The organism is Segetibacter sp. 3557_3 (assembly GCF_004354985.1).
Taxonomy (GTDB): domain Bacteria; phylum Bacteroidota; class Bacteroidia; order Chitinophagales; family Chitinophagaceae; genus Segetibacter.
This window is the reverse complement of the sequence record NZ_SMSK01000001.1, coordinates 1-57,671: the sequence shown is the minus strand read 5'-3', so window position 1 is coordinate 57,671 and position 57,671 is coordinate 1. Positions and strand designations below refer to the sequence as shown.

Annotated in this window: 41 protein-coding genes and 1 tRNA gene (1 of these 42 running past the window's edge); 21 read left to right on the top strand and 21 right to left on the bottom strand. The window is 44.8% G+C overall.

The window, feature by feature from the left end; translation table 11 throughout:
- A protein-coding gene (locus EXU57_RS00205; protein WP_207955345.1) for an MFS transporter crosses the window boundary here: on the bottom strand, positions 1–591 show its 5' end (the start). Its footprint begins 726 nt before the window's first position; the window shows 591 of its 1,317 coding nt (coding positions 1–591); it begins with the start codon at positions 589–591; the stop codon falls past the left edge of the window.
- Positions 592–700: 109 nt separating this feature from the next.
- Between EXU57_RS00205 and EXU57_RS00200 the strand changes: the two genes are divergently transcribed.
- On the top strand, positions 701–1,852 hold the full coding sequence (locus tag EXU57_RS00200; RefSeq protein ID WP_133266151.1) for a glycoside hydrolase family 10 protein: 1,152 nt from the start codon (positions 701–703) through the stop codon (positions 1,850–1,852).
- A 456-nt stretch (positions 1,853–2,308) separates the two neighbouring features.
- A complete protein-coding gene (locus EXU57_RS00195) occupies positions 2,309–4,411 on the top strand; it encodes a GH92 family glycosyl hydrolase (RefSeq protein WP_165957980.1) in 2,103 nt (700 codons plus the stop codon).
- 96 nt (positions 4,412–4,507) lie between these two features.
- Here EXU57_RS00195 and EXU57_RS25705 read toward each other — a convergent pair whose 3' ends face one another.
- The 6 genes from EXU57_RS25705 to EXU57_RS00170 all read right to left on the bottom strand — a co-directional run bounded on the left by EXU57_RS25705 (position 4,508) and on the right by EXU57_RS00170 (position 13,969).
- On the bottom strand, positions 4,508–5,272 hold the full coding sequence (locus tag EXU57_RS25705; RefSeq protein ID WP_207955344.1) for a DUF5009 domain-containing protein: 765 nt from the start codon (positions 5,270–5,272) through the stop codon (positions 4,508–4,510).
- Positions 5,196–5,900 carry a DUF5009 domain-containing protein gene (locus EXU57_RS25700; RefSeq protein WP_207955343.1) on the bottom strand — a complete coding sequence of 235 codons (705 nt, stop codon included), beginning with the start codon at positions 5,898–5,900 and terminating at the stop codon, positions 5,196–5,198. Before EXU57_RS25700 ends, EXU57_RS25705 begins: the two co-directional genes overlap by 77 nt.
- 59 nt (positions 5,901–5,959) lie before the next feature.
- A complete protein-coding gene (locus EXU57_RS00185) occupies positions 5,960–7,741 on the bottom strand; it encodes a RagB/SusD family nutrient uptake outer membrane protein (RefSeq protein ID WP_133266149.1) in 1,782 nt (593 codons plus the stop codon).
- Positions 7,742–7,764: 23 nt separating this feature from the next.
- Positions 7,765–10,806 (bottom strand): SusC/RagA family TonB-linked outer membrane protein, encoded by a 3,042-nt coding sequence (locus EXU57_RS00180; RefSeq protein ID WP_133266148.1) that lies wholly within the window; start codon positions 10,804–10,806, stop codon positions 7,765–7,767.
- A 27-nt stretch (positions 10,807–10,833) separates the two neighbouring features.
- Complete coding sequence (locus EXU57_RS00175; protein ID WP_133266147.1) at positions 10,834–12,723, bottom strand: FAD-dependent oxidoreductase; 1,890 nt, start codon at positions 12,721–12,723, stop codon at positions 10,834–10,836.
- A gap of 61 nt (positions 12,724–12,784) precedes the next feature.
- Positions 12,785–13,969, bottom strand: coding sequence for an AGE family epimerase/isomerase (locus tag EXU57_RS00170; protein WP_243745466.1), 1,185 nt, complete (start codon positions 13,967–13,969; stop codon positions 12,785–12,787).
- Between the two features lie 159 nt (positions 13,970–14,128).
- On the opposite strand from EXU57_RS00170, the gene EXU57_RS00165 reads away from it, so the two are divergent.
- Positions 14,129–15,364 (top strand): ROK family transcriptional regulator, encoded by a 1,236-nt coding sequence (locus tag EXU57_RS00165; RefSeq protein ID WP_133266146.1) that lies wholly within the window; start codon positions 14,129–14,131, stop codon positions 15,362–15,364.
- Positions 15,365–15,656: 292 nt separating this feature from the next.
- The gene (locus tag EXU57_RS00160; protein ID WP_133266145.1) at positions 15,657–16,280 is read left to right on the top strand and encodes a PAS domain-containing protein; all 624 of its coding nucleotides are present in this window, start codon (positions 15,657–15,659) and stop codon (positions 16,278–16,280) included.
- 1,011 nt (positions 16,281–17,291) lie between these two features.
- Here EXU57_RS00160 and EXU57_RS00155 read toward each other — a convergent pair.
- Both EXU57_RS00155 and EXU57_RS00150 read right to left on the bottom strand, forming a co-directional pair.
- On the bottom strand, positions 17,292–18,575 hold the full coding sequence (locus tag EXU57_RS00155) for a cation:proton antiporter (protein WP_133266144.1): 1,284 nt from the start codon (positions 18,573–18,575) through the stop codon (positions 17,292–17,294).
- A gap of 371 nt (positions 18,576–18,946) precedes the next feature.
- Entirely contained in the window at positions 18,947–19,486 is a 540-nt protein-coding gene (locus EXU57_RS00150; protein ID WP_133266143.1) for a DUF421 domain-containing protein, read from the bottom strand.
- A gap of 220 nt (positions 19,487–19,706) precedes the next feature.
- Between EXU57_RS00150 and EXU57_RS00145 the strand changes: the two genes are divergently transcribed.
- Entirely contained in the window at positions 19,707–20,270 is a 564-nt protein-coding gene (locus tag EXU57_RS00145) for a hypothetical protein (protein ID WP_133266142.1), read from the top strand.
- A 493-nt stretch (positions 20,271–20,763) separates the two neighbouring features.
- Here the strand turns inward: EXU57_RS00145 and EXU57_RS00140 are convergent, their stop codons facing one another.
- The 6 genes from EXU57_RS00140 to EXU57_RS00115 all read right to left on the bottom strand — a co-directional run bounded on the left by EXU57_RS00140 (position 20,764) and on the right by EXU57_RS00115 (position 27,580).
- Positions 20,764–21,879, bottom strand: coding sequence for a DUF2254 domain-containing protein (locus EXU57_RS00140; protein WP_243745499.1), 1,116 nt, complete (start codon positions 21,877–21,879; stop codon positions 20,764–20,766).
- Positions 21,880–22,320: 441 nt separating this feature from the next.
- Complete coding sequence (locus EXU57_RS00135) at positions 22,321–23,091, bottom strand: alpha/beta hydrolase family protein (protein WP_165957979.1); 771 nt, start codon at positions 23,089–23,091, stop codon at positions 22,321–22,323.
- A gap of 82 nt (positions 23,092–23,173) precedes the next feature.
- Positions 23,174–23,917: a PRC-barrel domain-containing protein gene (locus tag EXU57_RS00130; protein ID WP_133266140.1), complete on the bottom strand. Its 744-nt coding sequence runs from the start codon at positions 23,915–23,917 to the stop codon at positions 23,174–23,176.
- A 227-nt stretch (positions 23,918–24,144) separates the two neighbouring features.
- Positions 24,145–24,218, bottom strand: a tRNA-Arg gene (locus tag EXU57_RS00125).
- 83 nt (positions 24,219–24,301) lie between these two features.
- Positions 24,302–26,917: an MGH1-like glycoside hydrolase domain-containing protein gene (locus EXU57_RS00120; RefSeq protein WP_133266139.1), complete on the bottom strand. Its 2,616-nt coding sequence runs from the start codon at positions 26,915–26,917 to the stop codon at positions 24,302–24,304.
- A gap of 195 nt (positions 26,918–27,112) precedes the next feature.
- Positions 27,113–27,580: an NUDIX domain-containing protein gene (locus tag EXU57_RS00115; RefSeq protein WP_133266138.1), complete on the bottom strand. Its 468-nt coding sequence runs from the start codon at positions 27,578–27,580 to the stop codon at positions 27,113–27,115.
- Positions 27,581–27,997: 417 nt separating this feature from the next.
- Between EXU57_RS00115 and EXU57_RS00110 the strand changes: the two genes are divergently transcribed.
- Entirely contained in the window at positions 27,998–28,741 is a 744-nt protein-coding gene (locus EXU57_RS00110; RefSeq protein ID WP_207955341.1) for a J domain-containing protein, read from the top strand.
- Positions 28,742–29,057: 316 nt separating this feature from the next.
- Complete coding sequence (locus EXU57_RS00105) at positions 29,058–30,005, top strand: arginase (protein WP_133266137.1); 948 nt, start codon at positions 29,058–29,060, stop codon at positions 30,003–30,005.
- A 73-nt stretch (positions 30,006–30,078) separates the two neighbouring features.
- On the opposite strand, the gene EXU57_RS00100 is transcribed toward EXU57_RS00105, so the two are convergent.
- Positions 30,079–30,969 (bottom strand): SDR family oxidoreductase, encoded by an 891-nt coding sequence (locus tag EXU57_RS00100; protein ID WP_133266136.1) that lies wholly within the window; start codon positions 30,967–30,969, stop codon positions 30,079–30,081.
- Positions 30,970–31,525: 556 nt separating this feature from the next.
- Between EXU57_RS00100 and pfkA the strand changes: the two genes are divergently transcribed.
- The 6 genes from pfkA (at position 31,526) to nagB (ending at position 43,935) form a co-directional block, all read left to right on the top strand.
- On the top strand, positions 31,526–32,506 hold the full coding sequence (gene pfkA, locus EXU57_RS00095; RefSeq protein WP_133266135.1) for a 6-phosphofructokinase: 981 nt from the start codon (positions 31,526–31,528) through the stop codon (positions 32,504–32,506).
- 24 nt (positions 32,507–32,530) lie between these two features.
- Complete coding sequence (gene pyk / locus EXU57_RS00090) at positions 32,531–34,057, top strand: pyruvate kinase (RefSeq protein WP_243745465.1); 1,527 nt, start codon at positions 32,531–32,533, stop codon at positions 34,055–34,057.
- 287 nt (positions 34,058–34,344) lie between these two features.
- A complete protein-coding gene (locus tag EXU57_RS00085; RefSeq protein WP_133266134.1) occupies positions 34,345–37,053 on the top strand; it encodes a TonB-dependent receptor in 2,709 nt (902 codons plus the stop codon).
- 346 nt (positions 37,054–37,399) lie between these two features.
- Complete coding sequence (locus EXU57_RS00080) at positions 37,400–39,286, top strand: CocE/NonD family hydrolase (protein ID WP_133266133.1); 1,887 nt, start codon at positions 37,400–37,402, stop codon at positions 39,284–39,286.
- A 200-nt stretch (positions 39,287–39,486) separates the two neighbouring features.
- Complete coding sequence (locus EXU57_RS00075) at positions 39,487–41,829, top strand: family 20 glycosylhydrolase (protein WP_133266132.1); 2,343 nt, start codon at positions 39,487–39,489, stop codon at positions 41,827–41,829.
- Positions 41,830–42,006: 177 nt separating this feature from the next.
- Entirely contained in the window at positions 42,007–43,935 is a 1,929-nt protein-coding gene (gene nagB / locus EXU57_RS00070; protein WP_133266131.1) for a glucosamine-6-phosphate deaminase, read from the top strand.
- A 59-nt stretch (positions 43,936–43,994) separates the two neighbouring features.
- Here nagB and EXU57_RS00065 read toward each other — a convergent pair whose 3' ends face one another.
- The gene (locus tag EXU57_RS00065) at positions 43,995–44,465 is read right to left on the bottom strand and encodes an FKBP-type peptidyl-prolyl cis-trans isomerase (protein ID WP_133266130.1); all 471 of its coding nucleotides are present in this window, start codon (positions 44,463–44,465) and stop codon (positions 43,995–43,997) included.
- 12 nt (positions 44,466–44,477) lie between these two features.
- Entirely contained in the window at positions 44,478–44,813 is a 336-nt protein-coding gene (locus EXU57_RS00060) for a hypothetical protein (RefSeq protein ID WP_207955340.1), read from the bottom strand.
- A 97-nt stretch (positions 44,814–44,910) separates the two neighbouring features.
- Here EXU57_RS00060 and EXU57_RS00055 point away from each other — a divergent pair, with 97 nt between their 5' ends.
- Entirely contained in the window at positions 44,911–45,822 is a 912-nt protein-coding gene (locus EXU57_RS00055) for a hypothetical protein (protein WP_133266129.1), read from the top strand.
- A 448-nt stretch (positions 45,823–46,270) separates the two neighbouring features.
- Here EXU57_RS00055 and groL read toward each other — a convergent pair whose 3' ends face one another.
- Positions 46,271–47,908 (bottom strand): chaperonin GroEL, encoded by a 1,638-nt coding sequence (gene groL, locus EXU57_RS00050; RefSeq protein WP_133266128.1) that lies wholly within the window; start codon positions 47,906–47,908, stop codon positions 46,271–46,273.
- A gap of 147 nt (positions 47,909–48,055) precedes the next feature.
- Entirely contained in the window at positions 48,056–48,340 is a 285-nt protein-coding gene (groES, locus tag EXU57_RS00045; RefSeq protein ID WP_133266127.1) for a co-chaperone GroES, read from the bottom strand.
- Positions 48,341–48,809: 469 nt separating this feature from the next.
- On the opposite strand from groES, the gene nusB reads away from it, so the two are divergent.
- The 5 genes from nusB (at position 48,810) to EXU57_RS00020 (ending at position 51,618) form a co-directional block, all read left to right on the top strand.
- Positions 48,810–49,709 (top strand): transcription antitermination factor NusB, encoded by a 900-nt coding sequence (gene nusB, locus EXU57_RS00040; RefSeq protein WP_243745464.1) that lies wholly within the window; start codon positions 48,810–48,812, stop codon positions 49,707–49,709.
- A gap of 22 nt (positions 49,710–49,731) precedes the next feature.
- Positions 49,732–50,193: a DUF1573 domain-containing protein gene (locus tag EXU57_RS00035; RefSeq protein WP_133266125.1), complete on the top strand. Its 462-nt coding sequence runs from the start codon at positions 49,732–49,734 to the stop codon at positions 50,191–50,193.
- Positions 50,194–50,248: 55 nt separating this feature from the next.
- The gene (gene yajC / locus EXU57_RS00030) at positions 50,249–50,596 is read left to right on the top strand and encodes a preprotein translocase subunit YajC (protein ID WP_243745463.1); all 348 of its coding nucleotides are present in this window, start codon (positions 50,249–50,251) and stop codon (positions 50,594–50,596) included.
- Positions 50,597–50,677: 81 nt separating this feature from the next.
- A complete protein-coding gene (gene coaE / locus EXU57_RS00025) occupies positions 50,678–51,292 on the top strand; it encodes a dephospho-CoA kinase (protein ID WP_133266123.1) in 615 nt (204 codons plus the stop codon).
- A gap of 14 nt (positions 51,293–51,306) precedes the next feature.
- Complete coding sequence (locus EXU57_RS00020; protein ID WP_133266122.1) at positions 51,307–51,618, top strand: antibiotic biosynthesis monooxygenase family protein; 312 nt, start codon at positions 51,307–51,309, stop codon at positions 51,616–51,618.
- 158 nt (positions 51,619–51,776) lie between these two features.
- Here EXU57_RS00020 and EXU57_RS00015 read toward each other — a convergent pair whose 3' ends face one another.
- Positions 51,777–52,970 (bottom strand): pyridoxal phosphate-dependent aminotransferase, encoded by a 1,194-nt coding sequence (locus EXU57_RS00015; protein ID WP_133266121.1) that lies wholly within the window; start codon positions 52,968–52,970, stop codon positions 51,777–51,779.
- A 484-nt stretch (positions 52,971–53,454) separates the two neighbouring features.
- Between EXU57_RS00015 and secDF the strand changes: the two genes are divergently transcribed.
- Both secDF and EXU57_RS00005 read left to right on the top strand, forming a co-directional pair.
- Positions 53,455–56,574 (top strand): protein translocase subunit SecDF, encoded by a 3,120-nt coding sequence (gene secDF / locus EXU57_RS00010; protein WP_133266120.1) that lies wholly within the window; start codon positions 53,455–53,457, stop codon positions 56,572–56,574.
- A 349-nt stretch (positions 56,575–56,923) separates the two neighbouring features.
- Positions 56,924–57,436 carry a hypothetical protein gene (locus EXU57_RS00005; protein ID WP_133266119.1) on the top strand — a complete coding sequence of 171 codons (513 nt, stop codon included), beginning with the start codon at positions 56,924–56,926 and terminating at the stop codon, positions 57,434–57,436.
- Positions 57,437–57,671 lie beyond the last annotated feature (235 nt).

Below are 57,671 nucleotides of genomic sequence, written 5' to 3'. Positions count from 1 at the left end.
CAGCATCACTTTATTATAAATGCCGAGTGTGATCATAATGGCGCCATATAAAAACATAACAACCATCCATGCACTGGCAATGCCCATCTGCTTCTCCAACTCGCCGGCTGTATACACGAGTACACCGCCCGATACCACCTTTGCGATATTGTAGAAAGCGCCTTGCCAGCCCACGTATTTAGCCTGTAGTTTGGGCGTTAATTCATCCAGGTAAACCCCGTCTGCTGCAGTGTCGTGCGTAGAACCACTGATGGCAATAATGGCAAGCAGGGTAATGGATACTGCAAAAAAGGCGTCGAGCTTAAGTGACAGGCCAACCAAACCAAACAATACCCCGGTAAATACCTGGGTGGTATAAACAAAAAATTTCTTGGTTTTAAACATCTCCAGAAAGGGTCCCCATAACGGCTTGAGTGTCCAGGGTAGCATAATCAGCGAGGTCCAGAATGCAATGCTCGAGTCGGAGATACCGAGGTTTTTATACATGATCGAGCTTGCTGCTGCCAACGCAACAAATGGAAGCCCCATCGCGAACCAGGTTGTCGGTATCCAGGTGATCGGATTTCTTTCTTTGAGATGGTTATTAAGCACGTTGTTATGGTTAATGGCAAACCAGCAAATAAATGACTTTTTAAAATTATTTAAAAAGTTGGATAAAGCTAGAAAAAATATTTAATTTCGAAACATTCAAATATATCCCATGCGATTGCTTCAAATTTATTTCTGGTCATTGCTTTTATCAGTAGCTGTTGGTTGTTCTAAAAAAACTTCTCCCACCGGCGGAACCCCTACTCCTCCCCCTCCACCACCTGTTGTTGATGCCAATGCGCTTCGGGGTGCATGGGTGACCACTACAGCCAGCACAGCGTTGAACAGCCTTGCCGACATAAAGCAAACGGTTGCAACCTTTAAAGCTGCGGGTATGAACCAGGTATTTGTAGTGGTTTACAACAATGCCCGCACAATCTATCCAAGTACCGTGATGCAAAACCTGATCGGTAAACAAATTAAAGAAGGATTTGAGGGACGCGACCCTTTACAGGAAATGATTACAGAGGCCCATGCAGCCGGGATGAAGGTGCATGCCTGGTTTGAATACGGCTTTGCTTCTTCGTTTTCAGCGAACGGCGGCCCTATTGTAGCGGCTAAACCCGGGTGGGCAGGCAAGGACATCAACGGCGCGCTACTTGTAAAAAATGGCTTTGACTGGCTGAATGCTTTTGATCCTGAAGTGCAAAACTTTGTCATGAGCCTTTTAAAAGAAGTGGCTACAAAATACGATGTGGATGGGATACAGGGTGATGACCGGTTACCAGCCATGCCTACCACCGGTGGCTACGATGATTATACCGTTAACTTATATAAGGCGGAAAATGCGGGTGCAACACCGCCAGCCGACCCCAAAAACGCGGCATGGGTACAATGGCGGGCCAAAAAACTGAACCAGTTTATGAAGCGTATGTATACCGAATTAAAAGCTTTAAAGCCAAATATGAAGGTCATCATGGCGCCGAGCATCTACCCGTTTAGCTTAACCGAATATTTGCAGGACTGGCCTACGTGGGTAGACAGCAGTTGGGTTGATGGTGTAATTCCGCAAGTGTATCGCTACGACATTGCTGCGTATAAAACTACCCTGCAGCAACAAAAACCTTATTTCAAAACCAGGCTTAACTTATACACCCCGGGGGTGCTGCTAAAGTCAGGAAGCACCCTGCAGAGTGATGCGTTTGTAACCGAAATGGTGCAAGCTAACCGGGCAGAGGGTTTAAATGGAGAAGTCTTTTTCTTTTATGAAGGGGTGAAGGATAAGATCAACTTTTTTGCTACCCAGTATTCATTTATCAAATAAACCGATAGGTTTTCTTTGTGGACCAGGCGGAAGCACAAGCATTTAGCAGCCGTTGCAGCTTGCCCCTCCCCAATAGAATTGGGGATTGGCCGGTCGCACTCCCGTCCGAATGGCTTCAGCCGGGCGGGCTTGTACAGCATGACTCTACTGAGCAATTATGGGTACCGGTTGCTGTGGAGCAGCCGTTTTCTGCCCGGCTGTATTAGCCCTGTAAACACAATGCCACTTATTATTAGACTGCCCTGAGCATTAACATGGGCTTTGAGTTGAAAACCAAAGATGCACATTGGGTTGCCGATGAAGTGCTTGCGACGCAAGGATGACGCCATAGAAAACCAATGCTGGTATAAAAAAAAACGCAATTGAAGCAGAGGCGTGTATACTGTAGTGCTGCGCTGGTCTTTCAGGCATCGCAATCTTGTACGCTATTCATCGCGAATGAACATACTATCAAGCATGAAAAAAATTTTGTTTGCTCTTCCCGGCCTGCTTTGTTTTATTACTGCCCACGCTCAAAAGCTCACCGATAAAGTAGATGTATTTCTTGGCACTGGCGGCCATGGCCACGTTTATCCCGGTGCAACGGTTCCATTCGGAATGGTACAACTTAGTCCCGACAACGGTAAAGAAGGTTGGGATTGGAGCAGTGGGTATCATTACAGCAGTGATACGATTGCAGGATTCTCTCACACCCATTTAAGCGGTACTGGTATTGGCGATTGGTGCGATATTTCGGTGATGCCTTTTATCAGGTCGGGTACCGGGGATGTACGAAGTTCGTTTTCCCACGGGGCGGAAAGCGGCAGACCGGGGTATTATAAAGTAAAACTCGACAACGGCATCTTATGCGAAATGACGGCAACCAACCGCAATGGCTTTCACCGGTACACTTTCCCGGGTAATGATGGCTGGCTGCAGTTCGACATGGGCTTTCACATCAATTGGGACCAGCCTACACAGGGATACCTGCAACTCGTAAATGATAGCACCCTGGTTGGTAAACGCTACTCAACCGGCTGGGCAAAAAATCAGCGCGTGTACTTTGCTGCACGGTTTTCTCGACCGTCAACTGCAAAGCTGACCAAGATAGAAGGAAGGGATGCAAAGATGGCACTTCATTTTAGCACCGAAAGCAAACCGCTAACTGTGCGTGTAGCTTTAAGCAGTGTAGGTATGGCAGAGGCTTTGGACGCGTTGAAGGAAACAGCTAATACCAGTTTCGAACAGGTAAGCAGCAAAGCAGACGAAGCATGGGAAAGGGAACTAAGCAAAATTAAGATTACCTCAGCGCCGGATTTCGAAACCAAGTTTTATACGGCGCTTTACCGCACCTGCCTGGCACCCGTTATTTATTCCGACAATGATGGAAAGTATCGCAACCAGGATAACCTGGTTAAGAAAAGTATTGGCGACAAATACACCGTCTTTTCGTTATGGGATACCTTCCGTGCCCTCCACCCGCTTTTTACTTTAACACAGCCCGAGCGCTTGCCAGCCATGCTGAATAGCCTGCTTTCCTTTTACGACGACAACGGTTTACTGCCGGTATGGGACCTAAGTACCTGGGAAACCAACACCATGACCGGCTACCATGCCATCCCGGTGTTAGCAGATGCTATTTTAAAGGGGGTGAAGGGTTTTGATGTAGAGAAAGCATACAGGGCGATGCTGAAAAGTGCAAATCAAAAACAAAGGGGCACACAAGAGTATATCCGTTATGGATATTTACCGCAAGACAAACATGGCTGGAGTGTTACCATTACGCTAGAGTATGCGTTTGATGATTGGTGCATAGCGCAGGTCGCAAAAAAATTGGGCAAGACGAGCGATTACCAAACCTTTTCGAAAAGGAGTTTAAGTTATCAAAAACTGTTTGATTCCACCACCGGATTTATGCGTGCAAAAGACAGCAGCGGCAAGTTCATTTCACCCTTTGATCCCTTGCTTTCTGAGCATGGTTTTGAAGGCCAGTATGTAGAAGGAACCGCGTGGCAACATTCTTTTTTTGTACCACATGATGTTCAGGGACTGGCTAAACTATATGGCGGCAAAGAGCGGTTAGTTGCTAAACTGGATACCCTGTTTTCAACTACATCCGAATTACATGGCACGAATGTCTCCGGCGACATCAGCGGGTTGATCGGACAGTATGCACATGGTAATGAACCCAGTCATCACATTATTTACATGTACGCTGCATTAGGCTACCCGCAAAAAGCGGCCAAGCAAATTACAACCGTTGTAGACAGTGTATACAAATTGGGTCCAGATGGTTTGAGCGGCAACGATGATTGCGGGCAAATGAGTGCATGGCTGGTATGGACCGCACTAGGCATGTACCCGATGAACCCGGCCAGTGGTGAATATGTATTTGGTTATCCGCTTGTTGACGAAGCAATGATTGCATTGCCAAACGGTAAACGCCTTTCTATTAAGGTAAGCAAAGCAAGTAGCGGAGAAAAAAGGATTAAAAAGGTAAGCTTAAATGGAAAAACCCTGGTTACATCCATCACACACCAGCAACTCCTAAGCGGGGGAAAAATGATTATAGACTTATAACATCGAAGACCCAGCTATTACCTGATACTGGCCGAAACTTTCATTTAGTTGGTTGTCTTTAATGAAGACGGAAAATTCCGGATGTTGAGTATTGACTCAGGTTCTCCAAAACCATTTACGTTTCGTAAAAAACACGGTAACCAGGGAGACCATTCCCGTAAATAAAACACCACGAAGAAAACCACTCCACACACTTCCTCTCATGCTATCCAAAAGCTTTATCGCACCCGTCAGGTGCAACAGGGGTAGCAATAGTAAGCTACCGGCAACATAGGCCACCATAGCGTTGCGGCCATTCAGGGCCAGGAAGTGAACAACCCGCGATCCTGCCTTGCTCAGTTGTAAACCATAGAAGCCAATGAGCATAAAAAAGGAAAGGCCTGCTGTTACAAAGTAATGACTGTATGTTGAAGGATCCTTGTGGATCCCGCCTTCATAAGCTTCGAAAAAAAGACCTAACAATAAGAGGTAAGCACCTGCACAAAAGCAGTTCTTCAATAATTTATTCGCTGGTGCAATTGCCCTGACCAGGTAGTAAATAGCAATCAACAGTACAGCCGTTACACCCAGGTTCAGTACTAAAATTCGGCTGAAGAGCAGTGCTACATTCATTCCTATTAACACAAAACATAGTAGCCCGATTAAAAGCAGCCTTTGACTGTTTACTCCATCATCATTCGTGTTCTTATGATCGATCAACCATTCCCCAGCAAGCGTTCCCGGTAACACAATAAACAGGTATTTGAGGTAATAAAATTTGTACATCCATGGCAATGGCGTGAAATTAAACAGGCTTTCGTTCCAGCTTCCTGTTTCTGTGCTGCCCAAAAAAACGGCCATCACAAACAGCAATAATCCCATTCTTAAAGCAGGTAAATTTTTTGTTTACCCACCAGGCAATCGTACCAAAAAAAGCCATGTTGGCTAATACGAGAACAATGATATCGACCGTATTCAACTGGAAACCTCGTCCACTTGCAAACGGCAGTTTATACAAAAGGAACACGGCAAGCACAACCGCAGAAATTTTTACTCCCAGGAATAGATTTCTGTATCGATCGCCCTTGTATTCATAAAACTGGAAGAACAGCAACAGGAAGCCCAGGATGGAGATCAGTTGTTCTGTGGTCCCGGGTTCCTTTGCAATTACCCAGGCCTTCATGTGTTGGGTAAACAAGGCGAAAAACGTTAGCAGCAGGTAACGCCTTGTTGCAATCCATAACATTTTGCCTGCGCCTGTCCCGGTCCTTTCCAACCGTGCTAATGATAGCGGAATTGCGGCACCCATGCTAAATAAGAAAAACGGGAATACCAGGTCTACCCAGGTTATGCCCGGCAATGAGGGTATGAATTTGTGCAGCGGGGGCGGCACCTGTGCATGGTACATCCATGCCGGCAAAACACCACCATATGCGATGCTGCCCGAGAGGACCATCGCCAGTATGGCAAAACCCCTGAGTGCGTCAAGACTCTCCGCTCTGGCTTTCATATAGGTACAAAAAAGGGGTGCATTTTATTGCTACCCCTTTGTATTCAGATGATGAATGATTACCAGCCTGGATTTTGGGTTAACGCCGGCACCTTGTCGCGCTCACCTTGTGGCACCGGAAGTAAGCTATGCTGGTTTGGATTGTAAATCCTGACCTCTCGTTTTAACCTGAGGGCATCACCATTTGGCCAGGAAACAGGCACCTGGTATACCGGATCAAATACAGGCGGTGGTGCAGGGTTAATAAACTCGAGGCCGACATTAGGTACAAAACGCATTGGTGAATTCGCCTGACCATACAATTGGCCAGGCAGCACCTTCTGGGCATATGCGCCATTATCCCAACGGCGCATATCGGGTAAATGCAAACCTTCATTCGCAAGCTCCACCATCTTTTCGCGGCGCACCAGTTGCTTTAACCGATTTGCATCGCCAACCACATCCGCTGCAACATTGGGCATACCTGCACGTGCCCTTACCCTATTTAAAGATGGCACTATCGTAGTAGCAGGATCGCCTTTTTCGAGATGTGCTTCTGCATTGATCAACAAAATTTCGGCATAACGCATGTATATCCAGCCTACCCTGTAAAGGTTACCCGCCGTACCGTTTATATCCCTGTCCTGCGAGTATTTCTTCCATAAATTACCTAAACCATTCAGGCGCGGGCCAAAGATATTTGCGCTGTCCTGGTTGACGGTTGTAGAAGGGAACGTAATTGCCCTTGTGGTAGGGTTATAGCTTGCTAAAAACCTGTCGTAGAAATTGAAGATGATGCTTGTAAACCCTTGCACCACCATGGTATCACCGGGTACAAATACGGTTTGCCCCATACGTGGATCACGGTTTTGATTTGGCCTTGCAGGATTGTACAATGGTGACGATGCAATGTTTCTACCGTCGGTACATTCAAAAAGGTCAACTAAAAACTGGGTTGGAAAATGGCTGGACTGTCCACCATTATTCCTGGAGCCTTGTACAAGTTGAATGTAATTGTAAGAGCCCGCATCCGCATCACCAAATGGATACCAGAACATGATTTCGTTCGCGGCGTTGCTCTTTTGGCCGGCTAGGCGGAACAAATTTTGGTACACCGGATTTAAACCATAGGGTGAATTTGCAATAATGTTATCGGTAATGTTGGCTGCGTAAGTATAATTTTTATCGAGCATTGCGAGGCGTGCTCCTATACCCATTGCAACTCCTTTACTAACCCGGCCAGCTTGCGCAGGCAGCCAGTCAAGGTCTGCGGCTGCAGCTTCCAATTCAGGGATGAGCGCCGCTATGATGGTTGATTTGGGCGTGCGCGAAAAGTTATAGATTTCTTCAGGAGATGCTGGTGGAGCCGTAAAATAAGGCACATCGCCATAAAGTGCAATCAGGTGCCAATAAGCCATTGCACGCAGAACCTTCGCTTCAGCTACTACCCTTTTATAATCTGCAGGAGTCATTACCGACTCAGCCTTGGTCATATAAAATAAGAGGTTGTTGGCCCGTTGCACCACCTGGAAAAAACCTGCCCACAACTCCGCAACTGTACCGTTGGTAACGTCGTAGCTGCCGGAACCAATTGTGCCGGAGAGGGCCCGTTCTATACCCAGTTCCGTGTATAAATCGAACTTCGAATAATATGTAGTGGGGTTGCTAAAACCCGGGCTCATCGTACGTGCACCTATAGCATTGTAAACCCCGGTAAGCGCCTGCTGTACCTGGTCGGCATTGCTGTAAAAATCGCGCTGTGTTACTGCGGAAAGCGGCGTACGGTCAAGGTATTTTTGGCAGGAAGTAGCAATTGCTAAAACAGCCACCAACACCCAGGCGTATCCAGACCTATTTTTCATATCGGAACGTTTAAATGTTTTTATTAAAAGCGAAGGTTAACACCTGCGGTATAAGTTTTCATAATGGGGTAAAAAGCACCGTTGCTATTACTTACCTCCGGATCAAACCCGGGCTCATAGTTAGAAACGGTAAACGGATTAACTGCGTTGACATAAAAACGTAATTGCTGTATGCCCATGCGGTCAGCAAGTGATTTAGCGAGTGTATAGCCCAGCGTGATGTGTTTTACCCGCATAAATGAACCATCTCTTAACCAGAAGTCTGATGCTACATAATTGCCATTACCCCCCGAATATAAGCGCGGATAGTTGCCGCTTGTTTTGCCAGGGGTCCATCTATCAAGGGCAGTAGTTAGTCCTGAGGCGATCCAATTGCCGGCATTGAATGGTTCTACCCCGACACCGGAAATGTAATTGTCTCTTTTGCCAACCCCGAAAAGAAAGAGGTTTAAGTCAAACCCTTTATAATCCAGGTTCACATTTAAGCTATAATCGTATCGGGGAAAGTTGTTGCCAAGCAATACCCTGTCCTTTGCATTGATGGTATCATTGCCATCGGTATCAACATAACGGATGTCGCCGGGCCCGGTTGTGCGTGAGCCATTAAAAGGCTTTGCAAAGTTGTCACCCGCCTGGTACAAACCGTTGGTGCGGTACAGGTAATATGAACGGATCGGGTATCCTGCCCTTGAAAGCTGGTTACCCTGAACGATATCCAGTTCACGGGTGTCAAGCACCTTATTTTTTACATCAGAAAAATTACCGGTGATGTTGTAGTTAAGCTTTCCGATGCTGTTGCGATAAGTAGCCGATAGCTCCCATCCTTTATTGATCATCGAAGCCGCATTAGCTGGTATAAAGGAACTACCTGCATAGCCTAAAGCATTTGCCACCGGGAAGTCGATCAGGTTATCGGTTACCTTCTTCTGGTAGTAATCAAACGTAATGTTCAACCTGCTTTTCAAAATTGCGAGGTCTATCCCAATATTGCTTTGTGCCGAATTCTCCCAGCTCACGATCTCATTTGGAATATTATTCAAAGAAGATCCGGGAGTAATGTTACCATTAAAGTAATAAGCAGTACCGGCATTGAGGGCTGCAACAAACGGGTAGTTTCCACCCACTTCCTGGTTGCCTAATTTACCATACGAAACACGTAGCTTGGCATAGTCGATAAAACCAACTTTTTCCATAAAGCCCTCCTTCGAGATTACCCAACCTGCTGAGGCACCCGGGAAGAAGCCCCATTGTTTATCCAGTAGCTGGCTGAAACGCGATGAGCCGTCGTACCTGCCGGTTAGCTCCAGCAGATATTTTTGTTTGTAGTCATAGTTAAACCTTCCAAAGAAACCAGCGAGTGAGTAATCCGTTGCCGATCCACTAACACTTGGTTGTAATGGGGAGGTCGCAAGATTGAGATAGGGACGAGACGGATCAGTTAGCCCGGCTCTTGATGCGCCAACGGAACTCACCGTGTTATCCAGGCCCTGGAACCCTCCCTGGATTTTGAATTGGTGCGCATCTGCAAGGTTGTATGAATACGTGGCTGATCCAAAGTATTGATTGGTGATGTTCCGATTATTCGTGTAGCTGAGTAATGAGTCGCCAATTACCCTGTCGAAAACGTAAGCATTAGTGACCGGGTTTGGATTAAATGAGTTGTAGGTTCCCCTGGCCGCATATGCCTCTGTAAAAGATGCACGGCTGTTGTAGGATGCATCAATAACAAAATTTTTGAAAACTTCGTAGTTTACAGCAAACCGCAGTGAGAGCGTCGGCGTTTGTGCCTTGTTAATCCCGGATGCTTCTGCCGCGCCCACAGGATTTATGCGGTTCGATTGTCCGGCGTCGCCATATTGCCCCTCGCCGAATTTTCCAGGAAAGTTTCTCGCCATTGAAATGCCCCTTTGAACAATTTCGTTTGGCGACATACCAGCGGGCTGTATATTGGTTGCGTTGGTATAAAAGAGATCGGTGCTAAACTTTAGCTTTCTGCTCAGTTTTACATCGCTGTTTATCCGGAGGTCATATTTTTTGAAGCTGTTGTTTACAATGATCCCCTGCTGGTTGAGGTAGGTACCCGATGCCAGAAAGCTAACCTTATCGGACCCGCCATTTACGATGATGTTGTGGTTTTGCAACAAGCCATTATTTTGAAAGATCAGATCTTTCCAGTCTGTATCAAACACGGTGAGGTTGTTGGCAGGAGTAGAACGATACAAATCTATGAGCGCCTGTGGGTAAGGTAGCACAGTGGAGCCTGTGTTGGAAACCGCTTCATTATTCAAAATGAGGTTATCAACAGCCGACAACAATTCAGGGAAATTGGTAGGCGTTTGCTTCGTAACAAAACTGTTGAACGAGATTGAAGTTTTGCCCGCCTGGCCCCTTTTGGTTTTAATAAGTATAACTCCGTTGGTTCCTCTTACTCCGTATACTGCTGTAGAGGCTGCATCTTTAAGCACAGAGATATTATCGATTACATTCGGATCGATATCATTGATGCTTACCCCTTCTACCCCGTCAACAATGATCAGGGGAGCTGAGCTGCCCGTAATAGATCCAATGCCACGAATATTGATCGATCCACCATCGGCACCCGGCTGACCCGAACCTTGCTGAACCACAACCCCGGGAGCAAAACCCTGCAAAGCCATACTGGTAGATGCCAATGGCCGCTTGATCAACTGGTCGCCTTTTACAACAGCGATAGCACTTGTTACTGCTGCCCTTCGCTGTGTACCATAACCCACGACCACTACATCGGCTAACGGATCGTTGTTTTCAGTAAGCGAAAAATCAAGGGTTGAGCCGTTTACCACCTTTTCAGAAGTTCCATAACCAACACTGGATACAACAAGTACCTGCCCGCGGCTTGCAGTAATGGTGTATTCGCCTGCCGCGTTTGTACTTACGCCACGGCCTGAACCTTTAACGGTAACAGATGCACCCTCAACCGGCTGGCCTGCTACACTAAGAATGCGACCGGTAATTTTAAGGTCCTGCGCCAACGCCCATGTTGAACTCATAAGCAGCACCAGCAGCACAGCGGCAAACTTTCTCATTGTTGTAATTTTGATTTTTGAATTTGTTTAGTTTGCAAAAACTCCATTATGATTAACGCCCTTCATAGAAAAAGGGTCAATGGTATTGTTTAGCAGAACAGCCAATTCTAACCGTGTAATGGGTCTCTTCTCATCGAAATTGGTTAATCCCCACTCTTGCCAGCGCGCGCGCGTTAATTCAATTCCAATTGGCACCCACTGTTCTTTGTTTTGAGTTCGGCGTGAAGCACTCATCCTTTTAGCCAGGTCAAGTGCCTCGCGAATGCTTACATTAACGTCGGTGAAAATGGCCTTTGATTGTTTAAAATCCACCAGGGCCTTCAACAACTCCTTCGCGTTTACCACGGAGTCAGCATAAAACCAGGTTTGGTTGGCCCATTTATTTGGGATACCCTTACCCTTTAATAAACCTGTCGCGCCAACTTTTTGTACGGCTTCAAAGTGCGGGTTACCAGGTAGTACATCTATATAGGGCATGATGTACGCTTTTGCTTTAAGCAACTCTTGTTGTACCGAACGCACTGCAACTTTGCGAGGTGCCCCATTTTGTTTTGATGAGAGTGCGGCTAACACCCCGGCAGCCTGACCTGTCAACATTACACAAGGCTGCAAACGCGTGGTTCCGTTAACAACATTGCTAACCGAAATGCCTTTTTCTGCAACAATTAAATTTTCTATTGTTTGTGGAATAAGCGCACCGAGTGGAACATTATAGGAAGGAATGGGATAAAATTCCAAATGCTGGGGTGCAGCCGGGTTCTTTTTATGATGATGATCTATGGGGTAATCACCCACTGAAATCCCGGTTCGGTACAAAGCGTCACCATAGGTATATGGCTCTGCAATATGTCTCATGGTCATTCTAACTAAACCTTTGAGCCTCCTGCCTTCCCTGTGGTAAGGCATCAACGCTAACTTATCGCCGGTTGGAAACTCGTCATCAGCGAGGCCCAGGTGTTTAAAGCCTAATTGCTGCTGGATAAAATAAACAAAACGTAGTGTCGTCTGCTTCGCCTTTTCCAATTCATTTGATCTTTCAGCGTCGGTCATTTCTACCACGTTCAGGTAGGTATCATTGCCATAGCCCGGCCAGTTCAACATATATTTTCCATTTGGCAGCTTGCCATAATCCAACATCTTTTTTGCGTCGACCGTGGGTGCCTGGCGGCTTTTGTCTTTATAATAATCTGTGCATGCAGCGTCAAATTCATCCGGGCTATAGTGAGCCGGTTTAGGTATGGTATGATCGGTACCAGCACCATAATCTTTCAAAATGGCCACATAAGTAAGGTCCTGTACGATATTATTGGAAGTAACGATTCCGACGTTCTCCCCGGTAATTGAACCGGCCTCCATACCCAGGTCATAACTAACTCCCGCAGCTTTCATTACATCTCCCAACTCAGTAGCATCGATACAAATCTTTGACTTCACGATTAACTTGTCCCCGTTTTTATGACTTGTAAAGACGACTTCGGTAATCCGGTTGGCTTTTGTTGAAAGCTTCGTAAAGGAGTAATTAAATAAGGTTGTCAGCTCCTTTTCATTCTTTGCCATCAGCTTAAAAATGCTGTCCGACACATGCGGTTCAAACTGTGTATTGCTAACCCATCCTGTAGCAACAGCTGTTGGGCCGCCGTAAGTGTTATACACATGATTGCGGAACTCGGCCCATAAGCCTGAAGGCAGGTTGTGGTTCCCGTCTGTTGCTGTAACACCGGCCGCTGATATCATCCCTCCCAGCCATGGACCACTTTCCACCAGTACCGTCTTAACACCCATCCGTGCACTCTGGATGCCGGCTGCACTCCCCCCAACCCCGCCGCCAATCACTAAAACATCAGTTTCAATGGTTCTTTGAGCATAGCCGGCAAGCCAGGAGAGACAGATACAAAAGGTGATAAAGGGTTTAATCATATGGAATCGAGCTGCGGTACTTACTTGGTAATAGGTGGCATTTATACGTTTGTTTGCCGGACTAGTTTTGCTTAGGCGTTTCCACTGTTTTCCATACCTGGTATAGGCTGCGTGGTATATGAAAGCAGCCCTTCCACTTGCCTCCTTTTGCAGGAGACAGAATCTTTCCTTCTCGCGTGAGGTAGCCAAACCATTCGCCAAATTCCGGATCCCTGAAATGGTTCCAGGTGTAGTGATGAAGTTTTTTAAACCAGGCGGCGCAACGCTCATCTCCTGTATATGCATAGCCTTTTGCCAGGGCAACCAGCGCTTCTGCATGTACCCACCAAAGCTTTTGATCCCATTCCAACTGTAGTGGCGGTGCGCCTTTAACATCGAGGAAATAGAATATTCCCTCGTGTTCGTTGTCCCACCCATGTTCCAGGGTTCGAAGCATGATGTCCACTGCTTTCTCGATTAATGCATCATCGTTCATCCGCTTGCCCAGGTCCATCACAAACCACATGGCTTCTATTGCATGTCCAGGGTTGAGCTGGCGACCCTCAAAAGAGTCACAAAAAGAACCGTCTTCGTAAACATTTTCCAGTATCAATCCGAGATCCGGTTGATAAAACACCTCCATTACCTCATGGATCACCTCCGGAATAAATGCATCTACCTGCGCTTTACCCATCAGGTGCTCCAGTTCAAGAGCAAGGTTGCAAAGTATCATGGGAAGGCTGAAGTTCTTCAAGGGCCGGGTGCCGGGATAGTTCTTATTGTACTGCCCTTTGGAGTTGGACCGTCGTTTTAATATGTTTTGAAAAGTATCTAACGCGATCCGGTTGTATCGCTCATTGGGAGAAGCTTTGCTTAATGACGCAAATGCCATTGTAGCAAAGCAGTCGCTGAAGATATTATATGGTTGGATAAGCGGTTTACCTTCGGCTGTAAGAGAGAAATACCAGTCTCCGTTTGCATCCCTACCCCATTTCTCCATAAAGGAGGCCCCATGTAAAGCCATATTGAGCCATTCCGGTTTCCGTTCTATGTGGTTATACATGTAACTAAAACACCAGACCTCCCGGCCCTGAAGCCACATAAACTTATCGGTGTCGTAAACTGTTCCCTCACGGTTTAATGAAGTAAAATAACCACCGTTGCGTTCATCCTTGCTATGGGCCATCCAGAATGGTAAAACATTCTCAAGGAGCTCACTTTTATAAATAGCTGCATACTCCGACAATGCGGTTGAAGCTTGGGGCAAAACGAAGGTTTCCTCAATGGCCAAAGCAGATCGATTTAGAACCTCAATTTTGCATTTATTTTAATAACTTCCAAATACTTTTTAAAAAAATTTATTTAGTTCTCAAGTTTTCAGTTCCGGGATAAATCCTTTTGCCGATTTTTACAGCAAACAGTTTCCATGTCTAAACTCTTGTTTGAAGTTTTTTCTGATGAAAACACCAACGGTGTTGCTTACAAAAACAAGGCACATAAGCGAGCCATCATCTCTTACCTGGATGGAACGGGCAATGCGACTGTAGCCGACTTCAGCAGGGAGTTAAATATTAGTACACCCAAGGCCATTGCCCTTGTAAACGAACTTATACAGGACGGGCTCATAAAGGACAATGGTAAGGTAGACTCAACCGGTGGTCGAAGGGCAAGCTTATATGGGCTGGTGGCAGAGGCGGCTTTTTTTATTGGCGTAGACGTGAAGCGGTACTCCATCAATATCGGGCTGCTCGATTTTAAGAAGTCGCTGGTTACCATTAAGGAAAATGTGCCCTATAAGTTGGAAAACTCGCTGGAGTCGTTCAATGAAATGATTAAAGTTATCAAGCAATTTATTGCCGAACTAACGGTGTCGAAAGACAAAATTGTAGCGGTAGGCATCAATCTCTCAGGCCGGATCAATAATGCAAATGGGTATAGCTACAGCTTCTTCCATTTTCATGAGGAGCCGCTGGCTGGTACCATAGAGGCGATCTTAGGGATCCGGACTTTTTTGGAAAACGACTCGCGTGCGATGGCCTATGGAGAGTTTTGCTGTGGAATTGTAAGCAAAGAACGAAATGTTCTCTTCATCAACATGGACTATGGCTTAGGACTTGGAATCCTGGTAGATGGAAAAGTATATTATGGCAAGTCAGGCTTTAGCGGAGAGTTTGGCCACATCCCTTTCTTTGACAATGAAATCATTTGCCAGTGTGGCAAAAGAGGCTGCCTCGAAACTGAAGGCTCTGGCAATGCGCTGATCAGGTTGTTTAAAGAGAAAATTAATGGGGGCTCTTCATCGCAGCTCGTGAAAAGCGTTGACAGCTTCGATAACTTGAAGCTTCAGCAAATTATTGAGGCGGCAAAAAACGACGACATGCTGTGTATAGAACTGATTGCAGAGATTGGTGAAAAGATAGGAAGAGGTATTGCATTGCTGATTAATATTTTCAATCCCGAACTGGTGTTGCTTGGGGGCACCTTAGCACAAACCGGCGACTACATTCGCCTGCCCATCAGGAGCGCTTTAAACAAATATTCCCTCTCCCTGGTAAATAACGACTCTCAATTGAAGATGTCTAAGCTGGAGGAGAAGGCCGGTGTAATTGGCGGTTGCCTGATGGCGAGAAATAAGGTATTCGCCGCAAACAGGATTGACTAGGCCGCATCATTGAACCAATTGTTGAAGATTGAATATAACGTAGCATCCTTATTCTCAATTCACCGAATAGTTCACCTGAAGAATGATTCCTTAGGTTTGATTTGAAAGGACCATTTTGAGGACAGGGTTATCAGCTTTTTTTAGCCACTGTGATTGCCATTCCCACCGAGGCTGAAGGTGACACCAAGCCAAACAAAATGATCTAAACACATCTAATTATTTCTGAAATCGTTTTAATTCCACCAGCTTTGCCTACTCTGAACAACTCCAGGGAACTTAAATCTGAGAATCTATGAAACTTTTTGAGGCAGCATTCAGCCTTTTCGACAAATCTCAATTTTTCTATCTTATTGCGACCAGCATGAATGGCACTTACAGCTATATCAATTCGCACTACGCCAAAGCATTCGAAAACGTTCATCCTAACTTTGTGGGTCAGCCCTATAATATTATGATACCTCCGGAAGACTCACATATCTGTGAAGACACGGCAGCAAAATGTTTTTCTGATCCGGATACCTTTTTTCCTGCTACGCTGAGAAAGCATGATGGAAACGGCGGCTTTATAACGACACAGTGGGAGTATAAAGCAATGCGCAACGATGAGGGTGTTTTTACCGGTATTTTCTGTCTCGGCTATGATATAACGCAGCTTGTAATAAGCCAGCAAGAACTTCAAATTGCAACAACTGACATTGGAAAAAAGAAAGAAGTTTTGCGTCAGATCGCTTATGATCAGTCGCATAAAGTAAGGCTCCCGTTGGCAAACATACTTGGTCTCTGTGATATTCTTCAACAACTAAGTATGGACGCTAACGCAGCTAATATTGTTAATATGTTACGCGCAAGTGCGGTTCAATTGGACGAGATGATAAGGGAAACGGTAAAAAGCTCTTACGAAGAGCGCACCAGGTAGTTTCATCCTACCAGGGTTGCTGGTTGCTATGCAATTGGAACTTTGAATTGTAACAGCTAAGCGTTGACAAGGTCACATGAGAGAGGCAGAACCGAATAATTGTATCCAATAAAGTTCTAGCCGGGGATAACGGTTTCTAATCGTGGTTGAGTTCTGTAAATGGGTAGAATTTGAGGACGTAAGAAAGTCAATTTTGAATACTTATAAATTTAAGCATCAGCCTACGGGTCGCAACGTCCTATCTGACAAGCTAAGAAAACGACAGCACGCGTATGAGAAGACTTTTGGTACATCAATTCGAAGATCTATCCTGCCTAACTGGCCCCTTGATGTTTTATTTCAGCAACATGGACTGGCTTAAACACACGTGATATATTCTTCCCCCAACGGGATTGGATGATTATAGGTATTCCTGGAAATCTTGTTCATTGCTGGTTTAGTTCTTCGATACCTTCAACATGAAAGAGCTTTCGCCTATACATAAGATCAACCTTCTTATAACCTCTATTGTCCAACATAAATTAATTGTTTAATTACTTTGGTTTTTAATAGTTTGACCGCTATCGGCTTACCTGTAGGTAGCAAGGGTAGCAAGCGTACCCGGGTTAGCTGAAGCGAAGCCGAAATGCAGTAGTTTAATCAACATAAGGTAACGAAAGGCCTGTCCAGGTACGTGGTTATATTGGAACTCACCAAATACGCATGTTATTAGCTTTCCTTCCCAGGCTACTTTAAAACAAACTGATTACGGCATGAAATGGGGCACATTCTGCAGGTTGGTAGATAAAGGTTCGCCCATGCGGGAAGATCCTGCCGCTGAACAGTACGAATCTCATTTTACAAATGATGCTTGCTTAATGTTCTGGGCGACAAGTATGAAGCCTGAGCTTGGCCTCTTCGAAAAAAAGCTGTTCCACTTTTGATTCAGACAGTCTTTACGTTCTAAATCAAAATGGCGGCCGATAATATCTTGTAATTGAAAAACCCCTTAAACCTTACTTCGGAAAAGCATTAGTTAGTACCTGGCTGGGCAGGCTCCTCATCAATACCCAATGGCCCCGTTGTCTTCCTCAACCTATTCACCAGCTTTCCCAACGTCAATCCCTGGACAATAATTGAAAAGAGTACTACTATGTACGTAACTGAAACGATGAGATTGCGTTGCATTCCATCAGTTAAAGAAAGTGCTAAAGCGATAGATATGCCACCTCTCAATCCACCCCAGGTCATGATTAAGTAGGTACTTTTCGGAAACTCATAGCTAAATCTAAAAATTGAGGACGGAATCGTTAACGAAAGAAACCGAGCTAACAAGATAATCAAAATCGAAACCAGGCCAACGTATAGAAACGATAGCTCAAAAGGAATAATCAACAATTCAAGTCCTATTAAAACGAACAAAATTGCATTCATTATTTCATCTATCATTTCCCAAAACTTGTGAACATAATCATTAGTTTCCTCGCTCATTGCCTCGGAACTACCTTTATTACCAATAAACAGTCCGGCCACTACCATTGCCAACGCACCACTAAAATGAAACAGAGGCGCAATGGTACTTCCGCCCACCACTAAGGCAAGCGTTATCAGCACTTCTGTTTGGTAGTGATTTATGCGCTTCATCATACTAAACCCTATATAGCCCAGAAGTAAACCCAGCAAAACACCTCCACCTATTTCTTCCAGCAGCAAAATCAAGATTTCGGCGGTCGTAATTTCTGCAAGGCCTTCCCGGGCAATACTGAGTAGAGCAACGAAAACAACCACTCCTACCCCATCGTTGAACAAGGACTCTCCCGTAATCTTTACTTCGATACTCTCGGATATGCCAGCTTTTTTCAAGATTGATAGTACAGCTATAGGATCAGTAGGAGATATAAGGGCACCGAACAACAGGCAATAGATAAAATCGACACGTATGTACAATAACGGAAGTAAAAAGTAAAAGGCTCCCGCAACCAGGATCGTTGAAAGTAGAATTCCAAGCGTAGCAAAAGCCAGGATAGGGCCTTTCGATGCCCTGAGTTTATTAACATCCGTATGTAATGCTCCGGCAAAAAGCAAAAACCCCAACATAAAATCTAAAAGGAAGCCAGAAAAATCCAATTGCACCAGTAAGCTCTTGAGGTGGTCATCGACACTTGAAATCGAAGCGATTAACAACACAATAAGGGATAATAAAAGCGATAAAACCATAACCCCGATAGTTGACGGCAACTTGAGGAACCGAATATTAAAGTAAGCCAAAAAGGCGGACAGGGTTATTACCAATGATATTAGCTGGAAAGATTCCATCAATTGAAGATTAATTTATGAAAGTAATTTGAGGGGCATAGTTCGGTACATTGATAGTAATATTGAATATTTTAGATTGTTGCAAATGCTGATACATCATTTAATGTCGTTTAGTCTAGCCTTTGCATTGCATTAAAGCTGCGTATTGTAACTATAGTACAAGAGTGCGACGCCCGTCCGAGTGGCGCAGCCGGGCAGACAACAATGCAAAATGGAAAAATTACAGTTAGGCCCAAAATGGATGTTCTTAACTTAACGACAATAAGACATAATTGACAGACTTAAAGATGCTTGTTTTAAGTACAGTTCAGGGGATATTGCAAGGGTGTTTATTTATTTTATCTACTTATATCGGCCGGTGGTTTCAGAACTCATTTATTTTCGTCTATAACAGACGGCCTTAACAAATTGGTCATTACGGATGTTTTTAGGCTTGTTAACTTTTGAACTACGGTAAGGCTTCCATCAGCCTCAAGGATTACAGCATCCGCCTGCACGATTGAGCTTAGCCCATTTTGTCTCAAAACATAAAAAATTTCATCTTCATCAATCCGTTCTTTCAGCATCATTTCTGTTAACAATTCACCTTTGTAAACCAGGAGTGAAGGGGTAGCCTTGATTAGCTTACTTACTTCTTTACTGCGACTTGATAACCACGTTAGCCCGAACTGCAAGAAAATGAGAAGGAAGAATGCTGCCGCCCCGTCTATTAAAGCAACATCCTTGCTGAGCATCACAGTTGCGAGAGTAGATCCTAGTGCAACGGTAACAATTAAATCAAACGCATTCATTTTCGAAAGGGTGCGCTTCCCTGAAATACGCAAAAGAAAAATCAGGAGAGCATATGCAAGTACTGTTATACATACGGTTCTCAGCAGGCTCTCCCAGCTGTTAAAAAGTATATTCTCCATAGTCTTTTTTATATGCCTGCATAAACCATTCCGAGCAAAGGAACGTCTTGGCACAAGGCGGCGCTTAGATAAACCCTGCTAAGGAGATTTCAGCTGTCGTCTAACACAGCTCATCCTTTTCGTTCTTACAAATACCAGGGCATCAAGGATGCTTTGGAACTGATACTGCTGAATATTGTTTACCTTCAAAGCGTTCACAAGCCAATAAAAACCTACAGCTATGAAGGAAAAAGATGGAAAGCCAAAACGCAACATTTGGTTGTATTTGTTTTTGGCATTAATAATTGCTGGCGGCATAGCGGCCTATATTGGCCTAACTACCACAAGGAAAGATGATCAGGCTACAACCGAAGAAACAGCTGACTTTAAAGATCCTTCAGTCGAAGAGTACGTTAGTTATGTTGAAACCGGCCAACGAATGGACTTAAATCACGAGTATACATCTAAATCAATCCGCTTGCTTGCAACAGCAATAGTTTCGAAAGGAAAATCGCTTGACCTTGATCTCACAGCTGTAACTGGCCGTGTTGAGAAAATTGCTGCACATATTACCCAGGATCCGCTTGAAACAAGCCATGCAGATAGTATTCGGTCAGCAGCTGAACTACTCAGTGCAAATTTGGAACGCATTCAAAAGAACAGGTACCCAAAGTTAAACGCTCAAACAAACGCGGTAAGTACCGCTGCTAAAGCGATCAATGCTGACGTGCTTACCCTCCAACAGGAGGAAAAAGTGAAGGCTTTTTTTCAAAAATCGGCTGAGCTTTTAGAAAGTATGAACTAACATCTGAAAAGAAGTAATCTTAAGCAGACACACTTGCGACCAGTTGTGACAATCTCGCGTGAAAGAACGCGGAAGTACTGTTACCTGCAGTTTTATGCTTTATGGCGATGTACTGTTTTTAGCTCCTGATTTTTTGTTAACTTCTGAAGTCAATACCCATTTATAATGCAGCATCATTTAATTGAGAATTTTATAGAAAATGCACGGAAAAGGGTTTAGCAGGATCGTAAACTTTAAATTTGTATTTCGGCTGGCAAATTAAAACCCCTCACCTCTAACGGCGTCTTTACTTTTTAGATCAGTCTTCCGCTTGTTTTAACATTCCGCCCCGGAAATGTTACGTATCCACCCAGGAATAAACCTTCAAGAATATACTTTTTTTGCGCGTGATGGCTATTTATTGATAGGGTAACTTGCGCTTTGGAATAAGTGAAAAATATTGCACTAATGTTTACCTGACTTTAATTCATGTTCTCCTGAATTCTTGTTACACTCAGGTTTTCTCCTCTATTGCTTTATGTACATCACTCATCAGGCTGTTAAGCGCAGGAACATCGCTTAACTTTTTTAATTGTGTCAGTAAATGGATAAACTCCTGCTGAACCATGCGATCTTTGCAACCGTAGTCCCATATAGGTAGAACCGTTTCCTTAAAAATTTGTGTTGCTGTTTTTTCATGCGCAATAATCCTAAGCTGGCCAAATTCATCTTCGAACTGGCATCGTGGAAAGTGCTGCATCCGAAAGGCAAGCAAATCCATTATCGCGCGTAGACTCATCACTGCAGTTCCAGGGTCATTTATGCCAGGACTTAATGCTTTGATCGCCACCTCCATTAACTGTCTAAAGCCGTAGTAGTAATTCGTTGTAATATCCTGAGTAGTATCAACATTTATCAATTGACTAAGAGCATCCTCGAAGTTTGATGATAAAGCTTTGCTGCCGGTGACCATTATAACTGAACTACCAGCGAGCAAAAAGGTAGCAGGTGGGTGAAGCATCGTTATCATGACGTCTTCACTTTTACAAAGCTTAATGAGCCGTTCTTGATCGAATCCCTGGTACAACCCGGATTTCCTAACAGGAACAGAAATCCCACTTGCAGGCTGGCTAAAATCTGCGTCCGTGTTTTCGCTTATAACACAAACCGACTCGAGACAGTCTCTTGTACTGTGATGAACCTTGTTAATGATAGTATCGTATTTTACGGATTGGGTAACAAAATGCAGGAAATAGATAAACAGAAAGATATCGATTATCGTTAAGGTTATAAGCAGATATGTGCTGATAGCCGGAATGGAAATACCCGTATCTATATCACGGATTGTACTTAAGAGAAACAATGCATAGACAATGGTACCGATGTAAAACCCAAGTACAACCTGCTGAAAACGGTTGCCAATCAATTTGTCCAGCACCCGGTTACTCATCTGCGAAGCGGCCTGGTTTAATAATATCATTACCATGCTGAAACTGAAAACGGTAAGAGAAATTATTCCGCTGGTTATGGCAGAACAGATGCTTCTGGCCGTGCTCGCATCTTTAAGGCTAAGCCAGGTCAAACCTGATTTCAATGATTTTCCGGTGGCTGAAAAATCGAACTTAATCATGCAATAAGACAGTGCGCAAAATAACAATGCGATGATTGCTGGCAGAAAGGCAATACTGGTTACAATTCTTTTGTAAGAAACATGGATCCACTTGGTTGCAGTCTGAAACATAGACATATCGATATTGATAATGGGTTCAGGCACATGAGCACTTATTTAACCTGATCAAGTAATTTGGTGAAGAAAGGTCGTGTATATAAGTAGTATCTTATTAGAAGAGGATAATTTATTTAAACGGTAATTTGCAACAACAAGCCATTATGCAGATGTTCTCTTTACCTTACCGGGAGACTGCCCCGAACAAAAGCAAGCTTGCTAGCGGAATGTCAATACTTCATTTCAGCGCCCCAAAGAGTAAGTGGATTCTTTTTCGACAATACCTACATTATATCTTCACAAAGAATGATGTAAGACCGGCTCGGGATAGAGAAGTAACGGCAATTATAATCCCGGATTAATATATCGTCGTGCCCAAACTGCAATAAGATCTCCTGTATAACACGCATCTTTTTTGCTACTGAGCAAATGGTCTGCATTGTCAAGAGAAACAAAACTCTTTGGGTGTTTTGCTGCCGTATAAATCTGTTCCGCATTCGAGATGGATACTGTAGAGTCGTGTGGTGAATGCATAATCAATATTGCCTTTCCGAGTTCTTTGATAGCATCCGGCAGATTGTGCCGGGCTATATCATCTAAAAACTGCTTTTCTATCATCACCCGGTTGCCACCTACACTTACCGCCGCTTCGCCGTGCGCATTTATCTCCTCAATTTTGTCTTTAATAAGATGGGTTACATGGTCGACTTCTGACGGAGCAGCTATCGTTACTACTGCCTTTATCGAAGGTATTTGAGAAGCAGCATAAATTGCAGCAGGCCCGCCAAAAGAATGCCCAATAATTAGAGCAGGTGAAGTATAATTTTCAAGCAGATAAACAGCTGCTGATAACAAATCATTCACGTTCGTAGAAAAGTTTGATTCTGAAAAATTTCCATCGCTTTTCCCGAGCCCGGTATAATCAAGACTTAATATTCCAAATCCAGCAAGAGCGAGGGACTTTGAAATATTTCTTACACAGTTAAAATCTTTATTGCAGGTAAAGCAATGAGCTATGATCGCAAAAACAAAGGGTCCTGTTTTATCAGGAAGCGTTATTCGTGCTGAAAGATCGTGTCCCTCCTTGTTTGAAAACCTGACTTTATGTACTTTCAAAATTCGTTGTTTTCAGTGCCCGGTATATTAAAGTAGTACTTTCCTACTATGGGTTCTTTGCGATAATGTTTGTAAGCGCTCTTTAGTAGATAAACCGCCCATAATAATTAGTAAGGCTACTTTCGTATACCTCGTCCACGTATTTACTTACATCGTATTCCGGCGCATTTCGCACCTGGTCAACCGTTGCATTAACGACAACTTCTGACGTCTCCCAGCTAATTTCTTTGATCCATTTTGGTGAAATAATTACCTTTTTACCCGCAAACCAGTTACCAGTATCAACAACCAGGTAATCAACCCGGAGCTTGGTGTCGTCAATTATCAAATCTTCTACAACGCCAATGTCCCCATCAAGTGCTTTAATGCTGTAACCTGTGACCTGCTTTGTGCTTCGCAGATGCGGGTCATTGTCCTCCTCGTTTTTATTTGCTGTATCAAACATATTCTCGATAGGTATGAGCGTACCACTGGTCTCTACACCACCAGGTCCCAGGCCGCCAGCGAGGAAACCCGTTCGGGGAAATACCTTATCCAACTCAGCCTCCTGCTGTCGCGAGACTGGCTTATTGGTATCGATATCGGGGCTGCTTTTAACCTCTTCCTTAGTCAAACTTACTGCGAAGGCCTGCTGTTCCCAATCAGGCGTTAACAGGGACTCGGGAGAGATAAGAACTTTTCGGCCCGAAAGCCAGTTACCTGTCTCTGCAACCAGATACCTGATCATCCATGTCCTGTCATCAAAGTAAAACTCGCTAACTTTTCCAATGTCACCATCGGTTGCGCCTATGCTAAAATCAAGTAAGCTTTTTACGCTGCGTTTCATACACTAAATTTAAGAGGTTTCCTTTAACCCTGCCTTTTCCCGGGATCGATCAACATCAGCATAGGTCTCAACCAAATCCGGTGAAATCGTGTAGGGTCCTTAGCTGCAAGTCAATGAATAGTTCTCTGGGATAATGATTTCCTTTTGATTTGACATACCAAAAAGCAAAAAAGCCAACCAAATCAATGATTTAGCTGGCTTTTGAACTATTTTGATATTCCCTTTAGTGACCGCGTTAGGATTCAAACCTAAAACCTTCTGATCCGTAGTCAGATGCTCTATTCAGTTGAGCTACGCAGCCGTTTAATGCGGGTGCAAATATAGGAAAAAACGTTTCCGCAAAAACAAAATCAGAAAAAAAGTAAAAACACCTTCTTAGCAAGGCTACTTTGTTTCATGCAGCTCATTGATCAACTGTGCCACCAACGAGGTCCACCCTGTTTGGTGACTTGCGCCCAGCCCATTACCCTTGTCGCCGTGGAAGTACTCATAATACAACAGCAGGTGTTCATTTTCGGGCTTTTCATAAAACCAGGCATAGTCACCATGTAACCTGCGCTTCCCTTCTACATCCTTCTCAAAAAGACTCACCACACGATTGGTCAATTCTTCCGCCACCTGTACCAGGTTCATTTTGTTTCCGGAACCTGCAGGGCATTCAACCAAAAGTCCATCACCATAAAATTCACCATACCGGCGCACAGACTGGATAATGATATAATTTATGGGAATCCACACCGGCCCCCGCCAGTTAGAGTTGCCCCCAAACAGGTTTGAAGTAGAGTCGCCCGGATCGTACTGGATGGTATAATTAACATGATCAATCGTGACCGTATAAGGGTTTGTTTCGTGGAATTTTGACAGTGCGCGGATACCCCCGGGCGATAAAAATTCATCTTCGTTCAGCAGGCGTTCAAGAATGCTCTTTAGCCGGTCTTGTGGCACGAGCGAAATCAGGAGTTTATCGCTTCCTGCCCGCTCCTCGTTTGGCCAAAAGCGATGATTACGCATACGGTAGTTCTCGAGCCACGTAATCCTTTTCTTAAAGTCCGGCAATCGGTCGCGTACTTTATTCTCAATAATGGAAACGGCAAACAGGGTAGTTAAGCCAACGATGGATTGAATGCGCAATTGCAGGGGTTGTGAACTTGCTATGGCAAGGGTATCGTAGAAGAATTTATCGGCTTCGTTCCATAAGCCGTGTTGATTAAGCGCTTCAGCAATCAGCACAAAGTGTTCGAAAAACTTGGTTGCCGTATCTTCAAACGTCTCGTCTTCCATGGCAATTTCAAGTGCCATATCCATCATGTTCAACGCGTACATCCCCATCCAACTGGTACCATCAGCCTGTTCCAGCCGCATGTCGCCGGGCATTTCAAGGCTCCGGTTGAAAACCCCGATATTATCCAGGCCAAGAAATCCCCCCTGGAAGATGTTGTTTCCGCTTGCATCTTTCCTGTTGATCCACCAGGTAAAGTTGATGATGAGCTTTTGGAAGATCTTCTTTAAAAAAGGAATATCGCCAGTTCCGGTTTTTGATTTCTCGATCCGGTAAACCTGTAGTGCGGCCCATGCATGAACAGGCGGGTTTACATCACTAAAGTGCCATTCATAAGCAGGAAGCTGGCCATCGGGTTTCATATACCACTCCCGCATTATCAGCAGGAGCTGGTGTTTCGCGAAACCCGGGTCGAGCATCGCCATTGGGATGCAATGAAAAGCAAGGTCCCATGCGGCATACCACGGATACTCCCATTTGTCGGGCATCAGCACAATGTCCTGGTTCTTCAGGTGTTTCCATTCATGATTTCGACCGTGAATCTTTCCAGCACTTACCGGGGTGATACCGTCTGTGGTGGTAAGCCAACGCTCAACATCGTAGTGGTAATACTGCTTACTCCATAGTAATCCCGCTAACGCCTGTCGTTGAATACGGTTCAGTTCCGGGGTGGTCGCCGGCAGGATTGATGCGTAAAAAGCATCAGCCTCCGACTTGCGAAAATTGAAGATGTTTTGAAAGCCAAGCTCAAAAGGTGTATCAAGGTCTTTGTCCGACAACCTTAAGTAAACAACCTTTTCCTCTCCACCCGCTAGCTCAAACTGGTACACCGGGGCAAACTTGGTTCCCGAGGTTTTGGCAGTAAGCTCCTCAACATTTATCTCGCGAACGATCGCTTCGTGAAAAGCATCTTTTGTAAAGATGTCAGGATTGGGCTGTCCGGTAACTTTCTCAAAGTTGGTTACATTGTTGGTGAACATCGAAACCGACGCAGGTTCGTAATAAAAGTAGTATTCCCCCAAACGCTCGTGCGAAGCTTTCACGGCGTTTTCGTCACGTTTTTCAATCAGGGGCTGCTCTTTCAGCGACCGGTTACTCAGCCGGTTGTAGTACCATAAAGTAGGTAACAACGTCACCGGTGCGGCTTCTGTAAACCTGTTGGTAATCGAAATGCGGATGAAGATATCCTGCGAATCCTTTTTTGCATACGTAACGTGTACATCAAAGTACGCGTTGTCGTCAAAAATGCCGGTGTCTAACAACTCATATTCGGGCTCTTCTTTTGAACGATGCTTGTTTACTTCCAGCAAGTGTTTGTAAGGAAACTCCTGTTGTGGGTACTTGTACAGGTATTCCATGTAATAGTGAGAGGGGATATTGTCTAGATAATAATACAACTCCTTTACGTCCTCCCCGTGGTTGCCATCGTGGTTTCCTAACCCATACAGTCGTTCTTTAAGCAGTGGATCCTTACCGTTCCAAAGCGAAATGGCAAAACAAAGATTTTGAAAGTAGTCCGAGATTCCAGCAATCCCATCTTCACCCCAGATGTAGGATCTGCAATGGGCATGATCATAGGGAAAGTAGTTCCAGGCGTCGCCAAATGGCCCATAGTCTTCACGTACTGTGCCCCACTGCCGTTCGCTTAAGTAGGGACCCCATTTTTCAAGTGGATTTTTCTTTATTTGGTTTGCTGCTAGTCTTTGGTGTTCTGCTGTCATACTTCCTTTTGATTATTTGTGAGTTGGCTACTCAGTTCCAGCTCGAAGTTGGAAGCAATTGATTAAATGTCATCGTATTCATGTTGGTTGCCTTCCTGGTGCTGATGTCCCGCCTGGCAAATGCCGGCATGAATGTTAGGCTCTTTCCAGGCTGTTAATAGCGCTTTGTAACAATAGTAACCCGGCACCTGAACATTAGCTGTTGTTCCTGTCCTGCAAACGCGAGGCTAACTGATCCAGGAAATCTGCCTGCGCGGGATTTATTTTTGTTCGGGCCTCGGTAAGCGAAAACCATGCAGCCTTGTCAACTTCAGGAAAAGCCACCCTCTTGCCCGATCGCGGCGGCCATTCCAGCAAAAAAGTGTTCGATACCAGGGCACGTTCATCAATCTGCTGTTCAACCGCCCAGGCAAAAACAACCTTACCCGACTTCAGTTTCACCGGTTGCAATTCAAAAAATGTGCCCTGTGGTTCATGCCCGGTTTCTTCGTAAAACTCCCGTTTGGCGGTCTCAAGGGGCTGCTCCCCATCTTCAAACTCTCCTTTCGGAATCGACCATGCACCCAGATCTTTGTTTCGGAAAAAAGGACCTCCCGGATGAACAAGAAAAATTTCCAGGCCACCCACTAGCCGGTAAGCAAGAATGCCGGCACTTTGTTTCATGGGCATCGGTTTATAACATGCTTGCTACCAACAATCGGACCTGATTAAAACATACGCAAACTACTGCCGCAAGGCAAAGGCACAGGCACTGCAGATTGGAAAGCGATTAGGAATAACGATGATTGTTGCACAGAAAACAATTTGCATTTACGGGGCGTGTCCCCCCAACTCGGGTTGGGGGGTCGGGCTTTTTGCTGCAAGCCCTTACCCTCCTACGTCGGGTTGCGGGGCTTTTCGCGTCAATCCCTCACGCAATGTGTTCTGCACAGGGAACGGTACCATCGGAACGAATGCGATAGCTTCCGACAACGTACGCGATAGTGCTCCAACGTTCAAAAAAAGGCAGTATGTAGCGGGCCCAACTCCTTCTTTGCTTCAGCCCATTTGTATGAACATAATTCTGTATAATCTCCACCATTGCCGAGTCAGCTTTTGGAGGAACATCCTACTTTTACCCGAATTGAGATTAGAACGGCCAACGGCACGGAAATTACCTTCATCAAAGGAAGTGTGAAAAATTACTACCAGATATTAAACATCAGCTCCAACGCGAGCCAGCAGGAGATAAAAAAAGCTTTCCGTAAACTCGCGCTTAAGTTCCACCCCGACAAAAACAACAATAACAAGCTCGCAGAAGAAAAATTTAAGGAGATCCAGGAAGCCTATAGCGTCCTCTCAAACCATCTCAAACGCAGGGAATACGACCAGGCTAAAGAACGAACCACGATTTTTACTCCACCTAAACCTGCAGTTACCCTCACCACTATCCTAACCCAAACCCAACGACTCAGTAAAAAGGTGGCATCGTTCGACAGCAACCGCCTAAACCAACAATGGGTATATCATGCAGTTGATAAGCTGCTCTCGTCAATAAACCTGCTGGTGATAAAGGAAGCAGGCGACGTATCCAGTTCCAGGGTAATTATCGCAGAAGTTTTGAGAATATGCGAACATTTAAACTTTCTGTTAGCCGAAAACCTGGCTTCGAAACTCCGTCAACTTGCTGAGAGCGACCCCCAATCACAATCCGATATTCAACGTTTCCTCGAACATAAACAGCGAAGCAGCTATTGGGAAAAATACAAACTGCTATTTGCGGTTATCATCAGTTTGCTGCTCTGTTTGCTGATTTATGTAGTTACCACCTCGTCACACGGATGATACTATTTCCATTTGAGCATTGCCGATACCGCTTAAAAGATAACCCATGCTGAGCCTCAATTATTCGTTTTCCAATCATAGTACCCGTCTAAAGCATGTTACCTGCCTGCAATCAACGGTACCCGGGATTAGCAACCAGCTGCAACAGCCGTCAACCTACCAAGAACTTAAATTCGTAATTTAGCAGCAACATGCCCATCAAACAACTCCATACTTTTTCTTTCGCCTGGCTCTTGTTGCCAATGAACTTCTACATTCCTGGTTAGCGTTGCTGCATGGTAACACAAGAACCTTTTCCTTTCACTAAATTAATTTCATGAAGAACATCAGGCTTATTGAGGTTCCGTCAGAAATCGGCGCAGGCACTCGTGGAGCAAGTCTTGGTATAGATGCGATAAAGATTGCTGCACTTGATTTTATGAGTAACTTTTTTGTTCATTTTCCATCCGAGAAAATTCCAACCGAAAACAGCACCTTATTTGAACCGATTGCTTCACCATATGCAAAGCGCATTAAAGGTGTTGCCGCCATGTACGATAAAGTAAGCAAAGCAGTACAAAGTTCAATTAAGAGCCACTTTTTCCCGGTGGTCCTCAGCGGTGATCACAGCATTTCAGGTGCAACCATCGCGGGCATCAAGATGGCGAAGCCTAAGAGCAAGCTTGGGGTAATCTGGATCGATGCGCATGCTGATCTGCATACGCCCTATACAACCCCCTCCGGCAATATGCATGGCATGCCGCTGGCGACTGCAATTGCCGAAGACAACCTCGAGTACGCCATACACGAACTTTCGGAGGAAACGAAAGAGCACTGGGAATACCTCAAAAACATCGGCGATATTGCTCCAAAGGTATTGGGAGAGGACGTTGTCTTGATATCACTGCGTGACTTCGAAAAAGAAGAAAAAGGATTAATTGAGAAATACGGAATGAAAGTAATCACAACCAACGAGGTTCGAAGGAAAGGCCCGGAGAACGTCGTCCGGTCGGCCCTTCGCTACCTAAGCGATTGCACCGATATATATGTGAGCTTCGACGTAGACTCTCTCGACGCTTCCATCTCTAAAGGAACCGGAACACCGGTAACGAATGGCTTAAGAGAAAGAGAAGCAGAAGACCTGGTGAGTAAGTTTATGCAAAACCGGAAGATATGTTGTCTCGAAATTACAGAGGTAAATCCAACCCTCGACCGGGAAAATATGATGGCGGAGATCGCGTTTAACATCCTGCAACGCAGTGTAAACGTGATTATGATGAACTAAACCATACCCCTCTTGATCACTGGTATATATCCCGCCATTATAATACTCAGGTCGGCCAACACCATTATGTGCCTCACGGCAGGTTGTTAAACGTAAGTCTGAGTCCTTCAGCAAAACTCACCGGTTCATAGTTTAGCAAATTGCGAGCTTTGTCGATCTTCAACCCCGAACGCTTTGCACGTTTAACAGGCTCGGTAAAAGTTTCAGCAGTTACTTGTTCTATCAGCGTTTCATTAAGATTCAAGGCTTTTGCAGTAGCAATCGCCATGTCATATGGTGAAAGGATATCGCGTCCGGCGAGGTGAAAATCTCCCGTTGCTTTTTGTTGAATAATGCGGTCAACACCCTTGCAGATGTCGCCTATATAAGTTGGTGTTCGCTGCTGATCGCTAACTACTTTTATCCTTTTGCCTTCGGAAAGATTTTGCTTTACCCAGTATAGAAAATCCGGTTTCATACCCTCCCAAACAGTTCCATACATTAAAACCGGGCGTAGAATAGTGTAGGGTATGCTTGTTTTTCTGACCTCCTGTTCTGCCAAAAGTTTTGATCTGCCATAGATGTTCAGCGGTTCCGGTTGCGCATCTTCTCCATGGGGTCCATTCTCGCCAAAAATAAAATCGGTAGACACGTAAACAAAGTGATTAAAGGAATATGCAAGCAGGTTGCTGGTGGCTCCGACATTAATGCTTAAGCATTCCTCCTGGTTTAAGTTACATACATCGGGCTTACTCATCGCAGCAGCATGCACTACAACCGAGGGTTCAAAAGTATCAACAAGTAGTTTCACGCTTGCTACACTTGTGAGGTCCGCATCCGCATACAAAAGTCCATGGTGATATTGTTGTGGGATCCTGCAGGCGCCCCTACCTGTTGCAACAACGTCGTATCCATTCTTAGCCAGGTAAACGCTTAAGTGTTGGCCGAGGAAGCCATTTGCCCCGGTTATCAGAACTCTCTTCATTAGGTGAATATATAGCAACGTTAATTATCATCAATACCAAACGACATACTGATATTGGGGTTTGCCGGCCACCACACCGGACCTAAACCCGGCGGAACGGTGTTTATTGAAATTGGGTAAATCAATCAATTTTAAAAACCATCACTGCGTACGAACACTTCCACAATTTCTTATTGCTAATGTGCGCTGCCACGCGAAAAAAAGGTGAATTCTGAATGTCTCGTGATTTACCCGGCCCAATTAATTATTGCGATCATTAAGATAGTATCGCATACCAGGGCAAGAAGACAGATGGAATATTGCATAACAAATTTGTTCAATAAGTAAACAAATTTCAACATCCCGGTGTTTTTTTTAACAACAAACCCCAGAATTCACAGAATAATAAAAAACTTTTAAGTCTGTTCTAATGAAAGGATTATATGTTTACAAAGTGCGAATTTGGGATCAATTTCAAGTTTTACCCTTTTAAGCAAATGGTATTCTACCGCAAAATCTTACTTTTGGAGTTTGCGTATCATTTACGCAAACGACACTCTGGTTATAAAATTTAGTCATGCCGAAGAAAGTTACTAAAATAGGCGTTCTCACTTCAGGGGGGGATTCACCGGGAATGAACGCAGCAATAAGGGCAGCAGTTCGAACAGGTTTATATCATAATTTAGAGGTGTTTGGCGTGATGCGCGGATATAGTGGAATGATCGATGACGACATTGTGAAAATGGACAGCAGAAGTGTGGCCAATATCATCCAGCGCGGAGGAACCATTCTAAAAACCGCTCGTAGTAAAGACTTTTATGAACCTTCTGGTCGTCAAATAGCGTACGATAACCTAACCAAACGCGGTATCAATGGCCTTGTAATCATCGGTGGAGACGGAAGCTTTAAAGGTGCGCAAAAATTCAGCAACGAATTTGATATTCCATGTATTGGCATTCCCGGAACGATAGATAAAGACATCGCCGGGAGTGATTTCACCATCGGTTTTGATACCGCAGTAAACACTGCGGTTGAAGCAATTGATAAAATCCGGGATACCATGGATGCACACGACCGGTTGTTTATCGTTGAGGTAATGGGCCGCGACGCGGGTTACATCGCCTTACACAGCGGGATCGCTACCGGAGCCGAAAATATTCTCATACCCGAGACTGAAACCGACATCGAAGAGCTTATTTGTTCGCTTACGGAGAAAGAGCGTCGCAAAAAGCTGGTAAATCTTGTGGTTGTTGCAGAAGGGGACAAATTTGGCGGTGCGGAAATTGTAAAGATAATAGGTCAGCGTTTGCCACACCTTGATACGAGAATTTGTATACTCGGGCATATTCAAAGAGGTGGCTCACCAACGTGTATCGACCGGTTGATTGCAAGCAGGATGGGTTATCACGCAGTAGAGTCGCTTATGGAAGGCCGGCATAATGTTATGGTGGGCATTTTAAACAACAAAATGAACTACATACCCCTGGATAAGGCCGTTAAGGCCAAACAAAAAATCACAAACGACTGGTTACGGATTGTTAAGATACTAGCCAGTTAATTTATTCACTTTTTTTCTTAATGTATGATGCCGTTAGAAAATAACATTACTCCCGACAGGAAGGCTTCTAAAAACCTTTCTAAGTACCTGCACAAAAACATGGACAGGCAAGCGGGTGTTGACCATATGTCGCACCGTACCAAAATCGTGGCAACGGTTGGCCCTGCCTGCGATACGTACGACAAGTTGCTTGAGTTGGTAAAGGCGGGTGTAAACGTGTTTCGCCTGAACTTTTCACATGGCAACCACGACGACAAATCCCAGATCATTGAGCATATCCGGAACATAAACAAGACAGAACCTTACAACATAGCCATACTTGGCGACCTCCAGGGGCCGAAACTTCGTGTTGGTGAAATTGAAAACAATGCACTTCCGATCGTTCCGGGCGATGTACTCACTTTTACAAATGAGAAATGCATCGGCAACCTTGAAAAGATCTATGTTTCTTATCCCAACCTTGCAGGCGACGTGAAAATCGGTAATACCATCATGATTGATGATGGTAAGCTTGAAGTGAAGGTGGTGAATATCCTCAAAAATGGCGACGTTAAGGTTGAAGTAATTATCGGCGGTATCCTTTCTTCAAAAAAAGGGATCAACCTGCCTGATACAAAGATTTCTTTGCCCGCACTTACAACCAAAGATCTCGAGGACCTTCAGTTTATCATCGACCAGCAACTTGACTGGGTTGCGCTTTCATTTGTGCGCAACGTAAAAGACATTGTAATCTTACGCAGCAAGCTTGATGAAAATAAAAGCAAAGCCAAGATCATTGCGAAGATTGAAAAGCCGGAAGCGATTGCAAACATCCGGGATATCATTATAGAAAGCGATGCTATCATGATTGCCCGTGGTGACCTGGGAGTTGAACTTCCTGTTGAAAAAGTTCCGCTGATCCAAAAAGATATCATCCGCAAATGTTTACATCGCGCCAAGCCGGTAATCGTGGCTACTCAAATGATGGAAAGCATGATCGACAGGGTTAAGCCAAACAGGAGTGAAACAACGGACGTTGCAAATGCGGTACTGGAAGGTGCCGACGCTGTGATGCTTAGTGGTGAAACTGCATCAGGAAATCACCCCGCTTTGGTTGTAGAAACCATGCGTAAGATCATCATGGAAGTGGAAAAGCAATACCGTTACAACCGCGAGGAAGACCTTAAACCTCAGCCCCACTCTCCTTCTTTCCTCAGCGACGCGATCTGTTACAATGCGTGTAAAATGGCCCGGGACGTGAATGCGGAGGCCCTGATCGGTATGACCCAAAGCGGGTACACAGCATTTATGCTCAGCAGTTATCGACCAAAATCACCATTATACATTTTTTCTAAAGAAAGAACCCTTATCAACCAGTTAAGTTTAAGTTGGGGTGTAAGAGCGTTCTATTATGCAGAAGAAGAAAGTGTTGACCATATTATTGAGGACCAGATTAACATTTTAAAAGAGCGTGGCTTCGTGAACACGTCGGACATTGTAATCAATACCGGCAGCACACCTGTTCAGCTTCACCTGCCGACCAATATGATTAAGGTGACCAAAGTGGACTAGCAGATCAAGTCGCATTCCGGAATACTAACCGGCGGTTTTCCGGTCTGTTCTGCTGAATGGATTGTTGCTGTACAAGTGAGTGACACCCCCGTCGAAAAGGTTCATCCGGGCGGGCAACGATGTCTAATCGTGTTCCATCAGCCGGTCACCAAAAAATAAGGCTCGTTAAGTAGACCGGGCTCTAAAGTGATCTTATAGATTTGTATTTGGTAAAAACTGTTTAACCCCGAAGAACTGTTGTTCTTTGGGGTTTTTTCGTTAACATGTAGCCTTAACGTGATTTGTTCATGAAAAAGGGCGGGCTTGTTTGTTTGTTGCTGGTGATGTACTGTACTGCCCTATCTCAAATAAAGCCAGGCCGGATTACCGGCAAAGTTTTTTCCGATTCGGGCTATATACCAATTGAAGGGGCTTCCGTTAGCCTCCAGAATAACCGTGACTCTTTGGTGGACAAAATTGTTCTGAGCGACAAGAAAGGTGCTTTTGTTTTTACTGATACACGCCCCGATGAATATCTCCTCCTCATTTCGGTAATCAATCATGTACCGTTTCAGAAAAAAATCTCGCTGCCCAATACCGGAGGGGAGCTGCAACTTGATTCGCTAATACTAAAGTTTACATCCGATAGTCTGGCAAGTGTAACTGTTGTCGGCTATCGCACACCGGTGAAAATTCTTGGCGATACCACCGAATACAATGCGGCCGCTTTTAAAACAAAAGAAAACGCCATGGTTGAGGACCTGTTGAGAAAGCTGCCCGGCCTGGAGGTAACAAAAGATGGAACTATAAAATCAAATGGTGAACAAATCACCCGGATACTGGTGGACGGCCAGCCATTTTTCAGCGATGATCCAAAGTTGGCAACGCAAAACCTGCCCCGGAACATCATTGACAAAATCCAGGTTATTGATGAAAAAAGTGACCAGGCAAGGTTGACCAAAGTAGACGATGGAATTCGCAATAAGGTTATCAATATTGTTATCAAAAAAGATAAACGTAAAGGCACTTTCGGAAGAGCTTACGTTGGACGGGGAACCTCGAAAACATACGAGGCTAAACTTAACGCGAATGCCTTCAACGGCGACAAGAAGTACTCATTAATCGCAGGTGGAAATAATACGGGCAGGAGCGATTATGGCGGGGGCGACAATGAGCGCGCCTCGTACAATAATTTCGGCGGCATTGCTAAAGATGCCCAGGTTCGGATGAATTATATCAACAAGTGGGGTAAGCATATGAATGTAAGCGCAAACGTTGGTTACAATACAAATCGTAGTACGGCAATCCAAAGCCGGAATAGGCAAAACATCTTTGGAGACTCATCAACCTGGTACCAGGAAACAAGTCAGAGCATTCGATATCGCAATGGCATCAGCACCGGCATAAGTATCGATTACAAGCCCGACACCCTAACCAGCATACGTTTAAATGCGTCGGCAAATCTTGGCAAAAGCCGGTTTTCATCGGGGGCAGTATTCAGCTCTACATTGCCGCAGGCCAAAAAGATAAATGAAGGAAACCGGGAAAACCGCGGGGAGTCTGGCAGCCCGTCAGTGAATGGCAACATTTCGGTTAACCGGCGGTTCAAAAAATCACGGCGTGCAGTTTTTCTTCAAATGAGCAACAACCGGAATAGTAGTATCAACGACAATTTTAACACTTCCAATAATTACTTCTACCCTACCAATTTGCCCGAATACAAACGGCTGCTCAACCAATACAATCAAACGAACAATAAATCATCATCAACAAACACGTCTCTCAGCTATAGTGAGCCAATTGGCACCAAGGGTAGCTTGTCGGTTAATACGGCTTATAACTTTAGTAAAAACAATAACCAACGCGAACTGTTCGACTACAACATACAGTCGGGTTTGTATGATATTTTCAACGATACGCTCAGCAGTAATTTCGATAACTACAATTTGAATGCTTCCTTAGGCGCTTCATATGCCCACAATCTCAAAAAGGGATCGATATCGGTTGGTTCGTCGTGGCAAAGTTCCCGGTCAAAAAGTGTGTCACTAACGCGGGACAGTGTTTACCGTCAGCACTTCAGCAGTCTTGTTCCTTATATTAGTTTCAACAGGCACAGCAACGGAAAGAGTTTTAATCTCTATTACAACTTCAGTTCAAATGCACCACAGGCATACCAGCTCCAGCCTGTGCTCGACAATTCAAATCCATTATTTCTACGACTTGGCAATCCAAATCTCAGGTTCTCCTCTACTCATAGGGTGAATGGTGGCCTTAATCTATATAATTCAAAAAACAATAGAAGTATATATTTCAACGGCAATTTTTCCGTCATTCAAAATGCGTTTTCTACAAGTACCATTTACGATAAGCTTACCGGCAGCCAGGTTACACAACCCATCAATGTGAGCGGGGTTTATAATGGTGGTGGTAATGTTTCGTTTAATCAGCCATTTAAGCTATGGGCGCAAAACATACGGTGGAATGTCAGCAACAACTTCAATTTAAACAGGAACGTAAGTATCATCGATTATCAGCAAAATGTAAACTTTTCAATTTATACCAATTGGAGCACCGGGCTGGATGTTGATGTTGAAGACTGGCTGCAGTTAGGGATCAATTACAACTACAACATTCAGAATACACGGTATTCTTTACGGCCAAACATGAATAACTCTTCGGCCACAAGCGGCGGTTCCGTTCGCGGAGAAGTTACACCTGGCAAGCTGACCGAGATCAGATTCGACTGGAATTTCAGCAGCAATACCGGCAGGTCAGCAGGGTTTAATCAAACCATTAATCTTGTAAATGCCGACCTTACCCAATACTTCAGTACAAGGAAGAATTTTTGGGTAACGCTGAGGGTTTACGACCTGTTAAAAGAAAACGTCAACATTTATCGGCGCTCCGGCGAAAACTTTATTGAGGACACCCGAATGAATGTGCTAACCAGGTTTTTCCTGCTTTCTGCCAACATGCGACTAAACAAATTTGGCGGCAGAACCAAACGCTCCGAATAAGTTTACCGGTTACCTGAAAATCATATCGTTTCTGCATTTTTTCTGGGACGAGCTTATGGGCATGCTATCATCATCGTTGTCCGCCCGGGTGCGAGTGGGACGGGCGTCGCACGCTTGTACCTAGTACCCGTATGCGGCAGGTATGCCCTGCGACACATTTCAAAAAGCCTCCAGCCTGTTTCCATGAGCGCCGGCCCTGATAATAGCTAACCCGTCTTTTCTGTCATGCTTGCATGCTTCTGTCTCAGGGGCTGTTCAGTTCAGCCATTTAGATTTGTAAAATCATTAGCCGGATTGCTTTTCACACCCTGCTTTCCTTACTTTGCGACCTTAAATATACTTGGAGATGCAAAAATTAGCCTGGGTTCTTTTATGCCTGTTATCGTTCACCGGAATTGCGCAAACCAATGACTCTGCATGGTTAGTCAGCAACTACACGAAAATAGAAAGAATGGTCCCCATGCGTGATGGCGTAAAGCTGTTCACGTCAATTTATCTTCCAAAAGATCAGACCGTTAAACATCCAATACTATTAACAAGAACCCCATACAGTTGTGCTCCCTATGGGGAAGATAAGTTTCAGCCAAGGCTCTGGCAAACCAGCTATCGCGAATACACAAAAGCAAACTACATTATGGTATACCAGGATGTTCGTGGCCGCTGGATGAGCGAAGGTGAATTTGAAGATGTCAGGCCATTCAACCCAAATAAAAAGGGCAAAAAGGAAATTGATGAGGCAAGCGATACATATGATGCAATTGAATGGATGGTGAGGAACGTGAGTGGCAATAACGGCAACGTTGGTGTATTTGGAATTTCGTATCCTGGCTTTTACTCAACAATGGCAGCCCTTAGCAATCACCCTGCTTTAAAGGCTGTTAGTCCGCAGGCTCCGGTAACGGATTGGTTTATGGGAGACGACTTCCACCACAATGGCGCCTTCATGCTAATGGACGCTTTTAGCTTCTACTCAGGATTTGGACGCCCAAGGCCAAAACCAACTACTGTCGGGCCTTCAGGTTTTACGTTTCCGACAAAAGATAATTATGACTTTTATCTAAGAACAGGTGCACTTTCAAACTTTACGAAGAACTACATGGGTGATAGTATCCGGTTCTGGACGGATCTCATGAATCACCCCAATTACGATCAATGGTGGAAGGCACGGAACCCGCGCAACTTTGTAACAAACATCAAACCTGCTATGCTGGTTGTTGGTGGACTCTTCGATGCAGAAGACTGCTTTGGAGCGTGGTCGCTCTACCAGGCCATTGAGAAACAAAACCCCGGCGCCAATAACCGCATTGTTATGGGTCCATGGTACCATGGTGGCTGGGTTAGGGGCGATGGTAGCAATCTCGGTAATGTTCAGTTTGGCAGTAAAACCAGTGAATGGTACCAACAACATATTGAGAAGAACTTCTTTGACAGCTACCTGCTCAACAAAGGCAGTGATAAAAACATAGCTGAGGCAACAATCTTTTTTTCAGGCGAAAATAATTGGAAACAATTGCCGCAATGGCCGCCTGCCAACATGGTGCAAAGAGATATGTTCCTGCTTCCGGCGGGAAAGCTCGGTTGGGACAAGCCTGCATCGATGAACACCAAGCAGATGCCCGGTGATGATGAGAGTTTTACCGGTTACATCAGCGATCCTGCCAAACCCGTACCCTATAACGAGGACGTACATCTGCAACGCACACGGGAGTACATGAGCGACGACCAGCGATTTGCATCCCGCAGACCAGATGTTATCACCTTTACAACTGATTCCCTTAGCTCAGACCTTACGCTCGCCGGACCCATTGTTGCCGATCTCATGGTAAGCACTACGGGCACCGACGCCGATTTCGTGGTTAAAGTGATCGACGTTTTTCCTGATAATTTCAGCTATTCCGATACCGATAAGTATGTAATGGGTGGTTACCAGATGTTGGTTCGTGGCGAGGTGATGCGAGGCAAATTCCGGAACAGCTTCGAAAAGCCTGAACCGTTTGTTCCGAAAAAAATGACCAAAGTACAGTTCACGTTACCAGATGTGGCGCACACGTTCAAGAAGGGCCATCGCATTATGGTTCAGGTTCAAAGCAGTTGGTTTCCGCTGGTGGATCGCAACCCCCAGAAATTCGTAGATATCTATCATGCAAAAGATGAAGATTTTCAGAAAGCAGAAATCCGGGTATACCACACCGAAAGTGTAAGCAGCAAGTTGGTACTGCCGGTTGTTCAATAATTTAATGCCTTAACCAACGACATTGGCTGAGCAGCCTGCAAAGGCATGCCATTTAACCTTTAAAATCACCGCTTATACCTATCATCAAATAAGTGTGTTGTTTTACAAGGTGGACATACCAATGATTAGCAGGTCTCAGGGATAATGCATAGTAATTCATAGTACATTAGCAATTAACTCATCGTAAACCATCTTTTCACATGATAAGATCTTTGCTTCTGGCTTCATGTCTCTTGTTGATCAACATTTCTTTTGGAAGGCAGATCATTCCTGCTCCGGTGAAACAAGTTGCCGGAAAAGGCACTTTCAAGCTTAGCGCAAAAACACAGTTGGTATACACTGATGAGGGCGAAAAACAGACAGCAGATTTTTTCAACGATTACCTCAGTACCTACTATGGCTTTAAGCTGCCGGTTGGCCGGCAGGCCGCTTCGGATTATATCAGGCTTACCTCGCTAAAGTTTGTTGCGGCACCGGCAAATGAAGGACACTATACACTCGAAGTAACTCCCGCCGGCGTCAACATCCAGGGCGACACTTACAAAGGCACTTTTTACGGTATGCAGAGTTTGTTGCAACTACTTCCTGTTGAGCCATCCAAACAGCTACAGGTAGCCGCTGTAAATCTCGCCGACCAGCCACGTTTTAGCTACAGGGGGTTGCACCTTGATGTATGCCGGCACTTCTTCCCGGTTGATTATGTAAAAAAGTATATTGACTTTCTTGCCCTGCATAAAATGAACACCTTTCACTGGCACCTGACGGATGACCAGGGATGGCGGATAGAAATCAAAAAGTATCCTAAACTCACCGAGGTTGGTGGATATAGAAACGGCACCATCATCGGCCGCTATCCAGGCAAAGGCAATGACAGCCTCCGCTATGGAGGATTTTATACCCAGGATGAAATCAGGGAAGTCGTAAAATATGCTGCTGCCCGATTTATTACCGTGATCCCTGAAATCGAAATGCCCGGACATGCTTCTGCAGCAATTGCTGCTTACCCGGAACTTAGTTGCTTTCCTTCTGAATCAACAAAGGCACCGGCTCAGACAGCCTGGAGTGGCACTACGGAAGGCAAACAGGTGCAACAGGCCTGGGGTGTTTTTGAAGACGTGTTTTGCCCGACTGAAAATACGTTCAAATTTCTAGGCGATGTACTGGATGAAGTAGTTGAATTGTTTCCTTCGGAGTACATACACATCGGCGGCGACGAGTCGCCAAAAGAGTCGTGGAAGCGTTCTGCATTTTGTCAGCAGCTCATTAAGGAAAAGAACCTTAAGGATGAACATGGGTTGCAGAGTTACTTTATACAACGCATGGAAAAATTCCTGAACAACAAAGGCCGTAAAATCATCGGCTGGGACGAGATCCTGGAAGGTGGTTTGGCACCTAATGCTACGGTAATGAGTTGGCGTGGTGAGAAAGGAGGGATTGAAGCGGCAAAACAGAACCACACGGTCATTATGACCCCGAGCAGTCATGTTTATTTCGATCATGCGCAAAGCAAACAGGAAGACTCCGTTACCATCGGAGGTTTTAGCCCCATTGAAAAAGTCTACCAATATGAACCTCTTCCAAAAGAGTTAAACGCCAGCGAAGCCAAATACATCCTGGGTGCACAGGCAAACCTATGGACCGAATACATTAAGAATACGAGAAAAGTGGAATACCAGCTTTTTCCCCGGGTAGCAGCACTGAGCGAAGTACTATGGTCGCCCTTGGAAAAAAGGAATTACAAAGACTTCGAAACCCGGTTTCAACAGCAACTACGTCGTTACGACCTTTGGAAGGTTAATTACAGCAAAGCTTATTTCGAGATTAAAGATTCGATCGCAGCTGCACCAGGAAACAAAGGATTGTTGTGGTACCTGTCCACAAACATTGGTGGTGCCCGCATACTAGCTGAAGTACTCTCCGGTGACACGTCGGCAAATAGCGGTTCATATCGTGATCCAAAAAAACAATACGCAGGCCCTTTGCAGGTTTCAGCTTCCGGAACAGGTGTTGCCGGCATAGAGTTAAACGGCAGACGGGATTATAGAAACATAACAAGAAGATTCATGTTCAACAAAGCCACAGGTAAAAAGATCACGATATCAACTCCTCCCTCTTCCACTTATCCGGGCAATGTTGGCGCCGTGGGCCTGGTAAACGGTCTTACTTCCGACCGTGGCTTCAACTCCCCGGAGTGGCTGGGCTGGCAGGGTAAAAATTTGGAAGCCGTAATTGACCTGGGTGAAACACAGCCGGTTTCACGTGTGGTGGTAAATGTCTGGAAACAGGAACCAAGTTATATTTACCTGCCTAAATCGGTTGTAGTCTATACATCTTCAAATGGAACAGACTGGTCACAGCCATCTAAAGTTGCCCCGGTTAATGAGAAGTGGGATGATGAACGTAAAATATCAATTCCATTTAAGCAAGCTGTATCTACCAGGTATATTAGGGTCGTAGCGGAAAATGTGGGTACAATAGGCACGGGCAAACCCGGTGCGGGCAGACCGGCGTGGTTATTCGTCGACGAACTTGAGGTGTACTAAAACGTTGAACAGCTAATATTACACGCAGGGTAATCTGTTTACCCAGTGTTCCATGGGTTCTAGTTTACACGAGCTAAGGCTATAAACAGTTCATCCGCCGTATATGTCGATGCACCCTAATTTCTTTTGGACAGATACTCCACCAGTTTAAATTTGAATTGAACCAAACCATAACGAATGCCCAATACACGTCACGAGATAAACCTGATTGATAGCTTTGAGAAGATACCGGTTAAAATCTTTAATACACCAGCACTTGGTTCAGCCTTCGTAGCCGTTGAGATAGCAGACCTGATAAAAGACAGGCAACGTAAGGGGCAGAAGACCGTTTTAGGGCTTGCCACGGGTTCTACTCCTATCAGCTTGTATGCCGAATTGGTGAGGCTTCATCGGGAACAAGGCCTAAGCTTTAAAGACGTAATAACCTTTAACCTCGATGAATACTACCCCTTGGAACACGACGCCTTTCAGAGCTACCATAGCTTTATGCACCGGCACCTTTTTAAGCATATTGATATTGATCCGTCCAACATCCATCTTCCGAATGGGGAGCTTCCCAAAGATCAGATTAAGCAACACTGCCAGGAGTACGAGCAAATGATTGAGTCAGCAGGTGGAATAGACTTACAGGTGCTCGGAATCGGAAACAATGGTCATATTGGTTTCAATGAACCAGGCTCAAGTTTATTTTCAAAAACCCGCCTGGTTACCCTCGACAATAGCACCCGGATTGCCAATGCCCGGGAGTTCCAGAACATTTCACAGGTACCCAGGCTCGCAATCACCATGGGTATCAGCACCATATTAAAAGCAAAGCGTATTGTGTTGATGGCCTGGGGGATGAAAGCACCCATTCTTGCCCGTTCTGTTGAAGGCCAGGTTACCGAACAAATACCCGCAAGCATTCTTCAGCAGCATAACGACTGTACTTTTGTTGTAGATGAAATTGCTGCAGCCGATCTTACCCGCATTAGCTCACCCTGGCTTACCGGCGAATGCGAATGGACACCGGCGATGATCAAAAGAGCGGTCGTTAATATGTCGCTTAAAACTAAAAAACCGGTACTTAGCCTGACGACACACGACTACAATGAAAATGGTGTTGGTGATTTACTGGTAGAGAAAGGCGATGCCTACGAAATCAATCTCCAGGTATACTACATGCTCAGAGACAGCATCACAGGCTGGCCCGGCGGTAAACCCGATGCACATATTCCCAAACATCCTGAGCGGAGCCACATACAGCCGAAACGTTGCGTCATTTTCTCGCCCCATCCCGATGACGACATCATCAGCATGGGCGGCACATTTATGCGACTGCACGACCAGGGACATGAAGTGCATGTCGCTTACCAAACAAGTGGCAACATCGCCGTAACAGATGAATTTGTAACCCGTTTTCTCGATTTTGCCGTTGGCTTCGAAGATATGTTCGGGATCGACAATCACACCAGTAAGGAAATACTTTCCGACGCGCAGCGGTTCCTCGCCCGCAAAAGAAAAAACCAGGTAGATACTCCTGAGATAAGGGCCATCAAAGGCCTGATCAGGCGTTGTGAGGCAAAAGCAACGTGCAGGTATGTTGGGCTGCCTGATACCCGGGCGCACTTTCTGAACCTCCCGTTTTATGAAACCGGCACCATCGAAAAAAAGCCGCTGGGCGAAGAAGACATTCAAATAACCATGGAATGCCTGAGGAGCCTAAAACCACACCAGGTGTATTGTGCCGGCGACCTTGCCGATCCGCATGGCACCCATAAGGTTTGCCTCGATATCATTTTTGAAAGTTTCCGGCGGCTGAAAGCGGCGGGTGATGAATGGCTAAAGGACTGCTGGGTTTGGCTGTACAAAGGCGCCTGGCAGGAATGGGATATTGATGAAATTGAAATGGCCATACCGATGAGCCCCGACCAGGTAATGAAGAAGCGTTTCGGAATTTTCATACACCAGTCACAAAAAGATATGGTGCCCTTTCTGGGTACGGACAGTCGTGAATTCTGGCAACGGGCAGAGGAGCGGAACAGCAATACCGCAAATCTTTATGCACAACTGGGCATGACCCAATATGCCGCAATGGAAGCTTTTGTACGATGGAAAGAGCTCTGATAAAGGAAAACGAAAATGGCCCCAACAACGGGGCCATTTAAATAATATGGAAATAAAGTTTATTGAACGTCAACGAGGCTTATGTCAAAGAAAAGCACTGAGTTACCAGGAAGCCCGTTCACATCATTACAGCCATATGCCAGTGAAGAAGGCACAATCAATTTGATACGACCACCTTTTTTGATGAGTGGAATGCCAATTCTCCAGCCTTCAATGAGCCCACCCAATTTCCAGTTTGAGCGGGAAGGATCTGCCGACTGATCGAACACTGTTCCGTTTAGCAACTTACCCGTGTAAGTAACAAATACCTGTGAATTAACCGTAGGCGTTGCACCTGTACCGGGGTTGATAATTTCGTATTGCAGCCCGCTGTTGTGTTTCGTGGCTGTTATTCCGTTTGCGACTGCGTAGGCAGTCATTTGTGCTTCCTCCGAAGCAGTGCTCCGTGGGGTGCAGGCTTTCTCCTGCTTTACGCACCCTCCTAACAGTAACACCATTAAACCCGAAAATAAAACCAGATACTTCTTCATACTTGTATTTTGTTATTCAATGTGACTTTTGTTTCCGAGATCCTGCTGCATGCCAGCCGGATCAACTTCCTTGTTTTTTTTGACCAGTAGTTCCATATACCGTTGTTCGTTCATATCCCGCTTGTGACGCTGGGCAAAAATCGACCAAAATACAATAATGATTACGATAGCAACCAGCAATACCATTGGAGTAGACTGACTGTTTGCAACCATGGTGGCGCGTTTGTACCAACCACTCCAGAAATTCAGTACAATCAATATACCCAGCCCCACTCCAATTGGTAAGCCTACTCGAAGCTGACGAAAAATACCAGGTTTTTTTGTTCTTTCCTGTTCCCAGTAGGTCATAAATTTTTTTTCCTCCGATGTCAGCATTCGGTAAAGGTAACATCAAAAAAGGGTACATTGCGGCACCCATTTCTATCGATAACAAAAAAGAATATTTGTGAAATTCGACGATCTTTTGGCCCAATACCTTTACGAACATAAAAGGCTGGAACTACAGCAAATTGGCACTTTTGAACTGGATAGCAATGTTGTTGTTCCTCCACCGTCGGAGAAAGATGTTTATTATCCCATCGAAGGTTTACGGTTCAACTTTAATTCTAAAGCGTCGACTACCGATGATTTGATTGCGTTTATGGTAAAGCGGCTGGGTAAGATCCAGCCCCTGGTGACTTCAGACCTTGACTCCTATTTGTCAAATGTTAGGCAGTTTATCAACCTTGGGAAGCCATATACCATTGAGGGTATAGGCACCCTGCAATCCGACAATCATGGCCTTTACGAGTTTATCCCTGGGCAGTTTACCAATGTACAATATGCACGGGAAGAGCCCGCACCCTTAAGAGAGCGGGAACGCATCCAGCAGGCACGCAAACCACTAACAACTGCAAAACCCGCCGGAAACAACAGGGCCTTAGTTGCCACTTTAACCGTACTCGTTTTAGCAGCGGCAGCATTTGGTTATTACAAGTTTGTTTACCAATCATCACCATCAGGCGAGTCGGCTGTTGCTGCAGCGTCGCCCACAACAAATGATGGTGATAGCACAACAACCGGATCTGATACAACGTTGGTTTCCGCGCGGCCTGCGCTGCCGGCCACACTTAACGGGAACACAGCTTACAAAATGATCTTCGAGGTAACCCCATCAAAGCCGCGGGCATTAAAAAGAACAGCACAACTTGTCAACCTGAAGATGCCCGCTAAATACGATAGTATAACTTCAGCCTCCGGTAAATATTTTAGAATGTACCTGTCGGTAACCGCACCACCAGCAGATACAACCAGGATCCGCGACTCATTATACCGGATCTTTGCGAAACGCATTAGGATTGAACCACAGGCGCAGTAGTTAAATTATGAATGCAGAAGTATGAATGCAGAATATCGAGATTTAAATGATGAGGGTTAAGTTGCTGGAGTTATGCCACGAGCTTCAACCATTGTGAGATAACATCATTACTTATAAATAACGGTTCTTTTGATTATCAGTATAGTCAACCAGGTGCAATAGAAAAGCTGAATAGCGAATGAACCGTACAAGGGAGTGACACAACGGTGTTGAAAAATGTTGTTCTGCCGGCGGCCAAAAAAAACTTTGCTCGAAACGAGACGTAAAGGGACAGGAGTGATGAGAGGTGAAGAGTGATGAGTGATGAGATATGAGATATGAGTCGTTATGGGTTTGCGGAGTTTTTCATTTTCAATTTTACATTTGCATTTTACATTTATAAAAAAATCCCGCGGCATAGCCAGCGGGATTTTTATTGGTAGCGGAATAAATCCGACTACTTGTATTTTTAGTAACCCATTCCGCCCATATCAGGAGCTCCACCACCATGCGTATGTGGTTGTTCCTTAGCGGGTTTGTCGGCTACAACACACTCGGTAGTAAGTAACATACCAGCGATAGAAGCAGCGTTTTCAAGCGCAACACGGGTAACTTTTGTTGGATCGATAACACCGGCAGCCAACAGGTTCTCATAAACTTCGGTACGTGCGTTGAAACCGAAATCACCAGAACCTTCTTTTATTTTTTGAACCACGATAGAACCTTCGATACCGCTGTTGATTACAATCTGGCGGATCGGCTCTTCAATAGCTCTTTTAATGATCTGGATACCTGTAGTTTCGTCGTCGTTAATACCTTTAAGGTTATCAAGCGATTCGATTGAACGTACATATGCAACACCACCACCAGGTACGATACCTTCTTCAACTGCTGCACGTGTAGCATGTAATGCGTCGTCTACACGGTCTTTCTTTTCCTTCATTTCAACTTCAGTTGCTGCACCTACATAAAGTACGGCAACACCACCGCTCAGTTTTGCTAGACGCTCCTGCAATTTCTCGCGATCGTAGTCAGAAGTTGTGGTTTCAATTTGAGCCTTAATCTGGTTTACGCGGGCAGTAATGTTTTCTTTTTCACCTTTACCGCCAACGATAGTTGTATTGTCTTTATCAATAGCAATTGATGCAGCAGAACCTAAGTAAGAAAGGTCAGCGTTTTCAAGTTTGTAACCTTGCTCTTCGCTAATTACGGTACCTGCAGTAAGAATGGCAATATCCTGCAGCATTTCTTTACGGCGATCACCAAAACCAGGCGCTTTAATAGCAGCTACTTTAAGTGTACCACGCAGTTTGTTTACCACCAGTGTAGCAAGTGCTTCACCTTCGAGGTCCTCAGCGATGATGACCAACGGACGTCCGCTTTGTGCAACTTTCTCCAGGATATGAAGAATGTCTTTCATTGCAGAGATCTTCTTATCGTAGATCAGGATGTATGGGTTCTGAAGTTCAGCTTCCATTTTTTCGCTATTGGTAACGAAGTATGGGCTGATATAACCGCGGTCAAACTGCATACCTTCAACTACTTCAACAGTAGTGTCAGTACCTTTAGCTTCTTCAACGGTAATTACACCTTCTTTACCAACTTTACCCATTGCCTGCGCAATCAGTTTACCAATATTCTCATCACTGTTTGCAGAGATGGTGGCAACCTGCTCGATTTTGCTACTGTCGTCGCCAACAGCCTGGCTTTGACTCCTGAGGTTTTCAATTACTGCCTGAACAGCCTTATCGATACCGCGTTTCAAATCCATTGGATTTGCACCGGCAGCAACATTCTTAAGTCCTTCACTAATGATGGACTGGGCAAGAACTGTTGCAGTAGTTGTACCATCACCAGCAATATCTGCTGTTTTAGATGCTACTTCTTTTACCATTTGTGCACCCATGTTCTCGATTGCATCCTCGAGTTCAATTTCTTTCGCCACGGTAACACCGTCTTTGGTTACGGAAGGAGCACCGAATTTCTTTTCAATCACCACGTTCCGGCCTTTTGGTCCGAGGGTTACTTTAACCGCATTGGCAAGGGTGTCAACACCCCTTTTCATTTTGTTGCGGGCTTCAATGTCGAAGAAAATTTGTTTAGCCATTGTATTTTAATTTAACTATGTTGGAAACTTTTGGTTACCGGCAACAATACCCTGATGGACATCGTTGCGTTGTTCGCCCGGCTCGTCTTTCGGACGGGCACTATTGTACTGCAAACCGGGTAGCAGCGACTTGCGGGAGAGCCTGCATTATACGATAGCAAGAATATCACTCTCTCTCATGATCAGGTAATCGCTACCCTCAACCTGGATCTCGGTACCGGCGTATTTGCCATAGAGTACATTGTCACCCACCTTAACGGTTACGGGCTCATCTTTTTTGCCAGGACCTGCGGCTACAACAACACCACGCTGTGGTTTTTCTTTTGCTGTATCAGGTATGATAATGCCCCCTGCAGTTTTCTCTTCAGCAGCGGCAGCCTGAACGATTACCCTGTCGTGTAAAGGGGTAACATTTAGTTTTTTGTCAGCCATACGTATAGGTTTTTTTGTTTTTAAATGCATTAATTGTGCGTGACCTGATCGTCATTAATTATGCCAATGGGCGGTAAAAAGTCAAAGTTGCAGAGCAGCTGAAATTCTGGTAAACCCAAAGCACTATTGGCAGTCGCTTTACGATCTCCTATATAGTTAAAGCATTGTTATGACAAAATTTCATCAGTTCAACTTTGAATAAGTAAAAGGTATGGGTCGCTTATTTCGAGAAACCGTACCATGGGCATTCTAATCCTGCCCCATTGAAATCCATGTTGGGGCTTCCAACAAGGGAGGCCGGTAATTGGTTTTATGATCTGCAGAGGGTTGTTTTAGTATGTTAAAGTGAACGGATTTTATCTGCCTCATGGCAGAAAATGGAACCATTTAAGGACGTGAAATCCCTATCTTCGCGACCCAAACAAAGTTCTCCAGGATGATCAGTAGAAGAAATATAAGGGTGAAGGTTATGCAAACTTTATACACCCTTGGAACTGCAGAGGCGGACACGAAAATGCCTGAACCGGTAAAAATTCTCCAAAAACAAATTGACGCTTCCCGACAACTTTTTTTATACCTCCTTTATTGCCTTACCGAGGTAGCCCGTTATGCTGAAAAAGACGCACATCGGCGTGCCGGAAAAAACCTTCCCAGTGCACAGGACCTTAACGTAAATACCAAGATACTTGGAAATGAATTTCTGTGGAAGATTCTTGATAATCCTTCCTACAAAAAAGCCGTTGAGGACCAGAAGCCACAATTGATCGAAGGCACATCGGAACAAATTAAAAAGCTATACAGAGAATTAGCAGAAACCGAAGAATACCAGGCGTACATAAGCTCACAGGACCGCGAAAAGAAATCAGAAAAAGACATCATCATTTTTATTTTCAGCACTTTGATGTTACCAAGCGAAAGATTTATTTCGCACATTGAAGAATACTTTCCCAACTGGGATGATGATGCAGACATGATGAACCAATTGGTGCTGAATTATGTTCAAAAGCCAGGAAGTTTTAACCTGCAGGAGATGGTGAGCCCGGAGAAGTGGGATTTTGCACGGAACCTTCTGAACACCAGTCGGGAAAAAAGAGACTATGCTTTAGAGCTGATTAAACCCAAGCTAAAGAACTGGGATGCCGAACGGATCGCAATGCTCGATATGATCCTGATGGAAATGGGCGTTTGCGAACTGCTGTATTTCGAGACAATCCCGACCAAGGTTACCATCAATGAATACATTGATCTTGCAAAGGAGTACAGCACTCCACAAAGCGGTCATTTTGTAAATGGAATACTAGACAACATTCATAAAGAATTGATGAGCCAAAACAAAATTCACAAAATCAATTTCAAGAATAAAGCTTAGCGGAAAACAAAATCCGGTTACCATGAAAAGACTTCTGGTTGTGCCTATAGTTTTATTGGTATTGATCGCGTGTAACAACGGCGATACCAACAACGATTCACAGGCAATTGCCGCAGGATCCGATTCGGCAAATTATACCTCGGTTAAATGGCTCGACTCAGCTCAAAACCTTGGGATGCTGAAATTCGGTGAGAAAAAGGAAATCAGTTTTCATTTTCAGAATACCGGGAATAAACCCCTGTTTATTATTTCAGCGCAACCAGGATGCGGTTGCACGGTCGCTGACTTTCCTAAAGGAGCAATCGCTGCAGGTGACGAGGGTAAAGTTGTCGCGGCCTTCGATACCAATAAAAGTCATCCGGGGCATTTTCTAAAGTCAATTACGGTTACCACCAACACTACAGGTACGAGCACACATATGCTTACATTCGAAGGCGACATCAGCGAGGCACCAACGAAAGACAGCACAGGTAAACGTTCCTAAACACACGGGCAATAAAACTGTTGCCCTAGAATCTGAACAATAAAACAAAACAATAATGATGCAGTATTTTCTATTAATGGCTGATCCCAAAGGCGGAAGCAACCCCTATTCACTTCTTTTCATGGGTGGGATCATCCTCGTTTTCTGGTTGTTTATGATACGGCCCCAGGCAAAAAAAGCTAAACAGCAAAAGCAGTTTATCAATGATATGAAGAAGGGTGATAAAGTTGTTACAATAGCAGGTATACACGGTACCATCAACCGGGTAAATGACGACAACACGATCCAGCTGGAGGTGAACCCCGGCAGCTACATAAAAATCGAAAGATCAGCGGTAAGTCTTGAATGGAGCCAGGCGCTAAACAAACCTGTTGCAGCAACAACCACTACCGAAAAGAAATAAACAATCCGACCAGCCATTAAGTCCGAATCCGTAAATTGATCACCTCAATTATGGCTTCGGACTTTTTTGTTAATCACCCTTATGCTTAAAGTAGGACTTACCGGTGGAATCGGCAGCGGCAAAAGCTTGGTCGCCAGGATTTTTACAATCCTCGGCATACCCGTATTTGATGCTGATCGTGAGGCAAAAAAGTTGATGGTTGAAAGCCGGGAGATGCGTCAGGCCCTGGTTGAAGCTTTTGGAACTGCGGTATATAAAGGAAACGATCTGGACAGACCATATCTCGCCAACCTGGTGTTCAAAGATCGTTACCAATTAGACCGGTTGAATGCGATCGTTCACCCGCTCACCATAGCTGCTGCTGATCGTTTTATGCAAGAACAAAAGACATCATATGTTGTCAAAGAAGCAGCACTGCTTTTTGAAGCTGGCTCTGCTGCGCACCTCGACCTTGTCGTTGGTGTATTTGCCCCCGTAGACCTGCGCATTAAACGGGTGATGGAAAGAGATAACCTGTCCTATGAAGAGGTAACAACCCGCATGAAGCGACAGATCGCTGATCCTGTTAAGATGAAGCTTTGCGACAATATACTGTACAATAACGAGCAGCAATTGCTCGTACCACAAGTAATTGGCTTGCATAAAACCCTGTTGTCGCGCTCAGGCGGCGCAGTCCCGGTCCATTCTACCCAATAATCGATAAAGAGATTATGATCGCTAATACGTCACCACCACCCTACTATGCGGTAATTTTTACGTCGCTTAAAAACGATCCGTCAGAGGGCTATGCAGCGATGGCGGAGAAAATGGATGCTCTCGCAAAAGTACAGCCTGGGTACCTGGGCGTGGAAAGTGCAAGGGCCGAAATTGGGATAACTGTTTCTTACTGGAAAGATCTTGATAGCATAAGGAAGTGGAAGGAACATTCGGAACACCTGCTTGCACAACAACTCGGGATCAATGAATGGTATTCAGCGTATTGCGTACGTATTTGCCTCGTTGAGCGTGAATACCACTTTTAAAGTCGCACTCACTTTAACATGATTGGGGATAGATTGAAATACGACTCGTCAATTATCAGGTTTGCGCAATAAGCTTAACATAACTTGTAAATCAATAAAGCAAAGATGGCGGTCGAAGCCGACCGCCATCCCTGCTTTATTGCTGTTTATAGCGCTAATTAGTTCTTTAATTTGCCCAATGCTTCCTTAATACGTCCCCATGCACGTTCTATATTCTGCATATTGTTGGCGAACGAAATACGCACACAGTTCGGCTCGCCAAATGCTTCACCCATTACAGTTGATACATGTGCAGTATTAAGCAGGTACATACTAAAGTCGGCGGAATTGGAGATTGTTGTTGTGCCATCAGACTTTCCGTAGTACGCGCTTACATCAGGAAAAATGTAAAACGCACCTTCTGGCTCATAGCATTTTAACCCATCGATACCCCGGACAAGCTCCATTGTTTTAGTACGCCTGCGGGTGAATTCTTCTGTCATTTCATAGGTTGGCTGCAAATCACTTGTAAGTGCAACAACACCGGCCTTCTGGGTGATAGAACAGGTACCACTTGTTAACTGCCCCTGCAGTTTCTCGCAAGCCTTTGCAACCTCCACGCTTGAAGCCATAAATCCAAGTCTCCAGCCGGTCATTGCGAAACCTTTGCTTAGTCCGTTTATCAGGATAATCCTGTTTTTCAGATCGTCGAATTGCGCGATACTTTCATGCTTTCCGACAAAGTTGATGTATTCATAAATTTCATCTGAAATGATGTACACATCCGGGTATTTTCTAAACACTTCTACCAGGCCTTTAAGCTCTTCCAGGTTATAAACCGATCCGGAAGGATTACATGGAGAAGAAAACATAAAGAGTTTTGTTCTGTCCGTAATTGCTGCCTCAAGTTGAGCAGGTGAAATCTTGAAACTATCTTCTACGGTGCTCCTGATTTCAACAACTTTACCGCCCGCGATTTTCACCAACTCGGAATACGTTACCCAGTACGGGGTTGGAATAATTACTTCATCATCTTTATCTACAACAGCCAATATGGCGTTTGCAAGGCTTTGCTTTGCACCCGTTGAAGTAACAATTTGTGTTGGCGAATAATCCAGGTTATTGTCGCGTTTCAATTTAGAACAAACAGCTTCCCTAAGATCCAGGTAACCCGCAACCGGGGTATAATGGCTCCAGTTATCATTGATGGCCTTAATAGCAGCATCTTTAATGTGTTGTGGCGTGTCAAAATCGGGCTCGCCGAGGCTAAGGTCAATTACATCGACACCGCTGGCGCGAAGTTCACGCCCAAGCTTCGCCATTTTAAGGGTTTCCGGTTCGCTAAATCTGTCTAACAGGGAAGATAGTTGCATAACAATTTGTATACGATGAATAATAGGTGGGCGCAAATGTAGGTAATTTATAAAAAGTCGTCAAAGCACGAATCAGGGTTAAATTATGCCGTGTCAGTACATTATGCCGGTGACACCTATTAAACGTACAATCCCATTCCTGTTTTATGCCTTTAAGGCCGCTTTTATAGTTATCGAAGTTGGCTACACCAGGTCTTAATCAAAACCACGACAATGTTTCCTTTAAATCGCATTAAAGTTCTATCAGCGTGCGCAACCCAGAGCTAAACCGCTTGAGTGCTTGCTGCGGCAGATATGGTTGAGAGCTTATAAATTAGAAGAATCTACATGCAAAAAATTTTCATAAATACCGTCGTGGTTCATGGTGAAAACGCTTCTCTTTCGAGGCAGTTAATGATTTTCTAAGGCAATGCTTTTCTGACATATTTTCATTTCCAAACCCCTATCTTTGCCGCTCTAAAAAATTTTGTAAACCCTCACTAGTATGCAACTGAAAGGTTTGGTGAAGATTTTTGCCATTGCATTAATCCTGATTTGTTTGTACCAACTAAGTTTTACCTGGTTTGTTCATAACCATGAAAACAACATGGAAAGCCGGGCCGAAAAATGGCTCAAAGCCAACTTCGCTACACCCGAGCAGAAGTACCCTGGAAGCAAAGAACTTCAGGCGGCTTATGCAGACTCGCTTGAACAATTGAAGGACAATCGGCTGAGACGTTTACTCGATAGTACCAAAGGAGATAAGATTGTTCTTGGTATGGGTACCTACCAGTATGCAAAAGATCAGGAATTAATGTTGGGATTGGATCTGCAGGGTGGTATGAACGTTACCATGGAGGTCAGCCTCGACGGTTTGATCAGGTCCCTCGCCAGCTTTAGTAAAGATCCCGGTTTTAATAAAGCCATCCAGGAAGCAAATCGTCGCAAGTCGACCAGCGGTGCGGACTACATCAGCCTGTTTAAAGAAGAATTCCAACGTGTAAACGGAAACGGAAAACTCGCCCCCTTGTTTGCTGCAAAAAGTAACAAACGTATTACTTACGGAAGCAGTGATAATGAAGTTATTTCCTACATCAGAACCGAGTCTCAGAGCGCAGTACAAAATACCTTCAACATCCTGCGTACGCGTATCGACAAATTTGGTGTTGCAGCTCCTACCATAAACCTCGATCAAAGTAAGAATATTATTACTGTTGAACTTGCAGGTGTCACCGACCCCGAGCGCGTTCGTCGTTACCTTCAATCAACAGCGAATCTTCAATTCTTTGAAGTATATAACATTGGAGAACTGGACCAGAGCCTTGTAAATGCCCAGAAAGCACTTAGCAATTACCTTAATGGTGTTCAACCTGCAGATACTGCAGCATCCGTAAACGACACAATCGGCAAGGTTGCAGCAGCAGGTGATACATTAAAGCCTGCAGGAGGTACGCAAAAGATCAGTGATCTTGCTGCGGGACAAAACGCAGGAAAAAAGGTTACAGACACAGCGCGAAACACCGCCCCACTTACTTCTATATTACAAATCATTCCTCCCCAACAGGGACGCGACGGGAAGCCTCAATTTCCTGCAGCACTTGGCTATATTCAAACTAAAGATACCGGTACATTGAATTCGTACCTCGATCTACCCGTCGTAAAAGACAAGTTTCCGGCAAATCTTGTTTTCATGTATGGAAAACCCGAAGGTGAAGATGCAAAAGCAAGAAGCATATTGCCACTTTACGCGGTTAAAACCGTTGAAGGTGCAACAATGGCAAAACTTGAAGGCGAGCACGTTACCGACGCAGGCCAGGACTACGACGAGAGAGGACGGGTTGCCATTAAAATGAATATGGATAAGGAGGGCGAAAGGATTTGGGCCAAAATGACCCGTGAAAACATCGGCAAGCCAATCGCAATCGTAATGGACAATGTGGTGTATAGCGCCCCGTTTGTTGAAAACGAGATCCCCAACGGTAACTCCCAGATTACGGGTAGTTATTCTGTAGTTGAGGCGAAGGACCTATCTGACATCCTAAAAAGTGGTAAACTTCCTGCACCGGCAAATATTGTACAAGAGCAGGTTGTTGGACCTACCCTCGGGCAGGATGCCATCCAGGGCGGTTCGATGGCTTTCCTGGTTGCTTTTGTGATCATATTTGCACTGATGCTGATTTACTTCAACACGGCAGGCTGGGTAGCTAATATTGCCCTTATCCTGAACCTGTTATTTACCATCGGTATTCTTAGTGCCTTAGGTGCAACACTTACAGCACCAGGTATTGCAGGTCTTGTGCTTACCATAGGTCTCGCGGTTGATACTAACGTAATCATCTTCGAAAGAATAAAAGAAGAATTGACCCGGGGCAAAAATTACCAGGAAGCTGTCGACCAGGGATATCGTCGCTCTCTTGCTCCCGTACTTGATGCGCACGTTACCACGCTATTAACGGCATTGATCCTGTTCTACTTTGGTTTGGGTCCTGTTCTTGGTTTCGCAACAACCCAAATTCTTGGTATCCTGTTATCATTGTTCTGTGGTATTCTTATTTCCCGGCTCATCTCAGACTGGTACACCAAGAAAAACCGTCACTTTGAATATTTTACCGCGATCAGCCGCAAGATTTTCAAACACGCGAGCTTTAAATTCATCGAATACCGCAAGATCGCTTATGGAATTTCTGTAGTTGTACTGCTGTTAGGTGTTGGCTCATTCTTTAATGGCTTTGACCAGGGTGTTGAGTTTAGTGGCGGACGTAGCTATACCATCCGGTTTGATAAGCCGGTTGAAGAAGACCAGGTTCGGGAACAGCTGAATAAAACCTTTGGTGAAAACACGGTTGTAAAAACGATCGGCAACAATAGCCAGTTAAATATTACAACACCTTACCTGATCAACGAGAGCGCAAACAATACCGACTCCATTGTTGAAGCGAAGTTGTATGACGGTTTAAAAGCTTTCCTGCCTGCAGGACTTACTTATCGCGAGTTTGATACCCGTTACAAACAAAGCTCACAAACGGTGTTACCAACAATTTCTGATGATCTTAAGCAAGGCGCCACCACGGCAACAATTGTTTCTTTGCTGGCTATTTGTTTATACATCTTTATTCGTTTCCGCGACTGGAGGTATTCACTTGGTACCATTGTTGCGTTGTTGCACGACGTATTTGTTACCCTGGCTGTATTCAGTTTCTTTAAGGGTGTCGTTCCTTTTCCATTGGAAATCGACCAGCACTTTATCGCAGCAATCCTTACCGTTATTGGTTTCTCGATGAACGATACGGTTATCGTTTTCGATCGGATCAGGGAAGATAGCGCGATCATGAAAAATGCTGACAAGGGTGTGGTAATCAATCGTGCCATCAACGAAACATTAAGTCGTACAATCATGACATCCTTAACGGTGTTCCTTACGATCTTATCGCTGTTTATCTTTGGTGGTGAGGTAACAAGAGGTTTTGCCTTTGCAATGCTTATCGGTGTGGTTACCGGTACTTATTCTTCCATTTTTGTTGCTGCGCCAATACTTGTAGATCTTGCAAAAGATCGACCATTAGGAAGCAAGTCTACCGTTGAAACGTCTTCAGCACCAATCAGAACTAAACCCGTAAAAGCATAATTGTTTTAATTAATAAGAGTAAGGCTGCGCGTTTCGCGCAGCCTTTTTCGTTTGCAGCCTTTCTTTGCCGAGTAGCACTGTTGCCGTACAAGAGAGTTACACCTGTCCGACTGGCGTCAGCCGGGCGGGCAACGAAGCTCAATGAAAGTTCCTTCAACTCGTCCCACCATCAGGCTTATGAGTCTCACGCAATTTACTTTTCATTGCCCATTTGTTGGTGGGAAAAGCCAGTTACAGGTATCAGAAAAGAAGCTGGATGGGCATGATTTTCGGACGTACTAAAGTGTTAAGACGTGCCTTCACAACTTTGCAAAGACCTTGTTTCCTTTACATTTGTAAAAACACTACTATGGATAATACCACCCTGATTTTATGCTGCATCATTGTGCTTTTACTTGCAGGATTTCTGGCTTACCTGTTCTGGCAAATGCGGAAATCATCGGGGTCGGCCAATACAGTTGAAGGTGGAGACGGGAACATGCGTGGACTTCGCCTGCAGGCCTATGAAAGGCTGACCCTTTTGGTTGACAGGATAGCTTTACCCAACCTGATCAGCAGGGTAAACCAGGGTGGTATCGGGGCCAAAGAAATGCAATTGATCCTGACGCGAACCATCAAAGAAGAGTTCGATTACAACATTACCCAACAAATCTATGTTTCCGCTGATGCATGGAACGCCGTAAAGAACCTTAAAGAACAGAATATTTTGGTGATCAACCAACTTGCGCATGCCCTACCCCAACATGCCACTGGTTTAGACTTAAATAAACTATTACTTGAATTTTTAATGACCGATAAAAAAGGTCAGCTCCATGAAGTTGTTGGTGAAGTGTTGAGCTATGAGGCAAAACACCTGATGTAGTTTTCCTTCGAACTTGCGAAATGCTATTCCCCTGTTGTTTATATCCAGGTTTTTTTTGAACCCAACATGATGTACAATATTTAGCATCCTTGCCCGCCCACTGCGCAGTCGGAGGGGCGTCGCACTTCTATGCAACTCCTCTCGAAAGCTCAAGAGGATTGCCAATAGTCATCGGCTGTTTGAGCTTGACAGGACTGCTATTTGTTATCATGCTGCTTCTTGCTTTAGCTTGTTA

Bases quoted from the DNA above. Each gene is read 5' to 3' on its own strand.
- EXU57_RS00200 (WP_133266151.1), top strand. From the start codon at position 701: ATGCGATTGCTTCAAATTTATTTCTGGTCATTGCTTTTATCAGTAGCT.
- EXU57_RS00195 (WP_165957980.1), top strand. From the start codon at position 2,309: ATGAAAAAAATTTTGTTTGCTCTTCCCGGCCTGCTTTGTTTTATTACT.
- EXU57_RS25705 (WP_207955344.1), bottom strand. From the start codon at position 5,272: ATGGGATTATTGCTGTTTGTGATGGCCGTTTTTTTGGGCAGCACAGAA.
- EXU57_RS25700 (WP_207955343.1), bottom strand. From the start codon at position 5,900: ATGAAAGCCAGAGCGGAGAGTCTTGACGCACTCAGGGGTTTTGCCATA.
- EXU57_RS00185 (WP_133266149.1), bottom strand. From the start codon at position 7,741: ATGAAAAATAGGTCTGGATACGCCTGGGTGTTGGTGGCTGTTTTAGCA.
- EXU57_RS00180 (WP_133266148.1), bottom strand. From the start codon at position 10,806: ATGAGAAAGTTTGCCGCTGTGCTGCTGGTGCTGCTTATGAGTTCAACA.
- EXU57_RS00175 (WP_133266147.1), bottom strand. From the start codon at position 12,723: ATGATTAAACCCTTTATCACCTTTTGTATCTGTCTCTCCTGGCTTGCC.
- EXU57_RS00165 (WP_133266146.1), top strand. From the start codon at position 14,129: ATGTCTAAACTCTTGTTTGAAGTTTTTTCTGATGAAAACACCAACGGT.
- EXU57_RS00160 (WP_133266145.1), top strand. From the start codon at position 15,657: ATGAAACTTTTTGAGGCAGCATTCAGCCTTTTCGACAAATCTCAATTT.
- EXU57_RS00155 (WP_133266144.1), bottom strand. From the start codon at position 18,575: ATGGAATCTTTCCAGCTAATATCATTGGTAATAACCCTGTCCGCCTTT.
- EXU57_RS00150 (WP_133266143.1), bottom strand. From the start codon at position 19,486: ATGGAGAATATACTTTTTAACAGCTGGGAGAGCCTGCTGAGAACCGTA.
- EXU57_RS00145 (WP_133266142.1), top strand. From the start codon at position 19,707: ATGAAGGAAAAAGATGGAAAGCCAAAACGCAACATTTGGTTGTATTTG.
- EXU57_RS00140 (WP_243745499.1), bottom strand. From the start codon at position 21,879: ATGATTAAGTTCGATTTTTCAGCCACCGGAAAATCATTGAAATCAGGT.
- EXU57_RS00130 (WP_133266140.1), bottom strand. From the start codon at position 23,917: ATGAAACGCAGCGTAAAAAGCTTACTTGATTTTAGCATAGGCGCAACC.
- EXU57_RS00120 (WP_133266139.1), bottom strand. From the start codon at position 26,917: ATGACAGCAGAACACCAAAGACTAGCAGCAAACCAAATAAAGAAAAAT.
- EXU57_RS00115 (WP_133266138.1), bottom strand. From the start codon at position 27,580: ATGAAACAAAGTGCCGGCATTCTTGCTTACCGGCTAGTGGGTGGCCTG.
- EXU57_RS00105 (WP_133266137.1), top strand. From the start codon at position 29,058: ATGAAGAACATCAGGCTTATTGAGGTTCCGTCAGAAATCGGCGCAGGC.
- EXU57_RS00100 (WP_133266136.1), bottom strand. From the start codon at position 30,969: ATGAAGAGAGTTCTGATAACCGGGGCAAATGGCTTCCTCGGCCAACAC.
- pfkA (WP_133266135.1), top strand. From the start codon at position 31,526: ATGCCGAAGAAAGTTACTAAAATAGGCGTTCTCACTTCAGGGGGGGAT.
- pyk (WP_243745465.1), top strand. From the start codon at position 32,531: ATGATGCCGTTAGAAAATAACATTACTCCCGACAGGAAGGCTTCTAAA.
- EXU57_RS00085 (WP_133266134.1), top strand. From the start codon at position 34,345: ATGAAAAAGGGCGGGCTTGTTTGTTTGTTGCTGGTGATGTACTGTACT.
- EXU57_RS00080 (WP_133266133.1), top strand. From the start codon at position 37,400: ATGCAAAAATTAGCCTGGGTTCTTTTATGCCTGTTATCGTTCACCGGA.
- EXU57_RS00075 (WP_133266132.1), top strand. From the start codon at position 39,487: ATGATAAGATCTTTGCTTCTGGCTTCATGTCTCTTGTTGATCAACATT.
- nagB (WP_133266131.1), top strand. From the start codon at position 42,007: ATGCCCAATACACGTCACGAGATAAACCTGATTGATAGCTTTGAGAAG.
- EXU57_RS00065 (WP_133266130.1), bottom strand. From the start codon at position 44,465: ATGAAGAAGTATCTGGTTTTATTTTCGGGTTTAATGGTGTTACTGTTA.
- EXU57_RS00060 (WP_207955340.1), bottom strand. From the start codon at position 44,813: ATGACCTACTGGGAACAGGAAAGAACAAAAAAACCTGGTATTTTTCGT.
- groL (WP_133266128.1), bottom strand. From the start codon at position 47,908: ATGGCTAAACAAATTTTCTTCGACATTGAAGCCCGCAACAAAATGAAA.
- groES (WP_133266127.1), bottom strand. From the start codon at position 48,340: ATGGCTGACAAAAAACTAAATGTTACCCCTTTACACGACAGGGTAATC.
- nusB (WP_243745464.1), top strand. From the start codon at position 48,810: ATGCAAACTTTATACACCCTTGGAACTGCAGAGGCGGACACGAAAATG.
- EXU57_RS00035 (WP_133266125.1), top strand. From the start codon at position 49,732: ATGAAAAGACTTCTGGTTGTGCCTATAGTTTTATTGGTATTGATCGCG.
- yajC (WP_243745463.1), top strand. From the start codon at position 50,249: ATGATGCAGTATTTTCTATTAATGGCTGATCCCAAAGGCGGAAGCAAC.
- coaE (WP_133266123.1), top strand. From the start codon at position 50,678: ATGCTTAAAGTAGGACTTACCGGTGGAATCGGCAGCGGCAAAAGCTTG.
- EXU57_RS00020 (WP_133266122.1), top strand. From the start codon at position 51,307: ATGATCGCTAATACGTCACCACCACCCTACTATGCGGTAATTTTTACG.
- EXU57_RS00015 (WP_133266121.1), bottom strand. From the start codon at position 52,970: ATGCAACTATCTTCCCTGTTAGACAGATTTAGCGAACCGGAAACCCTT.
- secDF (WP_133266120.1), top strand. From the start codon at position 53,455: ATGCAACTGAAAGGTTTGGTGAAGATTTTTGCCATTGCATTAATCCTG.
- EXU57_RS00005 (WP_133266119.1), top strand. From the start codon at position 56,924: ATGGATAATACCACCCTGATTTTATGCTGCATCATTGTGCTTTTACTT.